The organism is Nostoc sp. (genome assembly GCF_036917395.1).
GTDB lineage: Bacteria > Cyanobacteriota > Cyanobacteriia > Cyanobacteriales > Nostocaceae > Nostoc.
The window spans coordinates 1-40,551 of sequence record NZ_JBALDI010000033.1 but is presented as its reverse complement, the minus strand read 5'-3'; the positions used below and the strand labels follow the sequence as shown (position 1 = coordinate 40,551).

Below are 40,551 nucleotides of genomic sequence, written 5' to 3'. Positions count from 1 at the left end.
TAAGGCAAAATTTAACATCTTCCAGACATCGTGCTTCCTTTGCCAATAATGTAAAGAAATATTTCGCCAACAGCATCCGTTGCTACTCACGCCCCGATTTAGACAAAAAACACCCATAAAAGAGCATCAAATGTATATATAGAAAGACTTCGACATCGTTTTGGTTACTTTATTCATATATCTGGGTTTGGGCTATTTTTGAGTATTTGGTGTGTTTCCTTTACTCTGCATGGGTTTAAGGCTTGTTTCTCCCTCAAAAATGTTTAAGTCCCCTTAGGTAATATGTTCTTGCAGCAAAATTGCTTGGATGCAGCTCTACAAGAATATGCAGAGGCAATTAAAGTTAATCCCAATTTTAGTGAAGCTTATTACAACTTAGGGTTAGTGTTGCACCGACAAGGAGAAAAAGAAGCAGCGATTACGGCTTATCGCCAGAGCCTTGTGATAAATCCCACAAGCGTAGCAGCGCTGTATAATTTAGGTTTGGCGCTGTATGAACAATGACAGCCAAAAATCCCAAACGAATTGTGCGAACAACAGTCATAATTCATTTAAAATTTAAATTCAAAAACTCAATCATGCTAGGTATCCCGGAAACATGCGGTATGCAAGTGAGAGCAAAGGCAGCTTATTAAGGTAAAATCAGTAAGTTTTTCTAGGCAAGAGAAACTGGAGTTTATTATCCCTGCAAACCGAAAGTCTCTATTTTAGATAAAAACACACATGGTAGCCTATCTGTATGTTTTTATTTAATTCGGCTTTGTCTTAACACTGCTTTTTTCATGAGTGCAACACTTTACCAGCAAATCCAGGAATTTTACGATGCTTCCTCCGGGCTGTGGGAACAGATTTGGGGCGAACACATGCACCACGGCTATTACGGCGTCGATGGTACCCAGAAAAAAGACCGCCGTCAGGCTCAAATTGATTTAATCGAAGAACTGCTCAATTGGGCAGGGGTACAAGCAGCAGAAAATATCCTAGATGTGGGTTGTGGCATTGGCGGCAGTTCTTTATACCTTGCACAAAAGTTTAATGCTAAGGCTACAGGAATTACACTGAGTCCTGTGCAAGCCGCGAGAGCAACAGAACGCGCCTTAAAGGTTAATTTGAGTCTCAGAACACAGTTCCAAGTTGCAAATGCTCAAGCAATGCCCTTTGCTGACGATTCTTTTGACTTGGTTTGGTCGCTGGAAAGCGGTGAACATATGCCAGATAAAAAAAAGTTTCTCCAGGAATGCTACCGAGTATTGAAGCCTGGTGGCAAGTTAATTATGGTGACTTGGTGTCATCGACCAACTGATGAGTCCCCACTAACGGCGGATGAACAAAAACACTTGCAGGATATTTATCGGGTGTATTGTTTGCCTTATGTGATTTCTTTGCCAGAGTACGAAGCGATCGCCCATCAACTACCATTACATAATATCCGCACTGCTGATTGGTCAACCGCTGTCGCCCCCTTTTGGAATGTGGTGATTGATTCTGCATTCACTCCCCAAGCGCTTTGGGGCTTACTAAATGCTGGTTGGGCTACCATCCAAGGGGCATTATCACTGGGATTAATGCGTCGCGGTTATCAGCGTGGGTTAATTCGGTTTGGCTTGTTGTGCGGCAATAAGTAGGGGCGCACAGTTAGCTGTGCGCCCTTACACCGTGGTGTATCTACTTTTGTCCGCCCACTTACTTAGTAAGCTCAAAGTTACAGGTTTGATTAAATACCAAATAGGAGCTTTTCGTATTCAGCAAGCGCCCGTTTGAAAGTATATTTGCTTTCGTATACTTGACGTGCTTTCTCTCCCATCAACTTAACTTTTATACTATCACTAGCTAATTCATTGATTAAATTGGCAAGGTGTTGAGGGTTATTAGGAGGAGTATTAATACCGCAACCAGAATTTGTTAATAATTGGTCAATGTATGAGTTTGCTGAGGAGATAGCAATAATTCCTCTTCCTGCTGCTAACATACCGTAGAGTTTAGAAGGAGCTACTATTGATTCTGCGCCCGGTATTAAGCTGACTAATGAAAGGTCACAAGCGGTAAGAGAGAGGTGTAGTATTTCTCTGGGCTGGTAAGGTAATAAAAGGATGTTTTTTAGTTTATTGGATTGAATTGCTTGCTTTAATACTTTTGTCTTAACCCCATTACCAATAAAGACAAACTGAATAGGAGCATTTTTAAGTATATTGGCCGCTTCAACAATGGTTTCTATATCATGCAATCTACCCAGATTACCTGAGTATAAAACTGTAAAAACCTTGTCAAGGTTATACTGTTGAGCAAAATAATTTGCTTCTTTATCACAACTAATAATATCTTCTACTGCCCAATTCTCAATTACTTTGATTTTTTCTTTTAACTCCGGATATTTATTCTCCAAAAAACACTGCATGGAAGTACTGAGGACAATAATATTGTCAGCATATTTGTAAGTTAAATAAATTAATTTTCTAAAAAAGATAACTGAAAAGCTATTTTGCTGAATAATGCCAGACATCACAGCAGATTCTGGGAAGATATCTTGGAGTAAAAAATGATATTTTCCACCACAAACAATTTTAAAAATAGTGCCTAATATGCCAGCATATGGTGGATTAGAAGCGATTAAAAGTGGCGTAGTGCGAGGTAGTAACATCACATATTTTAAAGCATCTAAAAGAAAAAATATTGAGCTAATAATTTTACTTAAAATGCTAGTGCTGGCTGCAATAGGAGAGCAGGCACGGTTGATTATGGCTTGATTTGATAATTCATAAGTAGTGTCTTTTGCCTGAGTCTCTGTGAATATATTTACCTGATAGCCTTTTTGGGAAAGTCCTTTGGCTAAATCGGTCATTAGTTGAGCAGTAGCAGCATGGCTAGGGTAGAAGTATTGAGTGATAATTGTAATTTGTTCCATGTATTTATTGCGGAATCATCAAAGAGCTAATCCAGATTTTTTACGTCTCAGTTCTATGATTTTGACTACTATCATAAATTCATACATGGCATAGAGGAGACAGAAAATAAAAGCCGTTATTCCTTCTAAAAAACCTAATCTTAAAAAATACATCTGTATAAATCTGATAATGGGGCGTATAAACCAAAGTTTAGCTGCTAATAATCTAAGTTTTAGTTTGCGTTCAGTTCCTAGAGCAGATGCTTTGCCTGTTTCCAGAAATTCCACAACTTTTTCAGCATCCCAAGAAGAATAACGATCGTGCCGTTCTAACCAATCTCTGAATCCTTTAGAATTAGCATAATGATCGTAAGGAATATTAATTTTGCCAACTTTAGCACCTGAAGCCAAGTGTTCCCAAACACCACCTGTAAAAGTTACTTCTCCTAGTTTGAGTAAACGGGAATGCCAATTAGGATATCCTTGTGTAAGCTTGAGCCATTTCCCCCAAAATAGATAACGCGCAGGCAGTTCATAAGCATTATATTGTTGATTATTGGCAGAACATACACGCTGAATTTCTGTTGCTAAATTGGATGGAATAACCTCATCAGCATCTATAAATAGCACCCATTCACTCTTTAAATTACAATTTTGTAAAGCCCAGTTGCGCTGCTCAGAAATTTTGAACGGTGGAGGTGAAATATGAGTAAACACTTTGGCTCCCAGTGATTCTGCCAATTGTATTGTTCCGTCAGTGCTGCCTGAGTCTACAACAATAATCTCTTGACACCACTGCAAAGAGTTTATACATCGGTTAAGATTGCAAACTTCATTTTTAGTAAGAATAGCTGCACTAATATCTGAATTCATAGGTAGTTATTCTCTTGTACAATAGAAGTAACCAAGATGTTTGTGATCTGCTCGCTTCACTATAAAGCCCTGTGATTGTAAAATCTTCTCTAGTTCATCTGGATCACCTTTATCTGGATGATATTCTAATGCCATACTTTTAACAGCTTGAGTCCAAGATAAATCTCCTTGGAATAAATAGAATTCACCACCTTCAACGTCACATTTCAAAAAGTCACAAGTTCCTACAGTTTCTATGTATTCATAAATATTAAATTCTTGTATTTTAGGATTGGATTTCAATAAGGATTGTGTCCAATCATCATAGAATCCACCAACTACGGCACATTTAACTACTATACGATTTTCATATAAATTTTGTTTAACATTATGTTTAATGATATTGAGAAACTCTGATTGTGCTTCTACTGCATAAACTTGTGCTTGAGGCGCTTCGGCAAGTGCAAATATTGTAAATGCTCCACCATTTGCTCCTAAATCTAGTATGTATTTTGCATCTTTTAATTCACGTATTTTGGTGTAACATAAGTGACCATATATTTCACGTATAACTCCAAAATCAATATTTTTGAAATAAAGTTTTTTATCATTAAACGTTATACTAAATGATTCCTTTAAACTTTTATCTAATACTCCTAGACTTTTGGTTTTTATTAAAATATTAAAATATTTTGTTATTCCTGATATCCAACGAATATATAAAGATAAAGGTAAAAGTTTTTTAACTAACAGTAGCTCATTAGAGAAACGATATAAATTATTAAGCACAATGGTTCTCTCTGATACTAGTATAATAATTTGTTGTGTGTAGAGAAGTTTTATCAATGGATAAAATATTTTCTATCCATGCTCTGGATTTAAATTTTAGGGTTTGCATTTTGCTAGGAAATTGAATCAATTCCCCAATAGCCTCAGTCCACTCTGATGCGACTCTAGAACGCACCCTCCCTATGCCACCTTCAGCTACCTCATCATGTAGTCCCACTTTGTCGGAAATTAAAACAGGACATCCACAGGCTAGAGACTCGACAACGACATTACCAAAATTTTCATGACGGCTGGGCAAGACAAACAAGTTAGCAGCAGAGTATATTGCTGGCAGTTTCTTAGGTTCGCATCTTTCTAGAAAGATAACTCTGTCTAATAAGTTTGCAGATTGAAAATGCTGCTGTAGTTTTGCTTTAGTACCATCATCATCGCCACCTACAAAAACCATCCGCCAGTTGAGATGTCGCAAGGCTGCTAAAGCCTGAGGTAATAAATCTAACCCTTTTTTGTGGTGGAGACGGCCTACATTCAAAAGGATAAAGTCATCTTCACTGAGGTTTTGAGATTTACGCCATGCTTTTGCTGCTTCTAAAGCAGGTTGCCAAAATTCAGTGTTTAAGCCATTAGGAACGATAAAAGATTTTGCTGGTAGTTTTAGCCAACGACACTCCTGTAATTCTTGCTTGCTAGTGTAGTGGATACCAGCTGCATTTGTCATATTGAAGCGTTCTTGCCATAAATAATACAGTATTTTTTTAGCTGTTTTTTGCTGCCAGGAGTAAGGCCCAAGTGCGCCTCTAGGGGAAACAATATAGGGAACACCTTGATTTTTGGCTGCTTTGCAAGCCGCTCCACTGGTACGCTGCCAAACACCTGTGATATGGATAATGTCAAATTCCCTGGCTCTTACTGCTACTGCTTGCTCCATACCTGGGCAATGAATACCAATTCCTGGTTTTTGCTGAAAATATGTGACTTTGACTCCATTACGGATGATTGGCTGGTTGAGGGGCAATTCTGGTTGATTATTTAACCCAGCATTAGAAGTAAACACTTCTACTTGATGACCAAGGGCGGCTAATCCTTCGCAAAGTTGGCTAACACTAAGTACAGGGCCACCGAACTGCCAAGCGGGGGCATAAACGGGGATGTAGTGTAGAATCTTCAGTTGATTTTGCATTATTACCTAGCTATGATTTTGCAGATAAAACCCAAGGCTCGTCAGCGCCCAGTAACGACGAACTTGTTTTGCCCGATCGCCAATTTTTAAATCATGTTCTACTCGGTCAGCATTTAGTTGAAAGCCGTGAGCTTGATTAAGGTGAGTAAAAGCTGCGTGTAAACAGTCTCGCAGAGGCCCGCTTAAATACATTGCATAATCTAAATCGAAGCCTGTTTTCTGACGGTTCAGAGCGTGCTGTAAGGTTGGTGGAATCTGACCAGATAAAAGGGGCTTTTTCTGTTTTTTAGTTGTTCGTTTCTCACTCCAAGGAATTTGCATTACTTTTTCTATATAGCGCCTACCTAAATAGGGTACGCGTAGTTCTTGCTGATTCGCCATTGTAGCCCAGTCGCTATCTCTTAGTAAGGTATTTCTCAGGTAGCCTTTAATTTCACCAAGAGAAATTAAAGTCTCCACATCAAGATTAAGTTTATTGTCTGTTTCATCATCCCAATTTGCCACTGGATTGTAAAAATCTGGTGCTACAGTCCAAAAGTCAGATATTTGCTTAGGCGTAAAGAAACGCCGCGTTTCTCTTAACATTCTGGAAGGTGAATCTATTTGCTGGAATAAAAGATTTAATCTTTCTTGATAAATAGAATTCTTACGCCAGCCCTTGATATTTTCTATCCAAGGCAGAAGTAGAGACTTCATGTTAGCCAAACACTTTCCTAGTTGATATAACTTTGGTATGGAAACAAAATGAGGATAGCCACCATGTAACTCATCCGCACCACAACCACTAAGAACAACGGTTATACCATGTTGTAATGAAGCTCTAGAAATAAGATAAGTATTTGTACCATCTGATGAGGGTTGATCCATTGCTGTAAAGCTATCAACTAACCAAGTACTTAGCGTTTTATGAGATAGATAAGCTACATGATGTTTTAGCTGGAGTTTTTGTGCAGTCATAGCTGCCAAATTACTCTCATCTTTAATAGAGTCTTGTAAATCGAAGGTAAAAGTGGAGAGATGACCTTGCATAACTGGAGCTAGCATACTAGCAAGCACTGTACTGTCTATCCCGGCTGACAAAAATAAACCCACAGGAACATCAGCAATGAGCTGCTCTTTGAGAGTATCTAGCAAAACTTCGGTATGACTTCTGTGAGATGTCGGTTCCCCTATGTGATTGCATACGTGTTGGGCTAAATTCCAATAACGAATAGGGGTAGATATAGTGGCTAAGTCTGTCCGCAAATCAATATAAGCATAATGAGCAGGGGGAAAAGCTTTAATCGCTTGTCGGATAGTCCGTGGCTCTTGGACACTGCCATATATTAAATACTCATAGATACTCTGTTCGTCCCAGTCTGTTGCTACTAATCCAGACGTAATTAATGCCCGTACTTCCGATGCTAAAGCAATGCCTCCGCCGCGAGTTTGAGCATAGTATAGTGGTTTAATTCCAATGTGATCCCGTGCTATTAAAAGGCGTTGTTGAATAGAGTCAAACAATAAAAAAGCAAACATACCGTCTAGGCGTTCTACTATTTGCTCACCCCAGACGCGATAACCTAATAGCAAAACTTCTGTATCACTATGAGAGGTAAACTCTACACCCTGTGCTTTCAATTCTTGGCGTAGTTCCAAGAAGTTATAAATTTCCCCATTAAAAATAATCACATTACCCGTTTTTGCATCTACCATAGGCTGATGCCCAGCAGGACTAAGGTCAAGAATTGCTAAACGAGTATGCAGTAGATGAATGTGGTTTGCTCCTACATTTATTTGCCATGTACCTTGGGAATCTGGGCCTCGATGATGCAGAGCAGCTAATACATTTGATAAATTAAAGTCTTCTCTGCCTATGTAACTGTATATACCGCACATGTGTTTAAGGATTTGATTGGTAGATTGAGCAATATAACTGTGATTATGAGCAAAGTTATTGAGTGATTCTTGAATTGCAATTCAGAAAACTGTTCACACGCTAGATGCTTGCAATATTTGGTCGCAAATCTGATGACACCTCTGCTCAAAATTTTCATAGGAAAAATACTCTAATCCTTGTGGTATTACTCCTTTGGGACACTTTAACGCCTCTAGAATTCCCGCCTTTACTTCTTCTAGATCATCAGGATTAACAAGAATGCCTAGTAAACCATTTCGTACTGCCTCACGACTGCCATCAACTTTACTCGCAACTACGGGAATACCACAAGCCATTGCTTCTAAAAAAACAAAGCCAAATCCTTCTCCCTTACTCGGCATCACATAAACATCTGCTAGGCGATAGTGGTCGGCTTTTTTGGCTTCAGAAATAAATCCTGTGAAAATCACTTTTGCCTGAAGATTAAGTGATCGCACTTTCTCTTCTAATCTCTCTCTATCCGATCCTTCTCCCACTATTAAGTAGGATAAATTAGGAATTATTTCACTCAGTTTAGGCAGCAACTCGATTACTTCATCAAACCCCTTATATCGTTCATAAGAGTCCAAGCGTCCCAATGTCATCAGAACTATCTTGTCCTTCAGTCCATATTGGGAAATAAGTTCAGAATTTTTGTCATCATGCCTATACTGGTCAAGAGCGATCGCATTTGGCAGTAAAAATTGTTGCACTTTGGGTATATTTGCCCAGGATTGAAAGCGATCCAATGTAATTTGGCTGATAGAGACAACAGAATCAACTGCTGGAAGACAATAGTTAACTAGGCTGTTATGAGGCTTCCAGGCTTCGATGCCATAGATTTCTAGAAGGATAGGCGCTTTTGTCCATAGTTTAACTAGCCAGGCAAGTGGTAGCATATAAAGATGACCACAGACAATTAAATTGAATTTGGGGTTGGCTCTGATGGTATGAAAAATGGTACAAATGTAAGCCAACTTACCTTTTATTCCTGAAGTAATATATGTGAGTTTCTGAGGCAAAGTTTCAATGCGATCGACAATGTGCCTTGGAATAGCAACTACCTCATCACAATTTTTGGCACTACAGAGACAGTTAATGAAGTCTCGGTTGTACTGTGAGATACCCCCGCGCCCTCCAAAGGCATCTGTTAATAGAAAAAATATCCTCATTTATTTCAAAAATTTATATAAATTCCTAATTAAAGTCTTTATCAAAAGTGTTAAGCTTACTTTTATATAATTCCTTGCTAGGTTTTTTACTGTTCATTTTTAATTTTTTTTGTTGTTGCTTCTAGCACAAATATCAAAGCCCATATCAACAAACCATCTCTAAGAAAATTGTAAGTTACAACGCTGATGCATCCAAGAATACTTGGAGCATAAAGTACAGAGCAAGTGTAAGCAAAAGATATCCTTAAAGTTATTCTTAGTAATTGTTTTTTTAACCTGCCAATATATCCACCCAGTTTTGTTAAGTAGAAAGACATAATTAGTGAAAATATAAAAACTGCTCCATAACCTCCCCTCTCAAAAGCATCAGCCATAGAAGTTATAGGTGCGTTAGTAAATTGAGTGATATATACACCATATTCATCTCTTAATCTTTCCCCTCCATCATCCATAGGCTCTTTGTCGCCTATAATTTTAGGCATAAATGCTGTTGCAATACGTTCAAAGTTGCGTAACCCAATATAAGATCCAGTCTCAGCAACATGATCGATTACTATTTGTCCTGTAGGCTCTGCGATTCTCGTAAAAGTACTATAAAGAGGATCATCATAATCAGATCCCGTTGCTTCTAAATTTCCAGTGGCAGCTTTACCTATAAGTGTTATACGAGTAACTAGATTTCTAGAGTCACTAAAATCTAAATTTCCTCTAACATTGCCAATTATAATACTAAAAAACAAAACGAATGGGATTGAAATTACAATAACTTTTTTGATATCTTTAGACTTAAGCTTTGAATAAAAGCTTCCTAAAATGGTATAAATAAGCATCCGAATACTCATGCCACGTCCACCAGTTAGACTAGCTATTAGCATAGAGAAAAGCACAATTATTAGATTAGCAATATTTGATTGATTCAGAAGTGGTCGATTTAAGCGAAATCCTAAGAATAGAAAAAATAAATACTGCAATGTACTAAAAGCATTTAAAAAGTATAATATGGTTCCAGGCTCCACTATGTTTCCAATCTCTTGTCTAGAGAAAAAACCACCACTTAAATAATTGATAACCAGAAAAAATATGAAAACTGCACCAGTTATTTGAAATCCTCTAGAGGTTAATTCATTTGTGATTTGTTCATTATGATTTAAGCTTTTAGACTGAGATTTTTTAAAAGGTTCAGCAATTAAAGTACCTACTAAACTTCCCCACATTATTAGGTTAATCAAAACCATTGTAACTACGGTATGAGTACCAATATTGAAGCCTTTTGGAGATAAAAAATATACACAACCTAAGAACCCAATGACCCAACAAATAAATTGACTTATTGAATAGCTTATTGATAGCATCCGAGTTTCCAAACTCCCATCTAATACTGACAAACGCATCATCAGAATTAAAGGGATAGCAGCAAGAATTCCTAAAGACAATTCAAAAAGGTCAAAAAGACCTGGAATAACTGAAAATATTAGTAGAAATACTAATGTTGTGTCTAAATAAGAAAGTTTATTCATTTTTATGAATGTAGTTGTTCTGTAACTTATAATCCTATATCTATTTAGTTGGAGAATAAACTATAATTCGTCAACTTGTAATTTAGACTTTATGTTAATCTTGACTATAGGAATCCATTTGATTTTTGAAAACCCAAGCTTACTGAAAGGTTGCTGGAGAAAACTTTGGTTATCAGTATACCTAGCAAGACTCAAGTCGGATGCTTATAGCTTAAAGATGTAAATTTATAGAAGAGTTTAGTTAGTCTATAACGCACATCTATAGATAAATATTGCCATTGCCATAAATATAGTCCTATCAAAATTATTCCTCCAACTATTGATGCAATTAACGGACTCAACCAATATAGTCCTACAGATATATAAGTCAACCCCACTATGACAACAGCAAAAAAAGCTGAAATAATTTTAGTAAAGAGTAAGTTACCACCCAGACTCCTCAGTTCTATCATGGTGTAAATTGTTGCCATTATCCCTGAACCAATGATTTCACTACAGACTATTGCTATACCGACAGCAACCAAGCCATATTTAGCCAAAAAAAGGCTAGTTATGCCTAAAATAATTGTCGTTTGCACAATTGCAATTGTTGTTTGTGCTTTTATATGATTAATCCCCATTAGATAAATGCTTTGAGGATTACCAAAGTTTTTTAGCGAAATTGACCAAGCTAATATTAGGTAAAGCACCCAATTAAAGCTGATTTGACCTCTTGTCCAATGTAAATATATTGGCTCAATATATGGTAGTGTAATCACTAAGCCAAGATTAATTAATAGGCCCCCTGACCACCAAGCTGTAGAAATCATATCTGCTAATTTTTTATATTCACCTTGAGTATGATAGCGGGTCATCTCAGGTATTAATGACATTGTAACAATTGCAGTTCCTGCTAAAAAAGTATTAGTAAGAGTTCGCATAGTGCTAAGTGCAGGAATAAATGCTGTTCCAATTATGCCAGATACAAATAAAGTTAACCCATTATTTTGTAATTGCAATAAAAATCCTACACCTGTAAGAAAAAACGATTTACAAACATTAGTAAATGCTATTCTCCAACTACCATTAGTCCAAAATGGATAAAGGTTATGAAAGATTTGATACACTTCTATAAAGAAAAATATGTATATAATTAGGGAAACTAAACTGCTAACTATAGAAGCTACCAGTAGTTTTCCTCCTAATATAGCAGTTAATAAAATACTAGTTACTTTAAAAAACTGTGCAATTATTCCCCAGGTGGTAAACCTAACATACATTCCAAGTGGTAAGTAAAGACGAGATAGAATACCCCCAACAGAACCAGTTAATATCCATGTAATTACTAAAACAATAAGTGCAACTCCAATTTCTTGATTTTCTGTTATTACTGAGCTACTTGCTAAAATTTTTTCTATAAAACCAAAAGCTATCATTCCAATTGATATTATTAATTGCAAACAGCCTAATATTCCCGCCATCCAAATACTAGAGGCTAATGTCTGTTTTAATTTTTCTGTGCCAGCTCCAGTTATGTAAAACTTAGTTAACTCGTTACCAACATAGTTTTGATGGCCATTATCAATAGTTTGCAATAAGCTCATAAATGCAGATATCGTAAGCCATAATCCATAACTCTCGACACCCCAAAATTTAATGAGAATTGGGACAATTAAAACAGTCTGAGCCAAATTGAAAGCAAATGAAAAAATATTAATAACAATGCCATTTAAAGCACGTCTTTCTACATTCATACATAAATATCTTGATGGGGTTCATTTCACGGATTCCTGATAAACAAACATTCTCATACTGTATATTTTTTAGATTTAATAAATGTAACATCTTGAGAAATATAGTATTTTGCAATAAATTGGAGGATAACTTTAGTATGATTAGCGATATTTGAAATCTTCTCTAAACTCGACTTTATCCATTTGCCAAAGGAGCGAGCGCCTAACTTGGAATCGTGATTTATCAGTATCTTGTAATTTTTAGATGCTATTAGAATTAATGACAATAGAAAAAGTTTTGCTCTCTGGGCTATAACTTTTATCAAATACAGGGGTTACTTTCTTTGATTTGGATAAAGTCGAGCTAAGTTTTAATCTATTTGATACTGTTTTTAATGACAGCACCCACTGCAATGTGTGAAGCGCATGACATCGACCTTCCATAGGTATTAAAAAGCTTATGAATAGTCTTAGAGTATATCAATCCAAATTTATTTTTTTCTGGTTTTGGCAACACGTATGTATGAGCAATTTTGTTCAAATTAGTTTTAACATTATAAAATCCTACATATTCAAAATATTCTTCTAATAAATCAACAGAACGACGCTTACAATACTCTTTATAGAAAGTAGGATTAATTCGCCAACAATCAATTGGATAATCATGAATTGGCCATACTGTTGGAGTGATTATAACACAAGTTCCATTTGGTTCTAAAATAGAAAATACGTTATCTAATACTCTGATTGGATCAAAAGTATGCTCTAGAACATTAAGAACTAAAATAGAAGGAAACTTTTTTACAAATACTTTATTAATTTCAAGTTTTGAATCTTCAAAATTAGCAACAATATTAACTCCTTCCCCTGGATACATATCGGTTCCAATGTATTTTAATCCGGCATTTTGAAGTAAATTTTTACAATTATTTCCTTCACCGCCACCACCTGCACCAAGGTCTAAACATGGAGAAGAAATCAAACCAGCATTAAGTAATTTTTTAATATATTCAAAATCTGCTCCTATCATTTTATTCATCTCCTGTGTTAGTTTGAAATTAAACAAATACAATTAATTAATATTTTTTGTGTAATTCAATTGTTTTCAATTTAATGAAATTCAATTGCTGTAAGCGAATGCTATCAAGTCGTTTGAGGATAGATAGAATCCTTCTATTATTAATTGGGTGGTAAAATGAAGCCTTTCTGTCTACGAGCAGCCCACCTCTGAGGTAAAGTTTTCAACATTGCCCAGAATGTTTTGCCAAAACCCGTGACTTGATTTATAGCCTTAAGAATAGTTAAAGCCTCTGACAAATATCCTCTAAGAGCAAGTTTGAAGGCAAACCACAGATGAAACTGCATAATGTGCGATGCCCAATTTGGTGCTGACTTAAGATTTATTACATGCGGACTGGCCAAAAGCATCTTTACCATTTCAGATCCTTCTAAGGAAGCGCTGAGATTCTTTCCATTGATAACTGATAGTTGCTCTTGATGAACTCTAATAACTGCTACGTTAACTCTAGAAATTAGAATTGGGCTACAACAAGCAACTCGATATATCCATTGCCAGTCTGCTGCATGTCGCCAGTCTGATCTAAAATCACCAATTCGTTCATAAAGACTCTTCCTAAAGAACATTGCAGTAATATTGCCATTGATACTCCCAAATTTAAGTAATAATGGCACGCTTTGTTCGGGTTGCAAAATTTTTGTTTCCTTAGCTATATAATCATAATAAAAAATTTTGGCATCAGGTAATCTTTCACCATCTGCATCAACTGAATATGTAGAAGATAAGATAAGATTGGCTTCAGAATACTTTTGGATAGCATTTATATTAGTTTCCAAACAATGAGGCAATAAAAAATCATCAGTGCAAAGAATTATTATATATTCACTATTGCAGCGTTTAATAGCTTGATTAAGATTAGCAAAAAGTCCTAGATTATGGGTATTATAGTAAATCTTCACCTTAGATATTGCAGCATATTCTTCTAATAAAGCTTTTGTATCTTCAGAAGAATTATCATCTGCAATAATTAATTCCCAGTTTTGATAGGTTTGCTGTAAAACACTATCAATGGCTTTAGCCAAGTATTTCTTACGATTGTAGACGGGTAAAACAATTGATACTAAAGGCTCTATCATTTTTAAGATAAAATGCATGGTTTTACCAAGCGGACTAGATTAGCACTAATTAAAAAATCATCTTCATTAGTATGTTTATTACATAATTCTCTAAAGTTTTCAGAGAATTCAGTCTTAAATGCTAAAGAATTAGGGTCTAATTGAAGAATTAAATCTTTGATTTTAAAACCTTCTTCTTGAAAAACTTTACAGTATTCTTGAGTACTTAAATGTGAAAATAAATCAAGTTCTACATAACGCCCTCCACTTTGAAAATCCTCATTATTTTGCAAAAATGAGAGGAAATATTTCATATATTGTTCAGAATCTAGCAACAAATGGTTAAACGCATTTCGTAAACCACCGCGCCCAGAAAAATGATCACCGCCAGCACAAAACCATAGAGGTCCGTAGCTAGCATAGAGACTACCTCCTGGCTTCAAAACACGAAATGATTCTTTAACAACTGATTTTAAATCTTGACAGTGTTCAAAAACTGCATCTGACGCGCATAAATCAATTGATTCATCTTTGATAAATGAATGATCTTCCAAAGGAGATTTATAAAACTCAATTTCAACATTTAATAATTTTTTACAATAATGTGTAATTTCACTCCAAGAATCTTTAAATTCAAATAAGTCAGTTGCAAGAATTTTTTTAGGCCTTAATCTTGCCCAAGAAATGACATCCCAGCCAGTTCCAGTTCCTTGAACAAGGATAGTAGCTTCTCTAATTTTGCACAACGCTGACCCCCAAAAACGACGAGTTTCTAAAGGCATTCCACGTCCTGGAAGTACGAGAGATGGTTGAAGATTTTTTAAAGTTTGTGGAGATAAAAATTGACTAGCATATATAGAAAGTAAAGGACGACTAAAAAAATAAAATAAACGCTTAACTATACTTGTCTGATGTAATTTATCTTGCTCTAACCAAGAGATATTATAGTAATTTTCCATAATGGCTACTCAGAACACAACTCTAATATAGTTTTTAATCGGCTTGTATATGTATTTGTATCTTTGATGATAATTTGCATACCAATCTTTCGCATCTGTTCTCTTTCAATAGAATTTTTTAATAACCATTTACACTTGTTAGCTAAATCTTCTGGTGAGCTAAAGAAACCATAATCAGGATATCCTGCTAAGATTTCTCTATGTTCTTGAGTATCTTCATAAATACCACATCCACCACAGGCAGCTATTTCAAATGTTCTCATAGTTGACTCATCTTTATTACGTTTTCTAACAATACCAAGTGACAACTTAGAACAATAAGTGGCTAACCGTAATTCATGTTCAAAAACTGCTGGTAGCTTTTGCCATTTTTTGAGATTCAATTTATGCCAAGCTCTGCCATAAATTTTTAAATTAAATTCATTCAATGAAGCTATAGCATCCAAAAAAGGAATACGTTCACTATCACCTGTACCTATGAAGGAAATATCTGCTTTAAATAAATCTTGCTCAACTTGAGAAACTTTTATCGGTTGGTGACAAAGAAACGCATCATAGCCAAATGGCAAAAAATGAACTTTTTTAACTTCATGTTTAATTAGCTCTGATAATATTTTGGTTTTTGTACTTATAATTAAATCATACTTTTTAAGATTGGATAGAAAAAATGCACTCTTATGGTTGGGATTCCACGGATAATCAGTTAAGTAATTAACAATCTTTGTACCTATTTGAGAACAAATATCGAATACTTCATTTGTTAAAGGAAAAATTCCTGTTACTAAAACGACTTCTGGACTAAACTCATTTATACAATTAACTATTTTTTTATTAAATGACCACCATTCTAAAGGACGTTTTCCTGATATTTTGAAAAATATTTTGCCCCACGAATTTTTCATAGATGGAGCATAGGAATTCCAGCTTGTATCGCTGGTATCAAACAAAATGTTTAACTCTTGAAATGCTCTGATCAATATAGAACCTAATTGATAACTTTCTGAGGTATTGCCAATAATTATTGTTTTATAATTCATGATGAGCATTTGTTAGGCTTGACCAACCATTCATCGCAATCAAATCCATATAAATCTTTATTTATTAACATCATAGAATAGTTGTATTTATGCAAAATAACTTGACAATCATTAACTTGTTTTTTTCCATGTGTAGCTAATAATATAATTGGTCTATGTTCTTGAAAAAATTTCTCTCCACCCTTCAATACATTTACTTCAGCGCCCTCAACATCTATTTTAACTAAGCTAACTAAATTATTTAAATTATGTAACGAATCTAAAGTAATTACAGAAACTTCTAAATCTCCGTTATCTTTCAAATATCCTTGTGCGTGTAAATGAGAACTAGCAAAGTTATTTTTCCCTAATTTGTCACTGACTGCTGCTGAAATAATCTCAATATTATCTATTTTATTCAACTGTATATGCTGATGAATAAACTCAAGATTTCTAGGTAATGGTTCAAAAGAGATTACTTTACCTGTTGCACCAACTAGACGGCTCAAGAAAATACTAAAAAAACCTACATTTGCACCAATATCTAAAACAGTAGTGCCTTCAAGCGATAACTCAGTCATTAACTTCTGCTTATCTGCTTCATATGAGCCTAACCACATTCCATGTACTCCACTTCCCACAATCCACTTCATTCCTTTTGCTGGCCCTTGTAGAATAGGAAGTATAGATTTTGTAGGTAATAAAGATAAAGGAAAACGAATAAGTTTTCCAATTGAATTGTTTGAGCGAATATTACTAAAATTAAATGCAATCATATATTACCTACGCAATTAATTTAATATAAACATTTTTAGCTAACTTACTTGAATTAGGTAATAATTTTAATTTTCTAGATTTTAAGTTAATTTGTAAGATTTCTTGCGAAATTATCTTTGCCAATTCAAGAAAGTTACTAGATGAAAAAATTCTACCAAATTTAATATCTGTGATCAATTCTTTTGCACAACCCACCTTATTACTTACAATAACTCTCAACCCAAAATGAAGGCCTTCATTAACAACTAATCCCCAAGTTTCTCCACTTTGAGAAGGTAAAATTAATGTATCTGCAATTGCATAATATCGACCTAATTCTGACTGATTTTTAAAACCAACAAAAATTGCTCTTTCACCTAGCTGTACTTTTATTCTTCGTTCAAATTCTTCTCTTAATTCCCCATCTCCCACAGCAACAAACCAAATTTTTTCTTTTTCTACTGATGATAGATTTTCTAAGGCATCAGGAATTATTAAAGGATTTTTTGGTGGAAACATTTTACCACAATAAATCAGAACATGGTCTTGTTCTCCAATACCTGCGTTAGCTCGTAAAGTTTCCCTCTGTGGTAGCCAAAAGTCCACCTGTTTTTGAAAAAACTCTGTATCAATGGCATAGTGAGCTAACGTCATACGACTCTTATCTACTCCCATCCGCAAATAATGATTTATAGAATCTGTTCCAATAGGGAAAAAATGAGTAAATTGACGATAGTAAAAAGACAAGAATAATTGACGTATTTTGTCCTTAATATAAGAACGCGATAATGCCTCATCTGTTGTGTCTGCTCTGAGCATTAATTTGTGTCCAGCTAGACATAGCAACAAAGTACTAACGGTAATAAAAGTAGGTGAATAAGCAAAAATCAGTACAGCATCAGGTTGATAGCGATTAATAGCAGTAAAAGCTTTAGCCGCTAATCTGATACCTCTCAAGCCTTTTAAATCTTCCAAATAATTGTGAGATAAAAACTCGTGTTCAAAACCTGCTGTTGGCTGACAATCCCATTGGAAGACTACGCCAAAGTTAGGGTCTTCCCTTAGAATTACCCCATGATTACAACCAAAAAATACTTTTAATTGTAAATTTGGTTGCTGTGCTAACTCACGAAATACAGGTGCAAAATACTGAACTGGATGAGTAAGGAGAATTGCCAATTTTATTAACATTTTATTTACTTTATCCAGTATCTTTTAGGGGTTCTAAATTACTTTTATAAAAAATTAAGTAGTTTAGAAGTTAAAATTTGGTGTTTGTTGAACACCATTGGCATATTTCAAAAAGTAAACAAGAATCCTCTATGAATATTAAAATTCATGATTGAATTCCTAAATCATCCACATTAACTTCATATTGCGCCTATAACTTTATACAACCTAAATCTAGAACAACCTCAGAAAAAACACTGATTTACCCAAATTATTAACCAGTTAAAGCAGTCTTAATCCAGTGATTCTACTTAAGTTAGACTTAATCTTATCCTTCTTCCTAGAATTATTTTCTCTAGTATTTGTATTGGAGTAGTAGTAGCTGTAGTCATTATGATCAGTAGTTACACAATTCACTACCATTCCCAACACAGTCACACGCGAATGTTCTAATAGTGCCTTTGTAGTCTTAGCCGTATCAGAATTAACTACACCAGGACGTGTAACTAGCAAGATTCCATCTGCCATTTTGCCTATAATCGAGGCATCTGCCAGAAGGCTTAAAGGCGGAGTGTCAATAATCACGCAGTCATAATCTTGGGCAGCTTGTTGCAGTAACCCATTCATCCGCTGTGAGTCTAGTAGTGCAACAGGGTTGGGCGGTATGGTGCCAGAACTGAGCAATTCTAGATTTATCACCACTTCCTTGGCAGCTTGTGCTAACGTAGCTTGCCCCACTAAAACATTACTTAACCCCATTAAGTTAGATTGCTGCCACATTTCGTGTTGACGAGGGCGACGCATATCTGCATCAATCAATAGCACTCGCCGTCCCATCTGGGCAGTAGCAATTGCTAAGTTAGCTGCCACAAAAGACTTGCCCTCATGCATCACAGAGCTGCTAACCACAATCACGTTCAGTTCCTTATCAGAAAGGGTAAAACCCAGGTTAGTCTGGAGCATTTCAAAGGCTGCATTAACCGATGAATAAGGGTTATTGAGTACCACTAATTCGGTCATACTCTCACCACGAGCCAGTCTAGCTTTTTGCTCAAAAACCGGAATTGTACCCAACAAGGGATAGTCTAATAATTCTTGGGCTTCTTCTGCTGTCTTCACAGACTTGTCTACAGCTTCTAGCAATAAAGCTGCTCCAATAGCTAAGAAGAATCCTAAAAATCCCCCTAGTGCCAAATTCAAGCTAATACGAGGAGAAATTTTCTTCTTAGGAACTAAAGCCTCAGAAACAATCGTGGCGTTGCCTACATTTTGGTTCTCTACTAATTCGACTTCTTGCAATCTTCTCAGTATTTGCTCGTAGGTTATTTGTGCTACTTGTAACTGTCTTTTTAGCTGTAGCTGTTGTTGTTCCAGTTTGGGTAGGCTTCTGAGACGTGCTTGATAATGTACAAATTCCTTCATCAACACACCAACTTGATTCTCCAATCCCAACCGTTCTACTTCCACTTGCACCAAATTAGCAGTTAGAGTCTGCTTGAGTTCTCCTATTTGTAAATCTTGCTCTGGGATAGGCTGTGAACTACCCAGAGTTTGGGTCACTCTTCCTTCTAACTGCTTTTTGAGAGCTTGTTCTTTACTTAACAAACTAGTAATGACTGGGTGTTCATCGGTAAATTGTGACCTCTCCACTGCTAACTGGTCTTGAACCTTCTGATATTCTGATAGCACTTGTTGTACTGCTTTGGATTGACTTAAGCTGGTGAGTGCCATAGCCTGCCGTGTGTTCAATGCCAATTGATTTTGGAAAGCACTAGAACGGCTCTTAGCATCAACCAACTGCGCGCGTAGTTGGGTTATCTGGCTGGATAAGTCATTCAGCCTTTTGACTCCTTGTATAGCTTCTTCTTCTAGGGAAATAACCTCGTATTTTTCTTTAAACTGACGCAGTCCTGCTTCCGCCTCTGTGACTTTTGCCTCGATTAGAGGTAATTGCTTGCTTAAAAATTTTCGTGCTGCTGTGGCTTCGGAACGGTTAATCCGAACATTATTTTCCAGATAAGCACTCATCAATGTATTGACGATAGCTGTGGCTTCTTGACGATTAGCACTACGGTAAGAAAGTTGTAAAATATCCGTCCCTCGGATACTCTTGATTTTCAAGTTAGGTAGAAAATTATCTATTGCTAATGGTTGTCCCAGATTATCCTTGAGCTGCAACTTAGCAATAGTTTTTTGACTCAGGGGGTAGGAGCGAATGATTTCGGCTTCAGTTTCCAAAGGGTTAGAGAGACTTGTCACTCCACTGAGTTGTCCCAGTTGTCCCACCTGCTCACTTGCACCTGTAAGGGAAGAGACACCACTTTGCTTATTAAAAAGGAGTTTGCCCTCGGCTTCATAAATTGGTTTTTGACTAAAAGTAACCAACACTGTGACTCCTAAGACCGACCCCATAATGGTTATTATCAGTAACCAACGTCTTTTTACAGTCAGCCAATAGTGTTGAAAATTAATCAGGTCTTGCTCGTTTTGATGAGAAGGCATAATTCACCTAATACTCTACATATGGAAACTGTTAAACATTTAGTTGGCTTATTTGTACTGATATAAAGCAGTTCTCGTTTGCATGAAGTACATTTTTCAACCTTACCCCTAACCCTCTCCTTGCCAAGGAGAGGGAAGTGTTTGTGTCAGCAAATTCAGGGTGACGTTCCGACTGTATTGCACCGAAGTGAGAACTGAATATAGAGCAAAGAAGTGGAACAGGAGAGGTAATATAAGTGGATGGGTGTAAATATAATATGGACTGTGATTGCGTTTGCTACGCAAACGCAATCACATATTACTTTTAATTATGCCTACCTACTTATCAACTGGTCTAATGTTCTCTAAAATTGCTCCTTATTGATTGCAACTGGATCTGAATAATCCATAAAGATTTAGTTAAAGATTATCAAGGTTTTTCTGTGAAAAAACCTACGTATTTTTACGGTTTTTTCTTGATTATATTACTTAATTTTTAATGTATAATTTACTATGAATGTTGGTAAAATATTTACCCAAGGAATATTTTAGCGTAGGCGTAGCCCACCGTAGGCATCGCTTGACCACAGCCCCAAGTAAATCAATAAATATATAGTGATAAATGAACAGCAAATTCCGTCATAAGCTTTTTACAGCAAGGTTTAGCGGAATTGAGTTATCATCTGATTTTATGTCTCTCCAGATGTACGGAGCTTTTTCACAAATCAAATCTTAATTGTATATAAATTCAAATATTTACGTAATTTCTACATGGTTGGATAGCTAAAATAAGGATTAAAAATAAAGGGTTAATAAAGATATGGTAAAACACACAAGACGACTTTTTTGATTAAGCTCATGAAACTTGGTTTTTTTAGTAAAACCAGGCTTTTATTTTCGATTGCTTATCATCTAATTTGCTGACGGTTTGTAAATATTTTTAATTATTAAAATTTAACACAAAAATTTCATGTTAATTATTGCTTGCATCTAGTTTTATTATATCTATGCTGTAATTTTTCTAATTCTTACTAATCTCTGCAAATGACTATTACTCTTGCTATTGGCAAAAAAACCAAGAAATTCTCTCAAACAGATAATCTTCTCTGTGTATTACTGTTATTAGGGGATGTAATGGGTTTATTATTAAGTTTGTATCTCTCTTTAAGGTTACGATTAAATCAGAATTTGAATACTTTTGATCCTTTAATTTATTTATTTTTTTTCATAGTTTTCGCAGGGCTGTATTTAGCAGATACTTACCATCCAGATACCCAAATAGCAGGGTTACGCGCTCCATTTCGGATTTTGATTAGTAATGTTGTTGTTGGTAGTATTATTGCAGCTCTCATTTACTTTACTGGTGTTTGGGGGAAAGATCTGGTCTTGAAACGAGGAATTTTGCTCCCCAGCTTAGGCATATTTACCATCTGGGCTATGGGATCAAGAATATGGGCAGCCAAGTGGGTGCGATCGCAAGCTCAACACAGCCGTTGGCTAATTTTGGGTGCAAGTAAAAAAGCCATTTTATTTAGCAAAACTTTTTTAGAACACAGTTCATTAGGGCGCTTGGTTGTTCTAGCAACAGCAGAGCCAAACATCAATGAGTTAGCAAAAAGTAATCGAGTTTTTGTGGGGAGCCTCAATGACTTACCCCAATGGAGTCAACAACCTTGGTCAGGGGTAATAGTAACAACCCCAATGGAATTATCTGGTGCAGAGATACAGCAGTTGATGCAGTTACGTTTATCTGGTGTCTCTATCTATGGGATTCCCGATATTTGTGAAACCTTGTGGCACAAACTTCCCTCATTTCTACTTCAAGATAACTGGCTGGCTTTTGGTGCTGGTTTTAATTTAGCGGGTGACAGCATTAATCAAAAGCTCAAGCGGTTATTAGACATTATTCTGGCATGTTCATTATTTCTGTTTTTATCTCCACTGATGTTGCTAGTAGTACTAGCAATTAAGTTAGATAGTCCAGGTCCAGTGTTATACACACAGATGCGGACTGGTTTGGAAGGAAAGCCCTTTAGAGTTTACAAATTTCGTTCCATGTATCAGGATGCCGAAAAACGGGGAGTGCAGTGGGCGAACGAACGAGATCCTCGGATTACTAGATTCGGACGCTGGTTACGCTTGACTAGAATCGATGAACTACCACAGATTTTAAACGTTCTCTGGGGAGAAATGAGCCTCATTGGCCCCCGTCCAGAACGGCCAGAATTTGATATCAAGCTGCGACAAGAAATTCCCTACTATGACTTACGTTATGTCATCAAACCCGGAATCACAGGCTGGGCGCAGGTAATGTATCCCTACGGCGCATCAGTAGAAGATGCTTACGAGAAATTAGCTTACGACCTCTACTACATCAAAAATTATTCCCTAGCTTTGGATTTAGCGATCATCTTCAAAACCATTCGGGTAGTATTACTGGGTAAAGGCAGATGAATAAAAAAATCTTAGTTACTGGTGGAGCAGGATACATTGGCTCGCATGTGGTTTGTAAGTTGGGCGAAGCAGGTTACGATGTTGTGGTGTATGACAATTGTTCTACGGGTTCAGCCCAAGCAGTATTGCATGGTGAGTTAATTATTGGTGATTTAAAAGATTTAGAATGTCTCTGTCAGGTATTTTGTCAGCATCAATTTACGGCAGTTTTACACTTTGCTGGCAGTCTGAACGTACCCGAATCTGTTTCTCGTCCCCTAGACTATTACGCTAACAATACTCGCAACACCTTGAATTTACTCCGTTGTTGCAGCAACATGGGTGTGAACCAAATTATCTTTTCCAGTACAGCAGCTGTCTATGGACAACCAGAAATGAGTCCTGTTACTGAATCTACACCAGCTGAACCTATTAACCCCTATGGGCGATCAAAACTTTCTTGTGAATGGTTGATTCGTGACTATGCAAAGGCTTCTGATTTACGTTACGTAATTTTACGATACTTTAATGTTGCTGGAGCAGAACCTGGTGGGCGATTGGGGCAGATGTCAAAAGGAGCATCTCATTTAATTCGAGTTACATGTGATGCTGCACTCAAACGCAGACTAGGAGTAAAAATTTTTGGTACAGATTTTCCTACACCAGACGGAACGGCAATTAGAGACTACATTCATGTTGAAGACTTAGCAGCAGCACATTTAGATGCTTTAACCTATCTAGAGCAAGGTAACGAAAGCCAAACTCTCAACTGTGGTTATGGACAAGGATACAGTGTCCGTCAAGTTATCGAACGGGTTAAGGTTATTTCTGGGGTAGATTTTCCGGTTATTGAAACAGAACGTCGCCCTGGTGATCCTGCTTGTGTGATCGCTAGTGCTGATAAAATCTCTAAATTACTGGGTTGGCAACCAAAATATAATGACTTAGATCAAATTGTGTACACTACCCTAGCTTGGGAAATGCATCAGAAAGATTTGATGGTGACATCCTCCATACACTGATTCTGAGTATCGAATCAGTGTCAGTAAACCAAAAAGTTTTTCCTGAAAGGCGATCGCTATTAAGCAAAAAAGAAGCATCAGATGTAATCTAGGAACATCTGGTTTGATGTTCTTAGTGATACATCATCAGTTAAAGTCCTGTACTAGTCCAATTTATTAATTGTTAACGACTCGTTGTTGATATTCCTGCTCAGTGATCATATCGAGAGTGTTCTCTAGACGATCTACAAATACGATACCATCGAGGTGATCGAACTCGTGTTGAAAAATCCGAGCGATAAAATCGGTTAATTCTTGCTTTTGTAAGTTGCCTTGACAGTCAGTGTATTCCACTTCAATAGATTTATACCGAGGAACTAACCCCCTAATTCCTGGAACACTTAAACAACCTTCCCAATCTTTGACAACTTCAGTTGAATGAGCAATGATTTTGGGATTAATCATGGCAGTAGGTTGCATTTCTGGGGCATTGGGGTATCTGGCATTAGGACGGGAAGCCACAATAAATAAACGATAGGATTGTGCTACTTGAGGCGCAGCAATCCCCACACCGTTAGCCTTGGCAACAGTGGCGATTAAGTCTTCAATTAATTTCTGGATATGCTCATCTTGAATATTCTCAACCCAAGCAGCTTTTTGGCGCAATGTTGGATTGCCTAATTGAATTATTGGCGCTAATTCAGTCATGATAAAAACTCCTTTTGGTAATGGGGCATTGGACATTAGGAGTATTCCTAACTCCTAACTCTGCTAATTTAAGATTTTGAATTTTGGATTTTAAATTGAAGGAAAAATCTAAAATCTAAAATCTTAAATCCAAAATTGAATGACTCCTAACATCATCCTTCACGTCTCACGGGCAAAGGAGCAGGTTGGACTCCTACTTGGACAATTTGCCCATTGCGTTCCACTTCTATTGGTAACTTAGTACCGATTTTGCTCTTTTCTACTAGCTTTTGTACTTCTTCAATTTTAGTAACAGGCTGGTTATTAATGCTTTTAATCACATCGCCAACTTGTAGTCCAGCCACAGATGCAGGCGATCGCGGCACAATCTCAACCAGCAAAACGCCGTCATCTGCTGTAATATTTAAGCCATCGCCTGCTACATTTTTTATTCTTTCTTTATTTTCTGGTGTCAATGTCACCATCTGAACACCCAAATAAGGATGATCGACTTTGCCTTTAGCAATTAATTCTTGGGCAATTTTTTGCACAGTGTTGATGGGAATAGCAAATCCTAAGCCTTGAGCGCCTCGAATAATAGCTGTGTTCATCGCAATTACCTGGCCACGAGCATTTAACAATGGGCCACCGGAGTTACCAGGATTAATCGCAGCATCCGTTTGGATGTAATCAACCCGCTTGTCACTAGCACCGATATCGCTACCAGAGCGACCTGTAGCACTAATAATCCCAGAAGTGACGGTATTATTCAAGCCTAAAGGGTTACCGATAGCTATTACTGCTTCTCCTGGTTGCAAGGCATCGGAGTTACCCACAGATAGAGTTGGCAGATTATTAGCGTCAATTTTGATCGTAGCCACATCTGTTACTGGATCTTCACCCAAAACTTTCCCGTCAAAAGTTCGGCCATCTTTGAGTATGACAGTCACTCTATCAGCACCATCTACCACATGAGAATTGGTTACAATTTGACCTGAAGAATTAATGATAAATCCAGAACCGCTACCCTGCTCTACCCGTTGTCTAGGCTGTGGCGCTGCGTCTTTAAAAAACCGCCTGAAAAATGGATCGTTAAATTCGTCTGGTACGCGAGAAGTGATTGTTCGGGAAGAATCAATGCGAACTACCGCAGGCCCCACATTTTGCACTACTTTTACCACAAAATTAGGATCTCCAGACGACGAGAAAATCGGCGGGGGGACAATTAGTGGATTAGGTTCTATTGTTTTTTGGTCTTGAGTGTCGCTTTGTCGAGTCTCAAAGGTCTTGGCTGGTAGAACAGAGCAGCTCCCCAAGAACACCACTGCTACCCCATATGAGAGTATCCACAACCTGTGGGGAAAACCCCTGGTATCAATCTTTTTGGGCGCTAAATCATGGTTTGTTGTCTTCATGTGTCGTTGCTTCTCCGTATCAATCGGTGGTGTGCCTACCGGGTATATCCCAAAATGATTACAACTTAAAAGCTTATTCTAGGTCTAGCGTGTCTCAATGCTAAATTGGTGCTTTATCTTCTATTGTGACGATTAGCAGTAAAGGTGGTGGATAATGGAAATTCCTATAGAAAGTCTGTGGAGTCAGGTACTAGAGCGCCTACAGCTTGAACTATCCCGACCCACCTTTGAAACTTGGATCAAAACTGCTAGTGCGGAGCGATTAGAAAATAATTGTTTGGTAATCCGTACTCCTAACCCATTTGCTCGTAATTGGTTACAGAAGTATTACATCAATACTATTGCTCATGTAGTACAAGATATTCTGGGTCATCCGGTGGGTATTTATATTACTGTTGCTCAAGGTGATGAAGTTTCTCATTTTAGTGAACGAGAGATTTCTTGGGAATCACCAAATCCTAGCAGTATTTCTGAAGCTGTTCCTAATCGTAACCAAAAAACTACTGAATTAAACTCAAAATATGTATTTTCGCGATTTGTAGTTGGTGCTAACAATCGGATGGCTCACGCTGCTTCTTTGGCAGTTGCGGAATCTCCAGGTAGGGAGTTTAATCCTTTATTCTTATGCGGTGGCGTAGGTTTAGGTAAAACTCATTTGATGCAGGCTATTGGTCATTATCGCTGGGAAATTTCTCCTGATTGTAAAATATTTTATGTTTCTACTGAGCAGTTTACTAATGATTTAATTACAGCGATTCGTAAAGATAGTATGCAAAGTTTTCGAGAACATTACCGAGCGGCTGATGTTTTATTAGTTGATGATATTCAGTTTCTGGAAGGGAAGGAATATACTCAAGAAGAATTTTTTTATACTTTTAATACTTTACATGAAGCTGGTAAACAAGTTGTCATTGCTTCCGATCGTCCTCCTAACCAGATTCCTAGCTTGCAAGAACGTCTTTGTTCTCGGTTTTCTATGGGGTTAATTGCAGATATCCAAAAGCCGGATTTAGAAACTAGAATGGCAATTTTGCAGAAAAAAGCCGAGGATGAAAATATTTGTCTTCCTCGTGACGTGATTGAATATATTGCTTCTAACTATACTTCTAATATTCGAGAATTAGAAGGGGCTTTAATTCGGGCGGTGGCTTATATTTCTATTTGGGGCTTACCGATGACGGTGGAAAATATTACACCAGTTTTAGAACCGCCTAACGAAAAAATGGCAGCTACCCCAGAAGCAATTTTAAAGGTTGTGGCGGCTAATTTTGATGTTTCAATAGACGACCTCAAAGGTAACTCACGACGAAGAGAGATTAGCTGGGCGCGTCAAATAGGAATGTATCTAATGCGTCAACATACATCCCTGAGTTTGCCGAGAATTGGAGAGGAGTTTGGTGGTAAAGACCATACAACGGTAATCTATAGTTGCGATAAAATTACCCAACTCCACGAGAGCGATCGCACTTTAGCACAAACACTACGCCAACTGAGCGATCGCATCAATATGACTAGTCGTTCTCAAAAACCATCCTGAAAATGTATTTTAAGTTTTCCACAACCAGCGCTCCGATCATTAGCGTTAACAGCTAAATAATTAGTCGAAAATATTAAGTATCGTATAAAAATTGATTAAATTTAACTTAGATTGCGGAAAAAATCTTACTTTTTGTGGAAGATTCTGTGGAAAACTTGATATTTTGCTGGTAAAACTTAATTAAGTATAATTACCTTGTGGAAAAGTACTTGAGTTTTTCCACAAGTTTTCCACAGATAATCAACTTGCCTAATATCAAAAAGAAACAGTAATAAATTAGACTTTTCAAACAACCTCTAATACTCTACCCAGATTTTTGAGTGCTACTCAAGAGCTACTCAAAAATGGCTAGAAAAGGCTATTCATTAATTAGGGGGTAATTCCAAACTAATGTGCTTCTTCCTTGTCCACACAGCACTTCCAAGCTCGCTTGTCTACAGTACTACTCAATCGCTACTCAAAAGCACCATCTTTATCCCGATTTTTAGCGATCGCAAGCAACGATCGCGCTACTCAGATACTACTCATTTTTTGCGATCGCACTTTATAACCATTCGGTCTGCTGCACCGAGTCGAACGGCTTACCACATTCCTGCTGGCAGGCGAGAACAGCTACCCGCTGATATCCTCCCACTGGATGCAGGGCGATCATTTATCATTTTAGTCATCTAGACAGTAAAAAGCTTCTAGCCTCTATGTGACAAAAAGGGAATTATGACTCAAGACGAATCTGAAATTTTCAACCTACTTTCTAAAACTGGCCCGTTACGAGCCGTTCAAATTCATAAAACTCTACACATGGGTTTTCATCGATTATATCCAGCGATAAGCCGACTCAGAAAGCAGGATTTCATACAAGGTCGTAAACAGTTTCCGAATCAATTGGTTTACGAACGAACAGGTTTAAAGCCCCCTTTGTGACAAACTCAGATTTTGCCCAATGCCCAATACCAAATTGTCTAGAGTGAATCCCCAAAGTTACCCGTGGTGATTAGTGCCTTGGTTGCGAATCAAATAGGCTTTAATTTCTTGCAGCTTCTCATTTTGTTCTTTTATCTGCTTTTCAATATCTTCAAAGCCGTGGGCTATGTTTGCGGATATTTGTTTTTGATTGTTAACTAAATGATAAAAGTCACGCCTTTCATTTACCGCTTTCTCAGCGGCGGCTTCTGCTTTTTGAATAGCTTGTTGGTTCTCAAGAGCAGCTTGCTGTTTCTCAAATTTAATTTTGTTCAGCCACCAAACAAGCCAGCCTGAAACAGCACAAATAAAAGATAATAAAAAACTAGCGAGTTTTGGATCAAACTGCGACATTAATTTATGGCAAACCCTTTATTTATTTTAAAATCAAAAACACAGTATCAAGGTTCTCCAGAGCAAATACGAATTGAACTAGAACCGTTAAAAGATGAATTTTCAGAGGATTTTTGGGCTGACCCCAAAAATCCCTCTGGACGATGTGAGTTTTATATCAAATCTTCTCAAAGTCAAAATTATCCAATTGGAGCAAAATTTAGACTGGCAATTATTCTCACACCAGTCTAAATTATTTAGTCCACAATCATTTTTCTGGTTTCAATTACTGCACTAATAGGTTTATTAGCAAATTTACCTAATCCTTTCCAAGTTAATTCAACAAGCCCGCCAGCAGCTTTTTTTTCCTCAATCGTACTAGCTTTACTCCCGGCGTAACGAACTCTTTTAATTGCAACAACTTTTTTGGTATCAGTATCTTTGAGTTCTACTTCTGCGGTTCTAACAATTCCATGTAAAAGTAAATCGCCGATATCTGTAAGTACTACTTGCCCTTCATGAGTTGCAGTTACATCTTTAATGCCAGTAGCTGTTGCCCAATCATTATCTTTGTAAATTTCTTTTGCACCTCGAAAGTAAAAAGTAAATGGCTTTTCAGTTGCATCAAGTGCAAGTTGAGTCCCTGTAACCGCCAGTGTTGCGTAAAGTCCCATGCTAATTTCTCCTCAGTTATTAATTTTTGTTTAAATGAAGTTTCGATGAGTTTTGACACAGGCGCTCTTTACGTATAAAGAGCCGATTTGTTTCCCAATCATGTTTTTGAAGGGTTTTGTAGACGGGCATATTACTATCTTTCGCTTTGTAGCTTTTCCATCTACTGTTGCAGCAAGTCCGACGCTTATTTTATGAGCAAGACCGTTTGTTTCTAAATCTGTAGTAGAAGTTTGGCGTAGAGAATCTGGTGGCGGACTTGGCATATCTACAAGTCCAATAGTCTCTTTTATCCCGTCGTAAATATCTTTATCAAGATGCAAAGCATAGTTAATATTGTCAATTTTCAACAAATATGATTTTAGAGTTGCCATAAGTAAAATTGCTCATTACTGACACAAGTTGGATTTTTCTCCTCTATTGCTATTTTATACTGACTTATTCAGTGTATAAAGAGTGTATAAGGGTATTGGAACCCTATAGGGTTCTATTAAATTCGACAGCACAAGGACACGGTACAGATATCAATTACCTCGACTTATGGCAAAAAATTGACCATTTGCTAACCGTCCTACCAATTGAAATTCTTCATTATTCGCACCCCAGATAGTTATATTTGCTTTGTAAGCATTAACGGTTATATTTGGTCGCCAAGTAGGAGCATTTTCTTGTTTTCCAAGGACAGTTATTTGTTGGGGTGCAATTGTATTGTCACGTTTAGGTTTAGTAGTTTTAAAAATTTTATCGTTCCAAGTTTTACCAATAGATTGAACTACGTATTTAGCAACGCGCTCAGCTTCTACTTCATCTAAACAGTAAAGCTGTAAATTTAGCCCATCTACTAGTGAAATGTACCAGCCAATAATTTTACCTTTTTTAAAAGTAAATCTATTTTGAAAAAAATGTTGATAAACTAATGCTGCCATAGCATTCATTTTTGTAAAGGTGAATGATTCACTAGTTTCATCCATTAATCTCCAGCTAATTCGTGCATTTTTTGGATATTCACCTCTAGGTACTGATATTAAACTTTGTTGAAATTCTACAGATATTTCTGGATGATATTTAACATCAGCATCTAAATCAATTTTTGGTTGACCAATAATAATAGGTTTTAGATGCGTTTTTTGCACTTCCTCGCGGAAAAATCTTATTCGTTGTTGGGCAATCAGAATTGAATCATTTAATTGTACCAAACAAAGATTTTTAACAGCTTCTCTTTGGGAATTTATGGGTAAATCAGAAAAATGTGCAAGCACTTCTGAATTATAAGAATCACCATTTATTAAGGCTTTTCTAATTGCAGCCCAATCACGAATGCTCATAGTAAAGCCTCCCAATTGAAATTAGGAGTATTTAATTGTTGAATTTGTTCTGCTCTTTGATTAGAGGCAGTAGTTACAGCTTCTGAAAAAGAGTTATCTAATTGTTCAGCAGATTGTTTAATTTCTGCTGCTAGTTGTTTGGCAGTTATTGGGGTATTAGTTATTGTGTCGCTAGCGTCCAAGCCTTCGGTATTAGAACTAGCAGTTATCTCAGAAAGTTGTTTAAGCATTCCACTTTTAAGTGGAATATTAGCAGGAGTGTAAAGCCAGTTGTTTTCTGACAAAAGCCCATCATCTTGAAAAGCGTTGAATCCCTTGCCTATTAATGAAGCTGTAGTTTCAAGGGCATCAATTAAATTAGAACCAACTTCGCGTACTTCATTAAGAATATTTCCCCCAACATCACCGACCTCTCCAGTTATAAGACAAAGCTTGCTCTCAATATTTGTTAAAGAAGCCATTTGATAAATCAACCAGGCTTCTAATTTTTTTGGGCAATGAATCGTTCTATCTCTAATAATAGGAGTTCTATCTTGGTTACAACCGACTACAGTCTGAACAGATATTTCAACAATATCAAAATTATTGGGTTTTATATCACACTGTTCGCCTTGAATTTCAAACATTTGGTCAAAAATAGCTTTAACTTCTAACTCCATACCAGGAAGCACTTTTATTTTTTTTGCTTCTTTTAGAGCTACAGGTTTATGCGTTTCGGGGTCGCAACTATCAAAAGTTTTAATTTCTATCTCAACTAATTGATAACACTCCTGAGCAGCAACAGCCGCTATCTGCTCAAAGTTAAGCTTTTCTTGCGATTCAGTTCCCTTGATGACTTGAATTGGTTTGTATTCAAATTCAGGTGTTTTAGTTTCAGTGTTGCATCTGTTAAAGGTTTTAACAGTAATATCTGTAAATTCCACTTTCGCCTTTTCTCCTTTTTCCCCTTCTTCACCTTTCTCTCCTTTTTCCCCTTCTTCACCTTTCTCTCCTTTCTCCCCTTCTTCACCTTTATCGCCTTTCTCCCCTTCTTCACCTTTATCGCCTTGCTCTCCTTTCTGTCCGGGTTCTCCTGGTGAACCGGGTTCTCCTGGTGGCCCGGGTTCTCCTGGTGGCCCGGGTTCTCCAATTCCTGGTTCTCCTGGTGGCCCGGGTTCTCCAATTCCTGGTTCTCCTGGTGGCCCGGGTTCTCCAATTCCTGGTTCTCCTGGTGGCCCAGGTTCTCCAATTCCTGGTTCTCCTGGTGGCCCGGGTTCTCCTGGTGGCCCGGGTTCTCCTGGTGGCCCGGGTTCTCCAATTCCTGGTTCTCCTGGTGGCCCGGGTTCTCCTGGTGAACCGGGTTCTCCTGGTGGCCCGGGTTCTCCAATTCCTGGGAGTCCTGGCTCACCAGGAGGGCCAGGAGGGCCGGGAATTGCATCTCGCGCCGCATCTGCTAACGCTCTCAGCGCATCAACTTTGGCTACCTCGGCATCAACTTTGGCTACCTCGGCATCAACTTTGGCTACCTCGGCATCTGCTAGCGCTCTTTCTGCATCAACTTTGGCTATCTCTGCATCTGCTTTGGCTATCTCTGCATCTGCTTTGGCTACGCCTATTTCATCTTGTAAACCAATAATCTGATCCTGAACAGCAGTTACTTCACCCTCTAATCCTGTAACTTCACTTTGGACGCTTACAAATTCGTCCTGAATTCCGATAATCCGAGTTTCCATACTTGAGACTTCACCCTCTAAACCAGAGATCTGTCCATCTATAGCGGAAATCTCGCTCTGAACACCTGAAACTTCAGATTGTAGTCCTGAAACTTCACCTTGAACACCTGAAACTTCAGCCTGAACACTAGCCACTTCAGCTTGAACACCTGAAACCTCAGCCTGAACACCTGAAACCTCAGCCTGAACACCTGAAACTTCAATTTGAATGCCAGCCACCTCCGCTTCTAATGTTGCAGCCGCCGCCGCCGCCGCCGCCGCCTCTCCAATTGCGGCTGCAATTGATGCTACAAGTGGCCCAATTGCAGCCGCGATTAAGGGAGCCGCAACGACTACGATTAAGGCGGCTAAACCAGCAGTAATAAGTATTAGTTCTCCTTTTAGGTATTCAATTTCACTATCTAACTCGCCTAGATGCCGATCCTGATCTCCTTGCCAGCTAATCAAATTGTGTATTTGTGGCTCTATAGCAGCTTTAGACTTTTCAACAGCTTCATTGACAATCGATTCCCGATCAACGCCGTCTCTCTTTAACGCTGCTATCTCGTTGAGCGCTTGCATTGCTAAGTCGTAATCTGCGGTTACTCCCTGCTCTGCATGATTTGCGGTGCTTAGAGCTTCATTCGCAATTGCCTCTACACTTTGGGCACACGCTAGAGCATTATCAGCTGTAGTCTGTGCCCTTTTACAACTAGCTTCAGCTTCATTAGCTCCTTCCAAGGCATTAAAAGCTATTTGCTGGGCGTCGTTCGCTGTACTTTGAGCTTGTTTTGCTTCATTCCTAGCATTAATCGCTATTGACGAAACCTCTACTGCAAGATGATCCGCGTTGATGGCAGTACTTTGAGCTTGTTTTGCTTCATTCCTGGCATTAATCGCTATTGACGAAACCTCTACTGCAAGATGATCCGCGTTGGTAGCAGTAGTTTGAGCATCGGTGGCAGTACTCTGAGCATTTTTTGCTAAATTGATAGCTTCATTTATTTGAGCAATTAAACTATCAATTTGACTTTGCAATTGCTGACAGCAATCGCATTGATGACCAGCACAATTATTAATATTTGAAAGTTCTGATATTAGGGTTTGTCCAGCGCTAGACATCTAGCAAACCTCACTGTTAATTTTAGAAATTAAGCCTTCAATTGAGGAAAATTCATCTTGGTCAATGCAAACTTTTCCAAGTGGGCAAAATGTCGTGGGGTCAACGCACTGCTTACCCTGACCGCAACTCCCACCATTAGCACAAACAGCTTGACAATCAGCTAAAGATTGATAAATTCCAGGTGTTTTATATTGGGTTGAACTAATACATTGACCATTAATACAGTCGTATTTAGCGGTCGGTGTAGCATCAACATTACAGCTAGCTTGGTCTGATTGAAAAATGGTATAACTACCATCTGCAAAAGAATAATAGTTATTGAATTGAGTGTAAGCGTAGCCCCAATAAGCCTGATCCGCGTTATTAGAGTGATAAGTTATTTGAGGTTCGGTCTCATAATATATCCCCCTTTTAGTAGTATGATTTTGGCCGTCAACTACGTTTCCAACTATGCACCATCCCATTATTTAATACCTTTTACTTCGCTGCAATTAAATACTATTTGGATCAAAGGTGGGAGCAGCGTAATTACCGTAAAATCTCAAAGCATATTGAAATTGAGTTTTAGGCGTACCATTTCTTACTATTGGGGCGTTGTTGGTTAAATCGCTAGTAGCCAACACCGAAGCGTCGGTATTAGCATTTAACCAAGGGTGAGCAGTAGCGACAATTGCGGCGTAGATTTCTAATGGTGTGGGGTTAGCACCTGTTAAAGCGGGTAAAGCTGTTAAGGGTATTTGCAATACTTTAGGTGAACCGGAGAAACTAGCGCCGGCTCCAAATAAATCAGTGATTAATGGTTGTGTCATAAAACTAAAATTTTGAAGGGTAATACATTAGTTTTATGAGCAAGTTACTTGTCTGTAAATGTTCCAGTTTTATGTAATTTCGGAAGTGTTTGTACTGACTTCAAGTCTTGCTATCTTTACATCTGAGAGAAAGCGCTGTTGTAAACATGCAGAAATCCACCTATTTTGCCTTCTTGCAAGGTTAAACAAGAACTTAATTTAATTTACACTCCCTCCTTCACCCGCGTTTATACAGGGAGAATAATTGTAAATTTTTGTTAACAAACTCTGATTTCACCAAGGATACATAGGATTGATGCTTCAGCTAGGCAATTGTATTTTTTATCCAGTATCCTGAACCAAGTTATAAAAATCTGAGGGCATCACGTGGCTACACCCGACTTTCTAGACAGATTAACTGGCTTTGTTCAAGGCGCGCTCGCTTCTATCCAAGAAAATATTCAGCTTCGGGCTGAAAACGCCAAACTAAAAGCGGCTAATGCCGAATTGAGTCTCAAGATTGAAGTGATTACCTCATCTTTCGATGAGGATGAGAAGCAAAAAGCGGACACAGCGACAAAGTTAGCCTCTCTTGAGCAACTTCTTACAGAGTATGAGTCAATATCTGTGCCCGTTGCTGTCGCTGCTTAAAACCTCAAGAAATCGATTGTGATCGCTTTGGTGAAATCCAAAGCGATCGCAGTAATTACTAATCACCAAGTGGCGAATTATGATTAGCCGCTCAATTTTCTTAGTTGACTTGGCTTGAATGGCCCATAAGAGTCAGTGCCCGTTCTGGTTTTCCCTTCAATCCAGATACCGCCAGGGTGAACACCGCTGATTGTGAATACTCTGTCGTTGAATTTTTTGTGATCATCCAAGACCGCCACCTCTTCACCAGCTTTGAACTCTGGCAGTGGGTAAAGTTCAGACAACTTAACCCGAATTTTATCTGTGGGATTCCCGGCTTGGTAAACTTCGGCTTCTGGCAGGGATTTAAAAAGCTTCCATATCATTACTTGGTTATTGAGTCGTGGCGACCAGTAAATACCCTTTTCCTCAAAATCTGCTTGTTTCAGAGGAGATGAGTTCAAGGTTTGTAGTACGTGACTGTTATCATCGAGGCGATCGCGCGAGCCTTGGATCACCTCGTGATCACCTTGCGATCGCCTTGACGGATCACCTTCTGGAATGCTTGCTGGTTCTGCATTTTCGCCAAAGGTGATCAGGTGATCTGTCTGAACATCGATTTTTGACTCTGATTCGGGATTTGATAAATTTGCAATTTCTGATGTACTTAGATGATCACCTTGCTTTATATTTCCTAAATAATCTTGCACTACATTGTTTTCAGACTCATCACAAAGGTGATCACTCAAGGTGATCACAAGGTGATCATAGGGTGATCCATCATTTTTATACATCTCGGATGACTCGCTAATTACTGCCGACTGACAAGCATTTGAGTCATTTTTAGAGGTGATCCTCGGAGATTGTGTGACTATTGCAGTTTGTAAAGGATTGTCTGTACTACAATTTTCGTATTCCTTGGCGATGTAATACAGCTTCGCTGTGCCGCTAGCCGTTTTCTCGTCAAGGTTCACCATCCCATCCCTGGCTAACTGGTATAAACATCGCCTCGCATTGCCGGATGTAGCGTTGATCCCGTGGGCAACCTCTTCAGACTCGAATTTAATGTTGGCGTGTTCTTGCAAAAATTTAACGATCTGGTCTTTAGTAGACATATCTGGGGAACCTAATTCTTGTCCAACCTCCTCTAACAGCGAGAAGCTAAAATCTTCTTCGTTAAAGAACAGGCGATAGCTTACTGGGAAGCGGCGCGATCGCGATTTCTCAATCGTGAGAATTTTCTCTTGAACGTTGGCGCTGGGGTTAGTGTCTTTCTCAAGCTTAATTACTTCGGAGACAGCATTCTTAATTGCCGTAGACCCTCTGGCTTGTCCATTTCTGTTGGTGTGGTGAACGACGACTACTTGTATCCCAGTCTCGGCCGCGAACTTGTTTAGCTCCAGAATGGGGCGGGAATATTCTGTTCTATTTTCGTCGTAAAGGGAGTAGCGATTGGCAAAGGTTAGGGAGTCGATCATCACGATCGCAGGCTTGAATTCAGCAGCATCTTGGTAAAGAGTGGGCATAGCATCTGTGTTCCAGCCAAATCTGACCCCTGTCTTTTCACGGACTTCTGTGCCTGGCTTGAATCCGCGTTTGTTCAAAGCCTGAAGCATGTCGTGTTTTGACTCATCCCCCTGGTAAATAAGCACCCGCCTTCCATCGGAGGTCGCAGGGAAGCCATTCCAGTTTTCACCGTTGGCTATGCAGTAGAGCAGATCATAAAGTAATTTGGTTTTACCAACACCACCGTCGGCAATTAAAAGTGTTGTGGTTGCCTGTGCAAGCATTCCCCCCAAAAGCCATTTTCTTCCCTCTGTGCCCACTTCTTCTTCAAGCTGATCTAAACTTTTACGTGGCTCGACTGTGGCGCATAGCGATTTCATGTAAAGGTCTTCGAGTGCCTTAACTCCTCCTCTAATCTCAGGATGAGCATTAGCCAGTTGGTTAAGCCTGTATAATTTCAGTGTAGGATTAGGCGTTTTAAGATAAACATTTTCTAGTTCACTTATTAGCTGGTTGCAATGCCAAGACTCATTTTCTTCTTTTGTTGGGGCAACTGGTGCTGAGATTATTTCTTTAACTTCGTTCTCAAATGCTACACAAACATTTGTCCACTCTATCTCAGTATCATAAGCTAAACTTTCAAGTTTATTAGCCGTTTTGATTGCTTCTCTACGCTTGGCATTTATGATAATTATGGCGGCTAAACTGTCGATATTGACTGCACTAACTGTTCTGTCAACAAGCGTGGCTAGTTTATTTCTGCCACCGATTTTTACCAGTAAATCATGGTCTGATAACCAGCTACTAACGTGCAACAAGTCTGTTGGCTGTCTTTTCTTAGAAAGTCTTAGGCAGGCTTGGTAAATGTCTTTGTGTGCGCCGATATAGAAATGCTCTGGCTTTAGTCTATCTTTAACTCGATAGATTGCCGCAGGGTCAAGAAGTATTCCACCCAGCACCACTTCTTCTGCTTCAATATTACACGGCGGTAGCCTGTTATTGTCAGGTTTAAAGCTTGGTTCTTCGGTGTATGTGTAGGGGATTGCTATCATTACTTTGTCCCCCGATTAGCTAGCTTTGAGTTGTTTAATGTGGTAGAATTTGTGAAAGTGACGGTTATTCTACCGCCTAATCTCGTTAAATATTTAATCATTTATTTTTCCTATCTTTTTAGTTTTGGATTCACTAGTTCCTAATTAGTGAGTTTTTTTTTGCGTGTGATAAATTACTGAGTTGCTATTGAAACGCTGGGATTAGAAAGGGTCGATCGCGATTCTAGGGATTGGGTGCTGAAGAATCGGTAAGTTGCAGGTACAACAGAAAGTTATCCAACTGGTCAAGGGACAGTGAATAGCGCGATCGCACCCCGTAAAATTTCTCTAAATGTTCTCGACCTTGGGCTTGTGTCCATTGCAACCGCTGCATTTGAACGTCTATCTGGTTCATTAGGTCGTTGAACTTTCGGGAGATCATCAATTGGGTAGTGGTTTGCTTGGCACGAGCCATCGACAAAGCAATACTAAAAATCTCTGGGCTTTCTGCAAATAACCGAGGCAAGCCAGCAATTATCTGAGCGGCTAATGTTTCGGCGTGCTGGTCAGATGTGATTGCTGGAATCTGGCTTTTGATGTAGTCCATCAAAAGCTGGGTTGATTGGGTTAGTGCTGTATCCGCCATTAGTTGATAGTTGGGAGTAATGGGTTGAGCGATCGCTTAAGGGAATTTGCTGCGAAGGTGTTCTGGTATTCGCTGCCACCAGGTTTTGGTTTCCCCGTTTTCGTCCAGAATGGCGATGTGAAAGTATTGGGGAAAGTCGGGATGCTCAACGTTGATCCACTCTGGCAAGGGTGGTAAGTATTTATCTATGCCTGGAAATAATTCGCTATTGTCTGGTATCTGAGAAGGTTCTTGTTTACTCATAAAGTCCTTGTATTTGGTAATTAGTCACTGCGATCGCTCTCCTAGCAGGCGGGTACGCCATCGCAATCTTTGGGTGGTTTTTAGTTCATCGTCTGTGGGGCATTGCGGCTTGCTTTGTTTTTTACAATTGCCGCTACCTCTTTGAGTTCGTTTATTGCCGATGGGTTCTCTAGAAACACATTCGGCAAGTTTTTCAATACAACGGCTGCTACTACTGTGGATTCATTAGGTGTTAATTCTGGGTGAATAGTGCGGATGTAGTTGATGAATTGGTCTAACTCGTAGAGGACGAGGATTCTCGCGTCAACTAACTTTGGTGAAATTCTTCGTTTAATCATTGGTTATTCCTCGTTGGTCAAGAGCGATCGCACGGCGGTAAAGTCAACGTAATAGTCTTTGTTTGCCCGGAATTCAAAGGCTGCACCAAGTTCAGTGATTTGGAGCGTAATTTCCCCAGATGGTGTCGCTTTCCGGTGAGTTAGGTTTTCGTCGATAGGAGAGGTAGCAGGTGTAAGAATAACTGTTGCTGTCTGGGTTTCGCGGTTAAAGGTACTCTGTTGACAGGTGAATTTAGCTCTGATCATTGGTTTTATTCCTTGGTGGTCGGCGGGAAAACTTAGGGAAGGCGGATCGAGCGTCAACTTGATCCGCCAAGTCGTTTACTGAAAGAGAATGTTAAATGAACGATCCAGTAATTTTGAGTGGCAATGAAGTAATCAGCATTGCCAAAGAACTGAGCTTTGTGAATGCCAATCTTTTAAAGTTTGAGGACATAGACAAACACATCGGAGAAGCTATAAAGTCGAATTTTCCTAATTACAATGTTTGGACTGGTGAAATTAGGGGAGGCAATGGCGTTAGTGCTGAGGTTCTCCAACCGGGCAAAGACTGGCAGACGGGAAGGCTGAAGCTGATAGTCAGTTATCGTGTGGAATTCACTCCTGATAAAGTGCCTGGGTCAGAGTCTCCTTTAGATGATCTCCGATCGCAACTCAATCCCGAATAATCACAGATGTATCGCCTCTGGTTTGAAATGAGGCGATAACATAAGAAAAACCGTCTTACTTATACAAGTAGGACGGTTTATGCAGTTTCTTCAGTTGGTTCTTCGAGACTTTCTACTAACTCTTCAAATTGACAAATCCTTGACTGAAGATAATCTATTTCCTCTTGAGTTTGTTGAATAAGAGACTGTTTAGAAGCCACCTGATCGCGGTAGTCGTGGATCAGTTGGCTAACTGTTCCCCCAGCAGCCGTTTTTCCGACGGAGACATTAAGTGAGTCCGTGCGATACGCTCTATGAGTTCGCTGCGACTGATTCCCAAAGCTTTCGCCCTGCTGGCCAGTATTTCTGCGCTCTCTGAGGTTAGCGTAACGGTAAAGTCTTTCTTGTTCTGTCCATACAGCCGATGCGTTGCTTTCCGACCCATCTATATTACCCATGTAAACTATTCCTATTTTACCCATGTAATATGTTGCAGTCTTTACCCATGTAATGTTAACATGATTCAAGATTGCATGGGTAATTTCATTGTATGCAATCTTCTTCCCAACGCCTACCCCTTTGCGTTGCAACCGGAGCAAGCACCCGCGCCACCTTGCGCGGAAACACCCTGTACCCGATGTTCAATGCCTAATACCCAACTCCCAACCAGACAGAGATAGCAGCCTGTAGCCATTGTGCAAATGAAAGACCTGCTGGGAGTTGAAAAAAGAAAAAGCGACCACTACGCGCCAGCGATCGCCTTTAAACAATGTGAATGGAATTTTATCTTAAGGAGATTTTAACCGACTTATTAGACAAGTGACCGCCGCAGCGCTGGACACACAAAGCGCTCAAGTCCAGACTAGGCAGGGATTATGCAAGTAAGAGCTATCGCTTTAGGGCTGAGATAGAGCGACTTACGAGGCATTTATCACCGACTTACGAGGCATTTATCACCGACTTACGAGGCATTTATCACCGACTTACGAGGCATTTATCACCGACTTACGAGGCATTTATCACCGACTTA

General features: G+C 38.5%; 39 protein-coding genes and 1 pseudogene. 10 read left to right on the top strand and 30 right to left on the bottom strand.

Annotation, left to right across the window (positions count from 1 at the left end; translation table 11 throughout):
• Window positions 1-273 precede the first annotated feature (273 nt).
• A pseudogene (locus V7K46_RS12700) lies at window positions 274-501 on the top strand (tetratricopeptide repeat protein); the annotation flags it as partial.
• Between the two features lie 281 nt (window positions 502-782).
• A complete protein-coding gene (locus V7K46_RS12695) occupies window positions 783-1,625 on the top strand; it encodes a methyltransferase domain-containing protein (RefSeq protein WP_335113556.1) in 843 nt (280 codons plus the stop codon).
• An 89-nt stretch (window positions 1,626-1,714) separates the two neighbouring features.
• On the opposite strand, the gene V7K46_RS12690 is transcribed toward V7K46_RS12695, so the two are convergent.
• The 15 genes from V7K46_RS12690 to V7K46_RS12620 all read right to left on the bottom strand — a co-directional run bounded on the left by V7K46_RS12690 (window position 1,715) and on the right by V7K46_RS12620 (window position 20,536).
• The gene (locus V7K46_RS12690) at window positions 1,715-2,902 is read right to left on the bottom strand and encodes a glycosyltransferase family 4 protein (protein ID WP_335113554.1); all 1,188 of its coding nucleotides are present in this window, start codon (window positions 2,900-2,902) and stop codon (window positions 1,715-1,717) included.
• Window positions 2,903-2,920: 18 nt separating this feature from the next.
• Window positions 2,921-3,754 (bottom strand): glycosyltransferase family 2 protein, encoded by an 834-nt coding sequence (locus V7K46_RS12685; protein WP_335113552.1) that lies wholly within the window; start codon window positions 3,752-3,754, stop codon window positions 2,921-2,923.
• 6 nt (window positions 3,755-3,760) lie between these two features.
• Window positions 3,761-4,522: an FkbM family methyltransferase gene (locus V7K46_RS12680; RefSeq protein WP_335113550.1), complete on the bottom strand. Its 762-nt coding sequence runs from the start codon at window positions 4,520-4,522 to the stop codon at window positions 3,761-3,763.
• Entirely contained in the window at window positions 4,515-5,702 is a 1,188-nt protein-coding gene (locus V7K46_RS12675) for a glycosyltransferase (protein WP_335113548.1), read from the bottom strand. The genes V7K46_RS12680 and V7K46_RS12675 overlap by 8 nt, the downstream gene beginning before the upstream one ends.
• A gap of 6 nt (window positions 5,703-5,708) precedes the next feature.
• A complete protein-coding gene (gene asnB, locus V7K46_RS12670) occupies window positions 5,709-7,580 on the bottom strand; it encodes an asparagine synthase (glutamine-hydrolyzing) (protein WP_335113546.1) in 1,872 nt (623 codons plus the stop codon).
• Between the two features lie 93 nt (window positions 7,581-7,673).
• Window positions 7,674-8,771, bottom strand: coding sequence for a glycosyltransferase family 4 protein (locus tag V7K46_RS12665; RefSeq protein ID WP_335113544.1), 1,098 nt, complete (start codon window positions 8,769-8,771; stop codon window positions 7,674-7,676).
• Window positions 8,772-8,857: 86 nt separating this feature from the next.
• Window positions 8,858-10,288, bottom strand: coding sequence for a hypothetical protein (locus tag V7K46_RS12660; RefSeq protein WP_335113542.1), 1,431 nt, complete (start codon window positions 10,286-10,288; stop codon window positions 8,858-8,860).
• Window positions 10,289-10,479: 191 nt separating this feature from the next.
• The gene (locus tag V7K46_RS12655; RefSeq protein WP_335113540.1) at window positions 10,480-12,021 is read right to left on the bottom strand and encodes a lipopolysaccharide biosynthesis protein; all 1,542 of its coding nucleotides are present in this window, start codon (window positions 12,019-12,021) and stop codon (window positions 10,480-10,482) included.
• 355 nt (window positions 12,022-12,376) lie between these two features.
• Entirely contained in the window at window positions 12,377-13,030 is a 654-nt protein-coding gene (locus V7K46_RS12650) for a methyltransferase domain-containing protein (protein ID WP_335113538.1), read from the bottom strand.
• A gap of 149 nt (window positions 13,031-13,179) precedes the next feature.
• Window positions 13,180-14,172, bottom strand: a complete 993-nt coding sequence (locus tag V7K46_RS12645; RefSeq protein WP_335113536.1) for a glycosyltransferase — start codon at window positions 14,170-14,172, stop codon at window positions 13,180-13,182.
• Window positions 14,157-15,092 carry a class I SAM-dependent methyltransferase gene (locus V7K46_RS12640; RefSeq protein ID WP_335113534.1) on the bottom strand — a complete coding sequence of 312 codons (936 nt, stop codon included), beginning with the start codon at window positions 15,090-15,092 and terminating at the stop codon, window positions 14,157-14,159. The genes V7K46_RS12645 and V7K46_RS12640 overlap by 16 nt, the downstream gene beginning before the upstream one ends.
• Window positions 15,093-15,097: 5 nt before the next feature.
• Complete coding sequence (locus V7K46_RS12635; protein ID WP_335113532.1) at window positions 15,098-16,129, bottom strand: CgeB family protein; 1,032 nt, start codon at window positions 16,127-16,129, stop codon at window positions 15,098-15,100.
• The gene (locus V7K46_RS12630; RefSeq protein ID WP_335113530.1) at window positions 16,126-16,884 is read right to left on the bottom strand and encodes an FkbM family methyltransferase; all 759 of its coding nucleotides are present in this window, start codon (window positions 16,882-16,884) and stop codon (window positions 16,126-16,128) included. The genes V7K46_RS12635 and V7K46_RS12630 overlap by 4 nt, the downstream gene beginning before the upstream one ends.
• Before the next feature lie 7 nt (window positions 16,885-16,891).
• Window positions 16,892-18,055, bottom strand: coding sequence for a glycosyltransferase family 4 protein (locus tag V7K46_RS12625; protein ID WP_335113528.1), 1,164 nt, complete (start codon window positions 18,053-18,055; stop codon window positions 16,892-16,894).
• 261 nt (window positions 18,056-18,316) lie between these two features.
• Window positions 18,317-20,536, bottom strand: coding sequence for a GumC family protein (locus V7K46_RS12620; RefSeq protein ID WP_335113526.1), 2,220 nt, complete (start codon window positions 20,534-20,536; stop codon window positions 18,317-18,319).
• Window positions 20,537-21,559: 1,023 nt separating this feature from the next.
• Between V7K46_RS12620 and V7K46_RS12615 the strand changes: the two genes are divergently transcribed.
• Both V7K46_RS12615 and galE read left to right on the top strand, forming a co-directional pair.
• The gene (locus tag V7K46_RS12615; RefSeq protein WP_335113524.1) at window positions 21,560-22,969 is read left to right on the top strand and encodes a sugar transferase; all 1,410 of its coding nucleotides are present in this window, start codon (window positions 21,560-21,562) and stop codon (window positions 22,967-22,969) included.
• Window positions 22,966-23,970, top strand: coding sequence for a UDP-glucose 4-epimerase GalE (galE, locus tag V7K46_RS12610; RefSeq protein WP_335113522.1), 1,005 nt, complete (start codon window positions 22,966-22,968; stop codon window positions 23,968-23,970). Before V7K46_RS12615 ends, galE begins: the two co-directional genes overlap by 4 nt.
• Window positions 23,971-24,126: 156 nt before the next feature.
• Here galE and def read toward each other — a convergent pair whose 3' ends face one another.
• Window positions 24,127-24,657 (bottom strand): peptide deformylase, encoded by a 531-nt coding sequence (def, locus tag V7K46_RS12605; RefSeq protein WP_335113520.1) that lies wholly within the window; start codon window positions 24,655-24,657, stop codon window positions 24,127-24,129.
• A 152-nt stretch (window positions 24,658-24,809) separates the two neighbouring features.
• Window positions 24,810-26,051: an HhoA/HhoB/HtrA family serine endopeptidase gene (locus V7K46_RS12600; protein WP_335113518.1), complete on the bottom strand. Its 1,242-nt coding sequence runs from the start codon at window positions 26,049-26,051 to the stop codon at window positions 24,810-24,812.
• 154 nt (window positions 26,052-26,205) lie between these two features.
• On the opposite strand from V7K46_RS12600, the gene dnaA reads away from it, so the two are divergent.
• From dnaA to V7K46_RS12585, 3 genes are all read left to right on the top strand, one after another.
• Window positions 26,206-27,588 carry a chromosomal replication initiator protein DnaA gene (gene dnaA / locus V7K46_RS12595; protein WP_335113516.1) on the top strand — a complete coding sequence of 461 codons (1,383 nt, stop codon included), beginning with the start codon at window positions 26,206-26,208 and terminating at the stop codon, window positions 27,586-27,588.
• 390 nt (window positions 27,589-27,978) lie between these two features.
• The gene (locus V7K46_RS12590) at window positions 27,979-28,260 is read left to right on the top strand and encodes a hypothetical protein (RefSeq protein WP_335113514.1); all 282 of its coding nucleotides are present in this window, start codon (window positions 27,979-27,981) and stop codon (window positions 28,258-28,260) included.
• 42 nt (window positions 28,261-28,302) lie between these two features.
• Window positions 28,303-28,509: a hypothetical protein gene (locus tag V7K46_RS12585; protein WP_335113512.1), complete on the top strand. Its 207-nt coding sequence runs from the start codon at window positions 28,303-28,305 to the stop codon at window positions 28,507-28,509.
• A gap of 57 nt (window positions 28,510-28,566) precedes the next feature.
• Here V7K46_RS12585 and V7K46_RS12580 read toward each other — a convergent pair whose 3' ends face one another.
• Entirely contained in the window at window positions 28,567-28,902 is a 336-nt protein-coding gene (locus V7K46_RS12580) for a hypothetical protein (protein ID WP_335113510.1), read from the bottom strand.
• A gap of 6 nt (window positions 28,903-28,908) precedes the next feature.
• On the opposite strand from V7K46_RS12580, the gene V7K46_RS12575 reads away from it, so the two are divergent.
• A complete protein-coding gene (locus V7K46_RS12575; protein WP_335113508.1) occupies window positions 28,909-29,133 on the top strand; it encodes a hypothetical protein in 225 nt (74 codons plus the stop codon).
• A gap of 5 nt (window positions 29,134-29,138) precedes the next feature.
• On the opposite strand, the gene V7K46_RS12570 is transcribed toward V7K46_RS12575, so the two are convergent.
• From V7K46_RS12570 to V7K46_RS12545, 6 genes are all read right to left on the bottom strand, one after another.
• Window positions 29,139-29,555: a hypothetical protein gene (locus V7K46_RS12570; RefSeq protein ID WP_335113506.1), complete on the bottom strand. Its 417-nt coding sequence runs from the start codon at window positions 29,553-29,555 to the stop codon at window positions 29,139-29,141.
• Between the two features lie 30 nt (window positions 29,556-29,585).
• Complete coding sequence (locus tag V7K46_RS12565) at window positions 29,586-29,927, bottom strand: hypothetical protein (protein WP_335113504.1); 342 nt, start codon at window positions 29,925-29,927, stop codon at window positions 29,586-29,588.
• A 150-nt stretch (window positions 29,928-30,077) separates the two neighbouring features.
• Window positions 30,078-30,878, bottom strand: coding sequence for a hypothetical protein (locus tag V7K46_RS12560; protein WP_335113502.1), 801 nt, complete (start codon window positions 30,876-30,878; stop codon window positions 30,078-30,080).
• Window positions 30,875-33,691, bottom strand: coding sequence for a hypothetical protein (locus V7K46_RS12555; RefSeq protein WP_335113500.1), 2,817 nt, complete (start codon window positions 33,689-33,691; stop codon window positions 30,875-30,877). Before V7K46_RS12555 ends, V7K46_RS12560 begins: the two co-directional genes overlap by 4 nt.
• Entirely contained in the window at window positions 33,692-34,156 is a 465-nt protein-coding gene (locus V7K46_RS12550; protein ID WP_335113498.1) for a hypothetical protein, read from the bottom strand.
• A gap of 27 nt (window positions 34,157-34,183) precedes the next feature.
• A complete protein-coding gene (locus tag V7K46_RS12545; protein ID WP_335113495.1) occupies window positions 34,184-34,501 on the bottom strand; it encodes a hypothetical protein in 318 nt (105 codons plus the stop codon).
• A gap of 366 nt (window positions 34,502-34,867) precedes the next feature.
• Here V7K46_RS12545 and V7K46_RS12540 point away from each other — a divergent pair, with 366 nt between their 5' ends.
• Complete coding sequence (locus V7K46_RS12540) at window positions 34,868-35,131, top strand: hypothetical protein (RefSeq protein WP_335113493.1); 264 nt, start codon at window positions 34,868-34,870, stop codon at window positions 35,129-35,131.
• Between the two features lie 83 nt (window positions 35,132-35,214).
• Here V7K46_RS12540 and V7K46_RS12535 read toward each other — a convergent pair whose 3' ends face one another.
• The 5 genes from V7K46_RS12535 to V7K46_RS12515 form a co-directional block, all read right to left on the bottom strand.
• Complete coding sequence (locus tag V7K46_RS12535; RefSeq protein ID WP_335113491.1) at window positions 35,215-37,668, bottom strand: DnaB-like helicase N-terminal domain-containing protein; 2,454 nt, start codon at window positions 37,666-37,668, stop codon at window positions 35,215-35,217.
• Between the two features lie 223 nt (window positions 37,669-37,891).
• Window positions 37,892-38,293 (bottom strand): hypothetical protein, encoded by a 402-nt coding sequence (locus V7K46_RS12530; RefSeq protein WP_335113489.1) that lies wholly within the window; start codon window positions 38,291-38,293, stop codon window positions 37,892-37,894.
• 36 nt (window positions 38,294-38,329) lie between these two features.
• Window positions 38,330-38,536 (bottom strand): hypothetical protein, encoded by a 207-nt coding sequence (locus V7K46_RS12525; protein WP_335113487.1) that lies wholly within the window; start codon window positions 38,534-38,536, stop codon window positions 38,330-38,332.
• Between the two features lie 80 nt (window positions 38,537-38,616).
• Window positions 38,617-38,874 carry a hypothetical protein gene (locus V7K46_RS12520; RefSeq protein ID WP_335113485.1) on the bottom strand — a complete coding sequence of 86 codons (258 nt, stop codon included), beginning with the start codon at window positions 38,872-38,874 and terminating at the stop codon, window positions 38,617-38,619.
• Window positions 38,875-38,877: 3 nt separating this feature from the next.
• Window positions 38,878-39,120, bottom strand: a complete 243-nt coding sequence (locus V7K46_RS12515; RefSeq protein ID WP_335113483.1) for a hypothetical protein — start codon at window positions 39,118-39,120, stop codon at window positions 38,878-38,880.
• A gap of 95 nt (window positions 39,121-39,215) precedes the next feature.
• Between V7K46_RS12515 and V7K46_RS12510 the strand changes: the two genes are divergently transcribed.
• Complete coding sequence (locus V7K46_RS12510; RefSeq protein ID WP_335113481.1) at window positions 39,216-39,542, top strand: KGK domain-containing protein; 327 nt, start codon at window positions 39,216-39,218, stop codon at window positions 39,540-39,542.
• Window positions 39,543-39,619: 77 nt separating this feature from the next.
• Here V7K46_RS12510 and V7K46_RS12505 read toward each other — a convergent pair whose 3' ends face one another.
• Window positions 39,620-39,979 carry a hypothetical protein gene (locus V7K46_RS12505; protein ID WP_335113478.1) on the bottom strand — a complete coding sequence of 120 codons (360 nt, stop codon included), beginning with the start codon at window positions 39,977-39,979 and terminating at the stop codon, window positions 39,620-39,622.
• Window positions 39,980-40,551 lie beyond the last annotated feature (572 nt).

Bases quoted from the DNA above. Each gene is read 5' to 3' on its own strand.
- V7K46_RS12630 (WP_335113530.1), bottom strand. From the start codon at position 16,884: ATGATTGCATTTAATTTTAGTAATATTCGCTCAAACAATTCAATTGGA.
- V7K46_RS12510 (WP_335113481.1), top strand. From the start codon at position 39,216: ATGAACGATCCAGTAATTTTGAGTGGCAATGAAGTAATCAGCATTGCC.
- V7K46_RS12555 (WP_335113500.1), bottom strand. From the start codon at position 33,691: ATGTCTAGCGCTGGACAAACCCTAATATCAGAACTTTCAAATATTAAT.
- V7K46_RS12520 (WP_335113485.1), bottom strand. From the start codon at position 38,874: ATGATTAAACGAAGAATTTCACCAAAGTTAGTTGACGCGAGAATCCTC.
- V7K46_RS12620 (WP_335113526.1), bottom strand. From the start codon at position 20,536: ATGCCTTCTCATCAAAACGAGCAAGACCTGATTAATTTTCAACACTAT.
- V7K46_RS12690 (WP_335113554.1), bottom strand. From the start codon at position 2,902: ATGGAACAAATTACAATTATCACTCAATACTTCTACCCTAGCCATGCT.
- V7K46_RS12615 (WP_335113524.1), top strand. From the start codon at position 21,560: ATGACTATTACTCTTGCTATTGGCAAAAAAACCAAGAAATTCTCTCAA.
- V7K46_RS12655 (WP_335113540.1), bottom strand. From the start codon at position 12,021: ATGAATGTAGAAAGACGTGCTTTAAATGGCATTGTTATTAATATTTTT.
- V7K46_RS12525 (WP_335113487.1), bottom strand. From the start codon at position 38,536: ATGAGTAAACAAGAACCTTCTCAGATACCAGACAATAGCGAATTATTT.
- V7K46_RS12675 (WP_335113548.1), bottom strand. From the start codon at position 5,702: ATGCAAAATCAACTGAAGATTCTACACTACATCCCCGTTTATGCCCCC.
- V7K46_RS12530 (WP_335113489.1), bottom strand. From the start codon at position 38,293: ATGGCGGATACAGCACTAACCCAATCAACCCAGCTTTTGATGGACTAC.
- V7K46_RS12625 (WP_335113528.1), bottom strand. From the start codon at position 18,055: ATGTTAATAAAATTGGCAATTCTCCTTACTCATCCAGTTCAGTATTTT.
- V7K46_RS12570 (WP_335113506.1), bottom strand. From the start codon at position 29,555: ATGGGACTTTACGCAACACTGGCGGTTACAGGGACTCAACTTGCACTT.
- V7K46_RS12535 (WP_335113491.1), bottom strand. From the start codon at position 37,668: ATGATAGCAATCCCCTACACATACACCGAAGAACCAAGCTTTAAACCT.
- V7K46_RS12545 (WP_335113495.1), bottom strand. From the start codon at position 34,501: ATGACACAACCATTAATCACTGATTTATTTGGAGCCGGCGCTAGTTTC.
- dnaA (WP_335113516.1), top strand. From the start codon at position 26,206: ATGGAAATTCCTATAGAAAGTCTGTGGAGTCAGGTACTAGAGCGCCTA.
- V7K46_RS12585 (WP_335113512.1), top strand. From the start codon at position 28,303: ATGACTCAAGACGAATCTGAAATTTTCAACCTACTTTCTAAAACTGGC.
- V7K46_RS12635 (WP_335113532.1), bottom strand. From the start codon at position 16,129: ATGAATTATAAAACAATAATTATTGGCAATACCTCAGAAAGTTATCAA.
- V7K46_RS12645 (WP_335113536.1), bottom strand. From the start codon at position 14,172: ATGCATTTTATCTTAAAAATGATAGAGCCTTTAGTATCAATTGTTTTA.
- V7K46_RS12590 (WP_335113514.1), top strand. From the start codon at position 27,979: ATGTGCTTCTTCCTTGTCCACACAGCACTTCCAAGCTCGCTTGTCTAC.
- V7K46_RS12575 (WP_335113508.1), top strand. From the start codon at position 28,909: ATGGCAAACCCTTTATTTATTTTAAAATCAAAAACACAGTATCAAGGT.
- V7K46_RS12650 (WP_335113538.1), bottom strand. From the start codon at position 13,030: ATGATAGGAGCAGATTTTGAATATATTAAAAAATTACTTAATGCTGGT.
- V7K46_RS12560 (WP_335113502.1), bottom strand. From the start codon at position 30,878: ATGAGCATTCGTGATTGGGCTGCAATTAGAAAAGCCTTAATAAATGGT.
- asnB (WP_335113546.1), bottom strand. From the start codon at position 7,580: ATGTGCGGTATATACAGTTACATAGGCAGAGAAGACTTTAATTTATCA.
- V7K46_RS12640 (WP_335113534.1), bottom strand. From the start codon at position 15,092: ATGGAAAATTACTATAATATCTCTTGGTTAGAGCAAGATAAATTACAT.
- V7K46_RS12695 (WP_335113556.1), top strand. From the start codon at position 783: ATGAGTGCAACACTTTACCAGCAAATCCAGGAATTTTACGATGCTTCC.
- V7K46_RS12505 (WP_335113478.1), bottom strand. From the start codon at position 39,979: ATGGGTAATATAGATGGGTCGGAAAGCAACGCATCGGCTGTATGGACA.
- V7K46_RS12580 (WP_335113510.1), bottom strand. From the start codon at position 28,902: ATGTCGCAGTTTGATCCAAAACTCGCTAGTTTTTTATTATCTTTTATT.
- V7K46_RS12600 (WP_335113518.1), bottom strand. From the start codon at position 26,051: ATGAAGACAACAAACCATGATTTAGCGCCCAAAAAGATTGATACCAGG.
- V7K46_RS12565 (WP_335113504.1), bottom strand. From the start codon at position 29,927: ATGGCAACTCTAAAATCATATTTGTTGAAAATTGACAATATTAACTAT.
- V7K46_RS12665 (WP_335113544.1), bottom strand. From the start codon at position 8,771: ATGAGGATATTTTTTCTATTAACAGATGCCTTTGGAGGGCGCGGGGGT.
- def (WP_335113520.1), bottom strand. From the start codon at position 24,657: ATGACTGAATTAGCGCCAATAATTCAATTAGGCAATCCAACATTGCGC.
- V7K46_RS12550 (WP_335113498.1), bottom strand. From the start codon at position 34,156: ATGGGATGGTGCATAGTTGGAAACGTAGTTGACGGCCAAAATCATACT.
- V7K46_RS12515 (WP_335113483.1), bottom strand. From the start codon at position 39,120: ATGATCAGAGCTAAATTCACCTGTCAACAGAGTACCTTTAACCGCGAA.
- V7K46_RS12685 (WP_335113552.1), bottom strand. From the start codon at position 3,754: ATGAATTCAGATATTAGTGCAGCTATTCTTACTAAAAATGAAGTTTGC.
- galE (WP_335113522.1), top strand. From the start codon at position 22,966: ATGAATAAAAAAATCTTAGTTACTGGTGGAGCAGGATACATTGGCTCG.
- V7K46_RS12660 (WP_335113542.1), bottom strand. From the start codon at position 10,288: ATGAATAAACTTTCTTATTTAGACACAACATTAGTATTTCTACTAATA.